General features: G+C 59.5%; 52 protein-coding genes and 1 tRNA gene. 28 read left to right on the top strand and 25 right to left on the bottom strand.

All coding sequences use genetic code 11. The features are described from left to right. Positions 1-35 precede the first annotated feature (35 nt). From ACJ8PL_RS10095 to ACJ8PL_RS10085, 3 genes are read right to left on the bottom strand one after another with little or no spacing between them, the layout of a single operon-like run. On the bottom strand, positions 36-1,112 hold the full coding sequence (locus ACJ8PL_RS10095; protein WP_233504950.1) for an ABC transporter substrate-binding protein: 1,077 nt from the start codon (positions 1,110-1,112) through the stop codon (positions 36-38). Positions 1,113-1,158: 46 nt separating this feature from the next. Beyond that, entirely contained in the window at positions 1,159-1,521 is a 363-nt protein-coding gene (locus ACJ8PL_RS10090) for a hypothetical protein (protein WP_016927066.1), read from the bottom strand. A 52-nt stretch (positions 1,522-1,573) separates the two neighbouring features. Beyond that, positions 1,574-2,944, bottom strand: coding sequence for an MFS transporter (locus ACJ8PL_RS10085; protein ID WP_079449929.1), 1,371 nt, complete (start codon positions 2,942-2,944; stop codon positions 1,574-1,576). Positions 2,945-3,278: 334 nt separating this feature from the next. On the opposite strand from ACJ8PL_RS10085, the gene amiA reads away from it, so the two are divergent. Together amiA and ACJ8PL_RS10075 are read left to right on the top strand one after the other, a co-directional pair. Continuing rightward, positions 3,279-4,121, top strand: coding sequence for an N-acetylmuramoyl-L-alanine amidase AmiA (gene amiA / locus ACJ8PL_RS10080; protein ID WP_025303471.1), 843 nt, complete (start codon positions 3,279-3,281; stop codon positions 4,119-4,121). A gap of 54 nt (positions 4,122-4,175) precedes the next feature. After that, a complete protein-coding gene (locus ACJ8PL_RS10075) occupies positions 4,176-5,228 on the top strand; it encodes a porin (RefSeq protein WP_016927063.1) in 1,053 nt (350 codons plus the stop codon). Positions 5,229-5,369: 141 nt separating this feature from the next. Here ACJ8PL_RS10075 and ACJ8PL_RS10070 read toward each other — a convergent pair whose 3' ends face one another. Further along, positions 5,370-6,314 (bottom strand): NAD-dependent epimerase/dehydratase family protein, encoded by a 945-nt coding sequence (locus ACJ8PL_RS10070; protein ID WP_097101701.1) that lies wholly within the window; start codon positions 6,312-6,314, stop codon positions 5,370-5,372. Between the two features lie 67 nt (positions 6,315-6,381). Continuing rightward, on the bottom strand, positions 6,382-7,212 hold the full coding sequence (locus ACJ8PL_RS10065) for an alpha/beta fold hydrolase (protein ID WP_025303474.1): 831 nt from the start codon (positions 7,210-7,212) through the stop codon (positions 6,382-6,384). A 220-nt stretch (positions 7,213-7,432) separates the two neighbouring features. On the opposite strand from ACJ8PL_RS10065, the gene ACJ8PL_RS10060 reads away from it, so the two are divergent. From ACJ8PL_RS10060 to ACJ8PL_RS10025, 8 genes are all read left to right on the top strand, one after another. Beyond that, on the top strand, positions 7,433-8,836 hold the full coding sequence (locus ACJ8PL_RS10060; RefSeq protein WP_442531147.1) for a coniferyl aldehyde dehydrogenase: 1,404 nt from the start codon (positions 7,433-7,435) through the stop codon (positions 8,834-8,836). Positions 8,837-9,095: 259 nt separating this feature from the next. Next, complete coding sequence (gene katG, locus ACJ8PL_RS10055; RefSeq protein WP_016927059.1) at positions 9,096-11,291, top strand: catalase/peroxidase HPI; 2,196 nt, start codon at positions 9,096-9,098, stop codon at positions 11,289-11,291. Between the two features lie 406 nt (positions 11,292-11,697). Continuing rightward, entirely contained in the window at positions 11,698-12,084 is a 387-nt protein-coding gene (locus tag ACJ8PL_RS10050) for a cytoplasmic protein (protein ID WP_442531145.1), read from the top strand. Beyond that, complete coding sequence (locus tag ACJ8PL_RS10045; RefSeq protein WP_079452238.1) at positions 12,059-12,508, top strand: hypothetical protein; 450 nt, start codon at positions 12,059-12,061, stop codon at positions 12,506-12,508. Before ACJ8PL_RS10050 ends, ACJ8PL_RS10045 begins: the two co-directional genes overlap by 26 nt. Beyond that, on the top strand, positions 12,501-12,860 hold the full coding sequence (locus ACJ8PL_RS10040) for a DUF805 domain-containing protein (protein WP_071525925.1): 360 nt from the start codon (positions 12,501-12,503) through the stop codon (positions 12,858-12,860). The genes ACJ8PL_RS10045 and ACJ8PL_RS10040 overlap by 8 nt, the downstream gene beginning before the upstream one ends. A 584-nt stretch (positions 12,861-13,444) precedes the next feature. Then, positions 13,445-14,242: a VOC family protein gene (locus tag ACJ8PL_RS10035; protein ID WP_079452237.1), complete on the top strand. Its 798-nt coding sequence runs from the start codon at positions 13,445-13,447 to the stop codon at positions 14,240-14,242. 40 nt (positions 14,243-14,282) lie between these two features. Beyond that, complete coding sequence (locus ACJ8PL_RS10030) at positions 14,283-15,572, top strand: alginate export family protein (protein WP_033639884.1); 1,290 nt, start codon at positions 14,283-14,285, stop codon at positions 15,570-15,572. Positions 15,573-16,074: 502 nt separating this feature from the next. Next, positions 16,075-17,457, top strand: a complete 1,383-nt coding sequence (locus ACJ8PL_RS10025) for a serralysin family metalloprotease (protein ID WP_442531143.1) — start codon at positions 16,075-16,077, stop codon at positions 17,455-17,457. 107 nt (positions 17,458-17,564) lie between these two features. On the opposite strand, the gene ACJ8PL_RS10020 is transcribed toward ACJ8PL_RS10025, so the two are convergent. From ACJ8PL_RS10020 to ACJ8PL_RS09995, 6 genes are all read right to left on the bottom strand, one after another. Beyond that, positions 17,565-18,617, bottom strand: coding sequence for an NAD(P)H-dependent flavin oxidoreductase (locus ACJ8PL_RS10020; protein ID WP_049299779.1), 1,053 nt, complete (start codon positions 18,615-18,617; stop codon positions 17,565-17,567). Positions 18,618-18,713: 96 nt separating this feature from the next. Further along, positions 18,714-20,324 carry an MFS transporter gene (locus tag ACJ8PL_RS10015; RefSeq protein ID WP_016927051.1) on the bottom strand — a complete coding sequence of 537 codons (1,611 nt, stop codon included), beginning with the start codon at positions 20,322-20,324 and terminating at the stop codon, positions 18,714-18,716. Beyond that, positions 20,317-20,742, bottom strand: a complete 426-nt coding sequence (locus ACJ8PL_RS10010; RefSeq protein ID WP_016927050.1) for a DoxX family protein — start codon at positions 20,740-20,742, stop codon at positions 20,317-20,319. Before ACJ8PL_RS10010 ends, ACJ8PL_RS10015 begins: the two co-directional genes overlap by 8 nt. Positions 20,743-20,751: 9 nt before the next feature. Beyond that, on the bottom strand, positions 20,752-21,582 hold the full coding sequence (locus ACJ8PL_RS10005; RefSeq protein WP_110147170.1) for an alpha/beta fold hydrolase: 831 nt from the start codon (positions 21,580-21,582) through the stop codon (positions 20,752-20,754). A 142-nt stretch (positions 21,583-21,724) separates the two neighbouring features. Further along, positions 21,725-23,119 (bottom strand): MFS transporter, encoded by a 1,395-nt coding sequence (locus tag ACJ8PL_RS10000; RefSeq protein ID WP_028128351.1) that lies wholly within the window; start codon positions 23,117-23,119, stop codon positions 21,725-21,727. Positions 23,120-23,293: 174 nt separating this feature from the next. Further along, positions 23,294-24,484 (bottom strand): sugar transporter, encoded by a 1,191-nt coding sequence (locus tag ACJ8PL_RS09995; protein ID WP_028128352.1) that lies wholly within the window; start codon positions 24,482-24,484, stop codon positions 23,294-23,296. A gap of 260 nt (positions 24,485-24,744) precedes the next feature. Between ACJ8PL_RS09995 and ACJ8PL_RS09990 the strand changes: the two genes are divergently transcribed. Further along, positions 24,745-25,431, top strand: coding sequence for an aspartyl/asparaginyl beta-hydroxylase domain-containing protein (locus tag ACJ8PL_RS09990; RefSeq protein WP_028127723.1), 687 nt, complete (start codon positions 24,745-24,747; stop codon positions 25,429-25,431). Between the two features lie 17 nt (positions 25,432-25,448). Here ACJ8PL_RS09990 and ACJ8PL_RS09985 read toward each other — a convergent pair whose 3' ends face one another. After that, a complete protein-coding gene (locus ACJ8PL_RS09985; RefSeq protein ID WP_016927045.1) occupies positions 25,449-26,396 on the bottom strand; it encodes an aromatic alcohol reductase in 948 nt (315 codons plus the stop codon). Positions 26,397-26,482: 86 nt separating this feature from the next. On the opposite strand from ACJ8PL_RS09985, the gene ACJ8PL_RS09980 reads away from it, so the two are divergent. After that, complete coding sequence (locus ACJ8PL_RS09980; RefSeq protein ID WP_016927044.1) at positions 26,483-26,905, top strand: winged helix-turn-helix transcriptional regulator; 423 nt, start codon at positions 26,483-26,485, stop codon at positions 26,903-26,905. Between the two features lie 30 nt (positions 26,906-26,935). On the opposite strand, the gene ACJ8PL_RS09975 is transcribed toward ACJ8PL_RS09980, so the two are convergent. The 5 genes from ACJ8PL_RS09975 to ACJ8PL_RS09955 form a co-directional block, all read right to left on the bottom strand. Then, positions 26,936-27,652, bottom strand: coding sequence for an ABC transporter ATP-binding protein (locus tag ACJ8PL_RS09975; protein ID WP_004928599.1), 717 nt, complete (start codon positions 27,650-27,652; stop codon positions 26,936-26,938). Then, positions 27,649-28,524 (bottom strand): ABC transporter ATP-binding protein, encoded by an 876-nt coding sequence (locus tag ACJ8PL_RS09970; protein WP_016927043.1) that lies wholly within the window; start codon positions 28,522-28,524, stop codon positions 27,649-27,651. Before ACJ8PL_RS09970 ends, ACJ8PL_RS09975 begins: the two co-directional genes overlap by 4 nt. Further along, positions 28,521-29,807, bottom strand: coding sequence for a high-affinity branched-chain amino acid ABC transporter permease LivM (gene livM / locus ACJ8PL_RS09965; protein ID WP_442531141.1), 1,287 nt, complete (start codon positions 29,805-29,807; stop codon positions 28,521-28,523). The genes ACJ8PL_RS09970 and livM overlap by 4 nt, the downstream gene beginning before the upstream one ends. A 10-nt stretch (positions 29,808-29,817) precedes the next feature. Continuing rightward, positions 29,818-30,732, bottom strand: a complete 915-nt coding sequence (locus tag ACJ8PL_RS09960; RefSeq protein ID WP_016927041.1) for an ABC transporter permease subunit — start codon at positions 30,730-30,732, stop codon at positions 29,818-29,820. A 123-nt stretch (positions 30,733-30,855) separates the two neighbouring features. Then, positions 30,856-31,974, bottom strand: a complete 1,119-nt coding sequence (locus ACJ8PL_RS09955; protein ID WP_116403503.1) for a branched-chain amino acid ABC transporter substrate-binding protein — start codon at positions 31,972-31,974, stop codon at positions 30,856-30,858. Between the two features lie 455 nt (positions 31,975-32,429). Between ACJ8PL_RS09955 and ACJ8PL_RS09950 the strand changes: the two genes are divergently transcribed. Beyond that, a tRNA-Asn gene (locus ACJ8PL_RS09950) sits at positions 32,430-32,505 on the top strand. A gap of 73 nt (positions 32,506-32,578) precedes the next feature. Here ACJ8PL_RS09950 and ACJ8PL_RS09945 read toward each other — a convergent pair. The 3 genes from ACJ8PL_RS09945 to ACJ8PL_RS09935 all read right to left on the bottom strand — a co-directional run bounded on the left by ACJ8PL_RS09945 (position 32,579) and on the right by ACJ8PL_RS09935 (position 34,862). Continuing rightward, the gene (locus tag ACJ8PL_RS09945; protein ID WP_079449935.1) at positions 32,579-33,787 is read right to left on the bottom strand and encodes an aldose 1-epimerase family protein; all 1,209 of its coding nucleotides are present in this window, start codon (positions 33,785-33,787) and stop codon (positions 32,579-32,581) included. A 414-nt stretch (positions 33,788-34,201) separates the two neighbouring features. Beyond that, positions 34,202-34,504 (bottom strand): XRE family transcriptional regulator, encoded by a 303-nt coding sequence (locus tag ACJ8PL_RS09940; protein ID WP_016927038.1) that lies wholly within the window; start codon positions 34,502-34,504, stop codon positions 34,202-34,204. Positions 34,505-34,508: 4 nt separating this feature from the next. Next, the gene (locus ACJ8PL_RS09935) at positions 34,509-34,862 is read right to left on the bottom strand and encodes a type II toxin-antitoxin system RelE/ParE family toxin (RefSeq protein ID WP_016927037.1); all 354 of its coding nucleotides are present in this window, start codon (positions 34,860-34,862) and stop codon (positions 34,509-34,511) included. Between the two features lie 438 nt (positions 34,863-35,300). Between ACJ8PL_RS09935 and ACJ8PL_RS09930 the strand changes: the two genes are divergently transcribed. Next, a complete protein-coding gene (locus ACJ8PL_RS09930; RefSeq protein ID WP_028127724.1) occupies positions 35,301-36,596 on the top strand; it encodes an MFS transporter in 1,296 nt (431 codons plus the stop codon). Positions 36,597-36,623: 27 nt separating this feature from the next. Further along, on the top strand, positions 36,624-37,430 hold the full coding sequence (locus ACJ8PL_RS09925) for a substrate-binding domain-containing protein (RefSeq protein ID WP_048796852.1): 807 nt from the start codon (positions 36,624-36,626) through the stop codon (positions 37,428-37,430). Here the strand turns inward: ACJ8PL_RS09925 and ACJ8PL_RS09920 are convergent. From ACJ8PL_RS09920 to ACJ8PL_RS09910, 3 genes are all read right to left on the bottom strand, one after another. Then, positions 37,405-38,304 (bottom strand): LysR family transcriptional regulator, encoded by a 900-nt coding sequence (locus tag ACJ8PL_RS09920; RefSeq protein WP_016927033.1) that lies wholly within the window; start codon positions 38,302-38,304, stop codon positions 37,405-37,407. The two genes, ACJ8PL_RS09925 and ACJ8PL_RS09920, sit on opposite strands and share 26 nt — an antisense overlap. A 103-nt stretch (positions 38,305-38,407) precedes the next feature. Beyond that, positions 38,408-38,773 carry a diacylglycerol kinase gene (locus ACJ8PL_RS09915; protein ID WP_004935528.1) on the bottom strand — a complete coding sequence of 122 codons (366 nt, stop codon included), beginning with the start codon at positions 38,771-38,773 and terminating at the stop codon, positions 38,408-38,410. Positions 38,774-38,992: 219 nt separating this feature from the next. After that, entirely contained in the window at positions 38,993-40,117 is a 1,125-nt protein-coding gene (locus ACJ8PL_RS09910; protein WP_016927031.1) for a hypothetical protein, read from the bottom strand. A gap of 736 nt (positions 40,118-40,853) precedes the next feature. Between ACJ8PL_RS09910 and ACJ8PL_RS09905 the strand changes: the two genes are divergently transcribed. From ACJ8PL_RS09905 to spt, 4 genes are read left to right on the top strand one after another with little or no spacing between them, the layout of a single operon-like run. Next, on the top strand, positions 40,854-42,593 hold the full coding sequence (locus ACJ8PL_RS09905; RefSeq protein ID WP_239442222.1) for a fatty acyl-AMP ligase: 1,740 nt from the start codon (positions 40,854-40,856) through the stop codon (positions 42,591-42,593). After that, a complete protein-coding gene (locus ACJ8PL_RS09900; RefSeq protein WP_016927029.1) occupies positions 42,590-43,504 on the top strand; it encodes an NAD-dependent epimerase/dehydratase family protein in 915 nt (304 codons plus the stop codon). Before ACJ8PL_RS09905 ends, ACJ8PL_RS09900 begins: the two co-directional genes overlap by 4 nt. Positions 43,505-43,535: 31 nt before the next feature. Next, positions 43,536-43,796, top strand: coding sequence for an acyl carrier protein (locus ACJ8PL_RS09895; RefSeq protein WP_016927028.1), 261 nt, complete (start codon positions 43,536-43,538; stop codon positions 43,794-43,796). After that, positions 43,783-44,955 (top strand): serine palmitoyltransferase, encoded by a 1,173-nt coding sequence (spt, locus tag ACJ8PL_RS09890; RefSeq protein ID WP_442531137.1) that lies wholly within the window; start codon positions 43,783-43,785, stop codon positions 44,953-44,955. Before ACJ8PL_RS09895 ends, spt begins: the two co-directional genes overlap by 14 nt. A gap of 70 nt (positions 44,956-45,025) precedes the next feature. Here the strand turns inward: spt and ACJ8PL_RS09885 are convergent, their stop codons facing one another. After that, complete coding sequence (locus tag ACJ8PL_RS09885) at positions 45,026-45,757, bottom strand: ATP-binding protein (protein WP_015378484.1); 732 nt, start codon at positions 45,755-45,757, stop codon at positions 45,026-45,028. A 372-nt stretch (positions 45,758-46,129) separates the two neighbouring features. Between ACJ8PL_RS09885 and ACJ8PL_RS09880 the strand changes: the two genes are divergently transcribed. The 8 genes from ACJ8PL_RS09880 to ACJ8PL_RS09845 all read left to right on the top strand — a co-directional run bounded on the left by ACJ8PL_RS09880 (position 46,130) and on the right by ACJ8PL_RS09845 (position 53,571). Continuing rightward, positions 46,130-46,855: a lipoprotein gene (locus ACJ8PL_RS09880; protein ID WP_033632594.1), complete on the top strand. Its 726-nt coding sequence runs from the start codon at positions 46,130-46,132 to the stop codon at positions 46,853-46,855. Between the two features lie 30 nt (positions 46,856-46,885). Continuing rightward, a complete protein-coding gene (locus ACJ8PL_RS09875) occupies positions 46,886-47,680 on the top strand; it encodes a hypothetical protein (protein ID WP_049298861.1) in 795 nt (264 codons plus the stop codon). A 72-nt stretch (positions 47,681-47,752) separates the two neighbouring features. Next, on the top strand, positions 47,753-49,090 hold the full coding sequence (locus ACJ8PL_RS09870) for a lipopolysaccharide biosynthesis protein (protein ID WP_176062914.1): 1,338 nt from the start codon (positions 47,753-47,755) through the stop codon (positions 49,088-49,090). After that, a complete protein-coding gene (locus ACJ8PL_RS09865) occupies positions 49,087-49,956 on the top strand; it encodes a hypothetical protein (RefSeq protein ID WP_016927024.1) in 870 nt (289 codons plus the stop codon). The genes ACJ8PL_RS09870 and ACJ8PL_RS09865 overlap by 4 nt, the downstream gene beginning before the upstream one ends. A gap of 20 nt (positions 49,957-49,976) precedes the next feature. Then, the gene (locus ACJ8PL_RS09860; RefSeq protein ID WP_028127727.1) at positions 49,977-50,543 is read left to right on the top strand and encodes a YtfJ family protein; all 567 of its coding nucleotides are present in this window, start codon (positions 49,977-49,979) and stop codon (positions 50,541-50,543) included. Between the two features lie 28 nt (positions 50,544-50,571). Continuing rightward, on the top strand, positions 50,572-51,642 hold the full coding sequence (gene lptF / locus ACJ8PL_RS09855; RefSeq protein ID WP_116403500.1) for an LPS export ABC transporter permease LptF: 1,071 nt from the start codon (positions 50,572-50,574) through the stop codon (positions 51,640-51,642). Next, the gene (gene lptG / locus ACJ8PL_RS09850) at positions 51,639-52,718 is read left to right on the top strand and encodes an LPS export ABC transporter permease LptG (protein ID WP_079449942.1); all 1,080 of its coding nucleotides are present in this window, start codon (positions 51,639-51,641) and stop codon (positions 52,716-52,718) included. The genes lptF and lptG overlap by 4 nt, the downstream gene beginning before the upstream one ends. 103 nt (positions 52,719-52,821) lie before the next feature. Next, positions 52,822-53,571, top strand: a complete 750-nt coding sequence (locus ACJ8PL_RS09845) for a glycosyltransferase family 2 protein (protein WP_116403498.1) — start codon at positions 52,822-52,824, stop codon at positions 53,569-53,571. A gap of 66 nt (positions 53,572-53,637) precedes the next feature. Here ACJ8PL_RS09845 and ACJ8PL_RS09840 read toward each other — a convergent pair whose 3' ends face one another. Further along, positions 53,638-54,945, bottom strand: coding sequence for a serine hydrolase domain-containing protein (locus ACJ8PL_RS09840; protein WP_305178027.1), 1,308 nt, complete (start codon positions 54,943-54,945; stop codon positions 53,638-53,640). A 107-nt stretch (positions 54,946-55,052) separates the two neighbouring features. On the opposite strand from ACJ8PL_RS09840, the gene ACJ8PL_RS09835 reads away from it, so the two are divergent. Then, positions 55,053-55,946 (top strand): LysR family transcriptional regulator, encoded by an 894-nt coding sequence (locus tag ACJ8PL_RS09835; protein WP_442531133.1) that lies wholly within the window; start codon positions 55,053-55,055, stop codon positions 55,944-55,946. Positions 55,947-56,375: the final 429 nt, after the last annotated feature.

The following is a 56,375-nucleotide window of genomic DNA, read 5'->3' as shown; positions in this document are numbered from 1 at the left end:
CTCCTCCAACGAACTCACGCTATTCAACCGTGGCACTAGCGCTGTGCCAGCACCTCATCCAGCAACCGGTCCGGGATCGCATAAGAGAACATCGTCTGATAATAGCGGCGCGTCTCCTGCCGCAGCGTTTTGTCGCTAATGTCTTCAGGGGCATACCGGTTGATCATAAACAGCGGCAGCAGTGACGTTTCCGCCGACAGGCCCCCCCAGTTGTGAATGCCCACCGGCGTCGAGAAAACCTTGCCGTTTTTCACCGCCCTGAGCGTCTCCCACGCCTGGCCGGGGATCCCCCCGTGCAGCAGCGCTTTGGCGCTGCCGAACACCACGAAAATCACATCAGGATCCCAGGCCATGATTTGCTCCATCGAAACGTTGATGTACCTGCCGGCATCCCCTTTCACCGGCAAATCCCCGGCGACGTTGTCCATGCCGGCCATTTTCAGATAGGTGTCGCCGTAGGTGTGCGGGCCGCTCACCTTCAGCTGCCTGCCGTCGCTTTCTTCCAGATATAACGCCCTGACGTGCTGCGCGCGGATGGCGGCGGCATAGGGGCGGATCTGCTTCAGGGTCTTTTCCCAGGCGTCTTTGAATTTATGCGTACGCGGCAGGCCGAGGGTGTCGGCGAAGGTATTTTCCCAATACACCTGGGTGACCATCGGCTGGTATTTGGTCTTCCCGCCGGCGTCCAGATCGACCGTCATCACGCCCGCCCTTTCCAGCCGATCGTCCTGGCTTTTGCCGTAGTAATAAATGATGTCGGGCCGCAGATTCATTAACGACTCCATGTTGACCCGATAGTCTTTATTGATGAAATCGGACGTGATCCTGCCGATATCCGGCTTCATGTCCTTCAACACATGCCTATCGGCATGCATGAACGCCCAGGGCCCCACGCCGACGACGTGCCGATAGGCCGCCTCGTTCGCCAGGATCACGCCGAAGGGGCAGTTGCCGGTGATGACGATCCGCGGGTAGCTGCCGGGCAGCGTTTGCGTCGCCGCGCTTTGCAACGGCTCGGCCGCCGCCGGCAGACTGGCGCCGGCGCAAGGCACCGTCGGCAAGGCAAATAGGGCCAGCAGCGCGGTGGCGATAAATTTCACTGTTACGCACATGGTGCCTCCTGCGCGCACGCTCGGCGGCGCGCGTCGATGGGCTGTATTAGGCCGACGCGGCGATGCCTGCTGCCATAATGGTTATCCCGGCCACAAAGACGATTGCCGTGGTGGCTACCGCGCCGCCGCCAACCAACGCGGCGGTTTTTCCCGTGGAAAGGTCTTTTCGTTGCAGGAAAGAAAGCTCTGCCAGGGGAATGATTTTTCCGCTGTCGGCGACGATGTCTTTAGGTTCCACCTTCGCCACCTTCAGCTCGCCGCCGCTGCCGTCCTTCAGGCCATATTTCAACTGGTCGCCGACATAGACCGGCGGCTGCAGCAGGTAATACGGGCTATTGAGCCCCGCCTCTTTTTGTTGCAACGCCACGTCGTGGTAGGTCGTGCAACCGGCAAGGGAAAACGCCGCCATCCCGATAACCAACGGCACTAATGGGATAAATCGCATGGGAAACCTCGTGCTTCTATTTGCTGGTTTTTAACGTAACGGCGGACTTGAAGCGCATATAGCTCACGACCAGAGAAAGGAACGAGAATGCCGCCCCCGCCATTAAACTGATATTCGTCGCTTGCGCGCCGCGCATATTGCAGAAAATCGCCACTAACGCCGAACCGACGATTTGCCCGATCAACCGGGAGCTGCCCAACAGGCCGCTGGCGATGCTGCTGTTTTCGTGCGAGACCGAGGTCATGATCAGCAGGTTGTTCGGTGATTGAAACAGGCCGAAACCGATGCCGCACAGCGCCACGCGCCATACGATCGCCCCATTCGACGGATCGCTCGGCAAATTGGCCATCAGCAGCATGCCGGCCAACAAGCAGGCGAGGCCTGACAGGGCGACGAGATTGGGATCGTATTTCTTGGCCAAATCGCCGGAAATTAGCGAAGACGCCATGGTGGCCAGCGGCCAGGCGGTCAGCAGCAGACCGATGTCCACCACGTTTCTTTGCAGGACATTGTGGAAATAGAAAGGCAGCGATACAAAAGCCAAAAGCTGGGTGCTGTAAGACAGCATCGACATCAGCAAAGACAATGACAGCGTCGGGTTATGCAGCATCGCGATCGGGATCAGCGCGGCGTTGGCCTTTCTTTTCTGATTGATGTACAGCCACCCGGCCAGCCCGGCGAATACCGCAAAGCTGAGCGCCGCCGCCGGCAGATGGTGGGTGGTCATGCTCATCGTGCTGAGCGAGAAAGCGATAAACAGCACAAACACCAACAGAGCCCCCCCGCTGTCGAATCCAACGCTGCGCCGCTCGCGGGGGGCCAGGAAGATCAGGCTCAGCAGCAGCGACAGGCAGGCGATGGGAACATTGATGGTAAACAGCCAGTTCCAGCTCGTCTGAGAAAGTATCGCCGAGGCGATGGACGGCCCGGCGGCGGCGGAAACCGACACCACCATCACATTGATCCCCAGGCCGCGCCCCAGCAGCCTTTCCGGGTATATCTCCTTGATCAGCGCCGCATTGACGCTGAGCACCGCCGCCGCACCGAAGCCCTGTATCACCCTGAATGCCGTCAGCATCGACAGCGTCGTGGACAGCGCGCAGCCCAAGGATGAAAAAGCGAACAGCACCACCCCGGCTATAAAGATCTTTTTATTGCCCACCGCGCGGCCCAGCGCCGCGAAGGGCATCAAAGAGGCGACAACAGCAAACTGGTAGGCATTAATAATCATGATGGAGGCCGATTCGGAAACGCCGAAATCTTTGGCGATCACCGGCAATGCCACGTTGGCGATGGTACTGTCGAGCATGGCGATGACCGTGCTTAACGAGACCGCGAGAACGGCGAATATATTTAGTGTCTCTTTTTCCTGGTGTTTAAAAGTCATGTTAACGCTCCAAAAACGTGAGTAGCTTCATGCCGGCGGCAAAGACCCCGCTTTTTATCCGTTTTAATGTTTACGTTATAACATATCAATTAAAGAGGAGAATAAATCTCATTTGAAATATTAGATTAAATAGTGTGTCAAAATAAGAATTAACAAATGCAAAACAAATTTATATCAATATAAACACTCAATAAACAAAATAAATGCAGTATAAAAAACCAGTTAATTTAAGGAATGACATTAAAAGTAACAGCCGCTAACAGACAACCCCGCCGGCGCGTGAAATTGTTATGTTATAACAAAAACACCCTTTCCTTTTATGCTGGTTAACCTTATGGCTAAGACGGACCTTTTGAACACCCGGTTATCTCGCCGCAGAATGATGTTGGCAGGGTTGGCGGCCCTGGCGCTGAACGGCGCCGTTTCCCCGCTGGCTCACGCCCACGGCCTGCCACGTCCCAAAAAGCAGAACGGCCCTCAGGGGGCGCGAAAAAGATTCCTGGTCATGTTGGATCCCGGTCATGGCGGCATCGACTCCGGCGCCATTGGCCACACCGGTTCGCTGGAAAAACATGTCGTTCTGGAGATCGCCAGAAATGTGCGTGCACAGCTTGATCGACACGGCATCGATGCCCGCCTGACGCGCGACAGCGACGTTTTTATTCCGCTGTACGATCGGGTGGAGATCGCGCACCGGCATGGCGCCGATCTTTTCATGTCCATCCACGCCGACGGCTTTACCTGCCCCAGTGCCTGCGGCGCGTCGGTTTTTGCGCTTTCCAATAAAGGCGCCAGCAGCGCGATGGCGAAATACTTATCGAACAGTGAAAACGCGGCGGACGATCTCGCCGGCCCCAACGTCATCAAGAAAGATCGCTATTTGCAGAAGATACTGTTTGATTTGGAGCAGACGGAAACAATCAAAGAGAGCCTGGCGCTGGGCTCGCACCTGATTCAGCATATTGCGCCCATCCATCATTTGCATGCCAAAAATACCGAACAGGCGGCCTTCGTGGTCTTAAAGTCCCCGTATATTCCTTCCGTCTTGGTGGAAACCTCTTTCATCACCAACCCTGAGGAAGAAAGGCTGCTCGGCACCCCCGCCTTCCGAAATAAAATTGCCACGGCGATCGCTCAGGGGATCGTCAGTTACTTTAAACGCGAAACGCACGCTTAAGCTTCGCCGGGGCGGCAAGCACACGGGTTTGCCGCGCACAGGGACGGTGCCATCATGATAAAACGCAATCCTCGTTATTTTTCGGCGGGCATGCTGTTCCCCCTGCTGGCCCTGTTGCCGCGCGGCGCCTTCGCCGTGTCGTTGATGGGATCGCAGCAAAACAGCCTGAATTTCTACGGCACGATTATCGCCAGACGCTACAGCGGCCAAAACGAACGCGACGACGGCGACCGCAGCTACCTCTATTTCGGCCTGATAGGCAAAAAAAAGATCGCGCCGCGCTGGCAGGCTTACGCCCACTGGGAATATACCGTCAGCTTCGCCGACGCGAGCCGAAACAGCACCCGGCTCGCCTATATCGGCGTGCAAAACGCCACCCTGGGCAGCCTCGATATCGGCCGCAACTGGGGCGTGCTTTATGATGTGACCGCCCTGACCGATCGCTCCCCGCTGTTTAGGGAAATAGCGTACAACTACATCGATAACTTTATGCGCGGCCGGGCGCATAACCTGCTCACTTACCGCCAAACTTTCAGCCTGTTTCAGCGGCGCGCCGCCCTCGCGTTGCAATATCAATTCAAAGACGGCGACGATCGGCAAGCGACGGGCAAACAAAACGGCAACGGTTTCGGCGCCTCCTTTCGTTATGCGTTGACGCCGACGCTCAGCCTCATCGCCGCCGCCTCGGCGTCTCAAACCACGCAGCGGCAGCAACACGCCGCCGGCTATCGCCGACGCATCGATACGCTGGCCGAAGGGGTTCTCTATGCGTCGAAAAAAATCTATCTTGCGGCCGTGTTCACCCAAAGCGACAACGCCATCAGCCCACAACAAACCGCTAACCGCGGCTCGGCGTCAAGTTATGAAGCACTCGTCAAATACCGGCTGACGGACCATATTCAGCCCAACATCGGCTATACCCGTTTAATACAGGCCCGGGCAGGCCGCAACACCGACTTATTGAACTACGAGGAGCTGGGGGTGACCTGGTTGCTCAACAGCAACATGCAGGTGTTTATTAACTATGAATTCAATAACCTTTCGCAGCACGCGGCCGGCGTCGATGCGTCGGACAAGCTCGATATGGGCATCAGCTATCACTGGTGATCCGCTTTCGCGCAGCCAATAAAAAGCCCCGCCCGGTGAAGGGCGAGGCTCGCTCGCGCCGATCGAGACGGTGCGAGAGGATCATGAGGGCAGAGTGATGACAAAGTGCCGAATGCGCCTGCTCATGGCGTGACGGACGCCTCAGCGCGGCGCTTGCGCGTTTTTCCACTCCCGCCAAATCGTTTCCAGCCCGGCGCGATACGTCGTGACGGCGAAGTCGGGAAAACGCTGTTTGAACTTGGTCGAGTCGAACAGGTTATCGTGCTCGTAGCGCGGCAGCAGCTCGCGCATCTCTCGCGCCCCGGATGAAAACAGCCCTGCGGCGATCAACGCCCATTTGCCGATAACGGAATATGAAATGTCCTTCCCAAACACCTCACAGGCCAACGCGGCGAACTGCGCATAGGTGAGCCGCTCGTCGCAGCACGGGAGATGCCACGTCTGGCCGAACGCGTCGGGCGTATTGCCGAGCCGGGCTAACCCGCGGCTGGCGTCGGGCGTCCAAATCAGCGTGCGCAGCCTGTCATCGCGAACCGGCACGCGCGGTTTTTCCCCCGCTTTCAACCTGTCGACGATCAACGCATTGGTGAAGCTCTGCGTTTTCCCCGGCCCATAAAACTCGGGCGCACGGCCGATCAGCACGGGGATCTGCTTGCGCTTCATCTCGTCGAGCACCTTCTCGGTCATCAGAGCGCGCACCCGTCCCTTGCGCCCCCGAGGCGCGAACGACGTCGATTCCGTCTGCGGCTCGCCGTTCTGCGGATACATATAGGTATTGTCGAAATAGACAAAGGGCACGCCCGCGGTACGGCTGGCGTCCAGCGCATTCTGCAGCATGGTCGGAAATTGTCGCTCCCACAGCGCCGAATCCGGCGGCAAGCCGGCGGCGAAATACACCACCTCGCTGCCCTTCACCGCCGCCAGGGTCTGCTGCGCGTCGAGCAGGTCGGCCGCAACCAGCGTATCGCTGTCGTTGATCTTCTTCGGGTGGCGGCTGACCAATCTTAAATCATCGGTGTGCGCGCGCTTCAGTTCACGCGCCAGCTCTTGGGCGATCTGGCCACTGGCGCCCAGGATCGTTTGCATTGACGTTCCTCATCGCAATGAAAAAAGCTCCACCCACTCAGGGCGGAGCAAAGGTGCTTTTTCGCGCTTAGCTGTTCACGAACGCCAGCAAATCGGCGTTGACCTGATCGGCATGGGTGGTCGGGATGCCGTGCGGCGCGCCCTTATAGGTATGGAGCGTGCCGTTTTGCACCAGCTTGGCCGAGAGCACACCGGAATCCTGATAAGGCACCACCTGATCGTCGTCGCCGTGGATCACCAGCACCGGAATGGCGATCTTCTTGAGATCTTCGGTGAAATCGGTCTGCGAGAAGGCGACGATGCCGTCATAGTGCGCCTTGGCGCCGCCCATCATGCCCTGGCGCCACCAGTTCCAGATAATCGCCTCCGACGGCTTGGCGCCCGGGCGGTTATAGCCGTAGAACGGGCCGGCCGGCACGTCGTAATAGAACTGCGCCCGGTTGGCGGCCAGCTGCGCCTGGAAATCATCGAATACCGATTTTGGGGTGCCCTGCGGATTGGCGTCGGTTTTTACCATCAGCGGCGGCACCGCGCTGATCAACACCGCTTTGGACACCTTGTCCTCGCCGTGGCGCACGATATAGCGCACCACCTCGCCGCCGCCGGTCGAGTGGCCCACGTGCATGGCGCCCTGTACGCCGAGGTGTTTTACCACCGCGGCGACGTCATCGGCATAGTGATCCATGTCGTGCCCTTCCCATACCTGGCTGGAGCGGCCGTGGCCGCGGCGATCGTGCGCAACCACGCGGAATCCTTTGTTCACGAAGAACAGCATCTGGGCATCCCAGTCATCGCTCGACAGCGGCCAGCCGTGGTGGAAATAGATAACCTTGCCGTTTTTGGGGCCCCAATCCTTGTAGAAAATCTCGACGCCATCGCTGGTCGTTACATAACCCATGTCGTTTCTCCCATTTACACTATGGTTAAAAAAGAAGGTTTATACTGCGCACGGCGCCGGGATCTCTGGCTCCCTCATCCCGGTTGGCCGACGATCTTGCGTTGATCGTTTAACGAGTATAGGTTTAAAGTTCACTTTAAGGTCAAACACAATTCGGCAAACCGCATTCCCGCTTTCACTCGGCATCAGGAGAATTCAAGTGCAGGGAGATGACATCCTCATGACGATGGAGCCGCGGCTTGCCGCCCAGCGCCACGCCTTCCTGCGCGACGGCGCGCCGACGATGCAACAGCGCAAGGCCGCCCTGCGCCGCTTGCGGAGCGCCATTCTGGCCCAGCGCGTCGCGCTGGCGGCGGCCGTCAGCGCGGACTTCGGCCACCGTTCGCCTTACGAAACCGACATTCTGGAGATTCTGGTCACCGTTCAAGCGATCGATTACCTGCTGCGCAACCTGAAACGCTTCATGCAGCCGGAGCGCCGCCACGTCGCCCTGCCGTATCAGGCCGCACGCGCCTATGTGCAATATCAGCCCAAGGGCGTGATTGGCATCATGGCGCCGTGGAACTATCCCTTCTCGTTGACCTTCATCCCGCTGGCCACCGCCCTGGCCGCCGGCAACCGCGTGATGCTGAAACCTTCGGAGCTCACGCCGCATACCAGCCGCCTCATCGAAACGATGCTGGCGGCGCTGTTTCCCGCCGATGAGGTCGCCGTCGTGACCGGCGGGCCGGACGTCGGGGCCAGATTCAGCGAGCTGGCGTTCGACCATCTGGTGTTCACCGGCAGCACGGCGATCGGCCGTCAGGTCATGCAGGCGGCCGGCAAACATCTGGTGCCGTTAACGCTCGAACTGGGCGGTAAAAGCCCTGCCGTCATGGCGCGCGGCGCGGTTAACGCCAGAAACGTCAAGAGCGTGGCGTTCGGCAAGCTGTCGAACGCGGGCCAAACCTGTATCGCGCCCGATTACCTGCTGATCCATCAGGACGATCTGGCAAGCTTCATGGCGCTCTACGACGCGGCGGTCAAAACCTTTTATCCCGACGGGCCAACCGGCGACGACTACGGCGCCATCATCAACGACAGGCACTACCACCGCTTGCACGATCTGCTCGCCGATGCCCAGGCGCGCGGCGCGCAAATCATTCCGGTCGGCCATCGCCCGGACTCGGCGTCTGAACGGCCGAAAACCCTGGCCCCCACGCTGGTCGTCGGCGCCCCCGACGACAGCCGGATCATGCAAGAAGAGATCTTCGGGCCGCTGCTGCCGGTGCGCACCTACGCCGGCTTTGATGAAACGATCGACATTATCAACGCCGGGCCGCGCCCGCTGGCGCTGTACTACTTTGGCCCGGCAGACGCGCAGCAGGATCGGCTGCTGGCGCGCACCGCCTCCGGCAACGTCAGCATCAACGCCACCCTGCTGCACTTCGCTCAGGACGACCTGCCGTTCGGCGGCATCGGCCCCAGCGGCATGGGAGCCTGTCACGGCATCGAGGGATTTCGGGCGCTGAGCCACGCCAAGGGCGTTTTCATCCAGAGCCGCTGGCGCTTTACCGACCTGCTGCGCGCGCCGTTCGGCAAGCTGGCGGACGCAGTGCTCGCGTTCATGTTGCGGCGCCGATAACGCGGCGTGTTGACTATCAATAGCACACCCATAAATCGCCGCAAGCTATCACAATATTCACTCATTCCTATTTTATCTCTCCGCCGCCGCTGACTAAGCTTAGCCATGAGTCACCCTTTGCCCGTTGGCGGCGAGGATGACGTAAATCGATTGAGTTCAGTTATTTAGCGCAATACCCGACGCAAGCCTTACCCGCATGCCTTGTTAACCGCTCCACGCCCGGCGGCTGGAGCATCTTTACGGAAGCAGAGAGCGCATTATGACAACTGAAAGCAAATGCCCGTTTTCGGGCGGCAAGCAGCCCGCACCGCAGAACGGCCCCACCAATCAGGATTGGTGGCCTAATCAGCTCAGCCTGAAACCGCTGCATCAGCATTCCCCCCTGTCCGATCCGATGGATAAAGACTTCAACTACGCCGATGCCTTCAACAGCCTCGATCTGGCGGCGGTCAAACAGGATCTGCACGCCCTGATGACCGACTCGCAGGAATGGTGGCCGGCGGACTTCGGCCACTACGGCGGCCTGTTCATCCGCATGGCCTGGCACAGCGCCGGCACCTACCGCATCGGCGACGGCCGCGGCGGCGCGGGCGAAGGCCAGCAGCGCTTCGCCCCGCTCAACAGCTGGCCGGACAACGTCAGCCTCGACAAGGCGCGCCGCCTGCTGTGGCCAATCAAGCAGAAATACGGCCGCAACATCTCCTGGGCCGATCTGCTGATCCTGACCGGCAACGTGGCGCTGGAATCGATGGGCTTCAAAACCTTCGGCTACGCCGGCGGCCGCGCCGACACCTGGGAGCCGGACGACGTCTACTGGGGTTCTGAGAAGATCTGGCTGGAACTGAGCGGCGGGCCGAACAGCCGCTACTCGGGCGACCGCGATCTGGAAAACCCGCTGGCGGCGGTGCAGATGGGCCTGATCTATGTTAACCCGGAAGGCCCGGACGGCAATCCCGATCCGGTAGCCGCCGCGCGCGACATCCGTGAAACTTTCGCCCGCATGGCGATGAACGACGAAGAAACCGTGGCGCTGATCGCCGGCGGCCACACCTTCGGCAAGACCCACGGCGCCGGCCCGGCGTCTCACGTCGGCGCCGATCCGGAAGCGGCCGGGCTGGAAGCGCAGGGCCTCGGCTGGCACAGCACCTTCGGCACCGGCGTCGGCAAAGACGCCATCACCAGCGGCCTGGAGGTCACCTGGACCACCACCCCGACCCAGTGGAACCACGACTTCTTCCGCCACCTGTTCGAATACGAATGGGAGCTGAGCCAAAGCCCGGCCGGCGCGCACCAGTGGGTGGCGAAAGACATCGGTGAAACCATTCCCGACGCCTTCGATCCGAACAAGAAGCGCCGCCCGACCATGCTGACCACCGATCTGTCGCTGCGTTTCGATCCGGCCTACGAGAAGATTTCGCGCCGCTTCTATGAACACCCGGAGGAACTGGCCGACGCCTTCGCCCGCGCCTGGTTCAAGCTGACCCACCGCGACATGGGGCCGCGCGCGCGCTACCTTGGCCCGGAAGTGCCGCAGGAAGAGCTGATTTGGCAGGATCCGATCCCGGCCGTCGATCATCCGCTGATCGACGAGCAGGACATCGCCGCGCTGAAAAACGCCGTGCTGGCTTCCGGCCTGTCGGTGTCCGCGCTGGTCTCCACCGCCTGGGCTTCGGCTTCCAGCTTCCGCGGTTCAGACAAACGCGGCGGCGCCAACGGCGCGCGCATTCGCCTGGCGCCGCAAAAGGACTGGGCGGTCAACCAACCTGCGCAGCTCGCCGCGACGCTGGCCAAGCTGGAGAGCATTCAACGCGCCTTCAACGACGCGCAGACCGGCGGCAAGCGCATCTCGCTGGCGGATCTGATCGTGCTGGCCGGCGCGGCGGGTGTGGAACAGGCGGCGAAGAACGCCGGTTTCGCCCTGACGGTGCCGTTCGCGCCGGGCCGCATGGACGCTTCGCAGGAACAGACCGACGTGGACTCCTTCGAGGCGATGGAGCCGCTCGCCGACGGTTTCCGCAACTTCCTGAAGGGCAAATACCGCGTGCCGGCCGAAACGCTGCTGGTCGACAAGGCGCAGCTGTTGACCCTGACCGCGCCGGAAATGACGGTGCTGGTCGGCGGGCTGCGCGTGCTCGGCGCCAACGTCGGCGGCACGCAGCACGGCGTGTTCACCCAGCGGCCGCAGGCGCTGACCAACGACTTCTTCGTCAACCTGCTCGACATGGGCACCACCTGGCACCCGGTCGGTGAAGACGGCCTGTTCGAAGGCCGCGATCGCCGCAGCGGCGCGGTCAAGTGGACCGGCACCCGCGTCGATCTGGTGTTCGGTTCGCACGCGCAGCTGCGCGCGTTGGCCGAGGTCTACGGCAGCGCCGACGCGCAGGAGAAGTTCGCCCACGACTTCGTCGCCGCCTGGAACAAAGTGATGAACCTCGATCGCTTCGATCTGGCGTAACTTAGCGACAGCACAAAGCCCGCCACGGTAAGTCGGCGGGCTTTTTTATTTGAGGGTAAAAAAACCGACGACACAACACATAAAAATGACTAACTGATTGATAAAATTTATAACCCCATGATAGTTTAGGCGATTAAATGCATACAAAGACAATTTAAAAATATTAAAAATCAATTAAATAGGAGTAATCATGGACGATATTAATGTTTACGGAGAAACAGGAATATTTATCATTAAAGAATAAATTTTCAGCAAAAATGGACTCCCGTCCATAGGACACTTCTCTCCTTCTGCTGTACAAATCCAGCGCTACGTCTACCAATTGCATAAGGAACAAGAGGTTTTTTGGGAGGGGCGAAAGATCGACTATACACAGCTCGGCATCTGGGAAAAATTTAAGATACTGATGGGCAACGACTTGGTCAGTAGAGACAAACAAGGGGGCAGCACGCTCTATTCACTGGAGTTCGCCGGATTTGAAACAAGAGTAACGCCTCTGGATGGAGCAAAAGCACCCCTTCCCGACTTTTTAGGGAAATCCTATAAGATTAACGTACCCACACCTTACATTTATGGCCAAGATCCTATCCCAGAGATGAAGCTCTATGGCAGGAAAGACGTCTCATTCATTATGAGCAACGGTGGACAATCAGCCCCTACTGCAATGGCAAAATACAACAAGACGACCAAGAATCTGATAATGATTCGTACTGAACTAGAAATGAAAAATTTGATGTTATCCTTGAGCAGCGCCAAGGAGCTAAAAAATGAAGAAAACGATGCTGTTCATTAGTCTGATAGTCATTTATGGTTTTATTGGTTGTTTTCTGTACCTCCCAATGGCAAAGCTCTACTTTGCCGGGAAAGCATTGTTTGTTTCTGACGTTGCAGCAACGGTCGTTACCCAGTTCAAGACTGCCGGGATTTTCATTTTGTGCGGTGTCATCATCCTGACGCAGATCGTACTGACAAAAAAATCAAAATCCCTTGGACGATATGCCGTTATCTATAGCACTTGGGTGGGTATCCACTTCGTCTACCTTCTCTTCATCTTGATACTTAAGAGCAATTTCCTGGAACCTCTCAACAAAATCCCGATGGATGCAATTGCTCTTGAACAGTTTAACCTTGCTGGCCCAGCGCTTATTTCTCTGGTTTTAACCTGTTCGTCGCTATGGCTCGTCAACAAGTCAGGACAATCAGAACGCAATGTCTAAACAACCGAGAATCCTGAATAGTCTACTCAACTGTTACAAAAAGACCTTCACCTACTCAGGCCGCGAAAGCCGTGGGCCTTATTCAATGCTGCTTTTGTGCCAGCACGTTTGGTTTCTGCTTTATCTCGCCGTTATCGCCAGCAAGATGAATGAGATTTCCATTTTCGCGCTTGCGGCGTTTTTGCTGCCTTTGCTAGCGGCCAATGTGCGCCGTTTGCATGATGCGGGTTACTCCGGTGGTTGGTGCCTGACCTGGTTCTGCTTCACACCCTATGTAATGCTGATCTTCGCGCTGTTCCTTCCTGCTAAGAACATCAATAACCCTTACGACGATCGCCCAAACCTGGCGTAAGCCTCCTCAACGGCCTGCTTCGGCGAGCCATGGCTGGCGCTGCGATATTCTCTTTTCCCGCTTATTCGCATTTACTCAACAAGTCATATAAAAATTTGATGGGCGGCAATTCTTTTAATGCTGTATTTATATTTAGAGGGCAATGAAGAACGTAACTTCAGCGCGCTAATACGATATATCCCATCAAGGAGAACACCGTTATGGATTATCCTCGACTCACCTCAACACGCGGCGAGGCTGGCCTAATGACCATCGCCATTCCTTAGCGGCAGCGGGTTTGGCCGGCAAAGGCGCCCTATCGTTTTACGCCATAAAAATAGATGATCTGCACCTGCGCGATATTCGTTCAGGCGTCTGACGTTCGCCCTTCGTTAATGTTTCACGGCGCACGTTGCGTTTTTAGCTTTTATTTTTCAGCCGACGGGAAAGCTCATGGAAAATTACGCTTCACTCAGGAAAATAACCGCTACCTGGAGGTCAACATGCAACATATTATCGGCATTTCTTCTCGTCGGCTGAGGATATCGGCCCTTGCGCTGCTGCTCCCTGCCGTATCATGGGCGGCCGATACGGCGTCTCTTGCCATGGGGCCGCAATATGACACCACCCATGTCTACGTCGAACGCGGCAAGATGGACGCCTTTGTCGACAGCATCCTGAAAACCTTCGGCGGCACCAGTACCGAACGCGTGCTGGTCAACGTCACGCCCACCCCCAGCGAAACTTACTCCCAGCTGATACTGACGCCGGCCGGCAGCTTCTCGGTGTTCGATTTCAAAACGCCGATCCCGTACCCGTTCGGCGCCGAGCGCAACGGTTTTCTGGTCAGGGATATGGACGCCGCCATCCGGCAGGCCAGGGCCGCCGGCGCCGATGTGCTGGTCGAACCCTTCGACGATCCAATTGGGCGCGACGCAGTGATCCAGTGGCCCGGCGGCGTCAACATGCAGCTCTATTGGCACACCAAAGCGCCCAACTACAAACCGCTGCTGAGCCTGCCGGAAAACCGCCTGTACCTCTCCGCTTACCGCATCGATGACTTCCTGAAAAGCTATCAGACGTTCTCGCACGGCAACGTGGTGAGCGACGAACAGGTCAGCGATGCGGCGATCGGCCGCAACGATAACGGCAAAATCCGCCAGATCGAACTGGACTCGCGCTTTGGCAAAACGCGCATTTTCGTCACCGATGGGCATCTGCCTTATCCGTTCGGCCATGAGCGCACCGGCTATGGCGTCGAGGATCTGCAGGCCACGCTGGCCAAAGCGACGGCCAGCGGCGCGCAGGTGCTGTGGCGTTCGACGGCGGCGGAACGCCGCGCCTCGGCGCTGGTGCGTTTCCCCGGCGGCTACATCGCCGAAATTCACCAGACGGCTAAATAAACCCAAGGCGCGCTGCGGCGCGCTTTTTCTTCGGATATTCATGATGAAACGCACGCTACCCGCACTGTTGCTGTTTTCCACGCTCCCCGCGCTGGCGGCGGAGCCCGCCGCTTCCCCCTGGAAAAACATCCCGTTGGGCGATGCGGCCACCTTATCTTTCGACGGTTCACTGCGCGAGCGCTATGAATGGACGGATCAACGGGATCTGAATGGCGGACGCGACGACACTTTCATGCAGCGCTTGCTGGTTGGCGCGCGCCTCGACTACGGCGACTATTTCGGCGCCTATGTGCAAGTGGGATCGTCGCTGGCCACGCCGCGCGATCGCGGGCGCAAGCCGACCGACGAAGATCATGCCTACCTCGGCCAGGGCTATGTGGATATGAAACTGCCCACTGCCTACGGCCTCGGCACCCTGCGGGTCGGCCGCCAGGAGATTGCGCTGGGCTCGCTGCACCTGCTGGGCACCCGCGACGGCCCCAACGTGCGCCGTTCCTTCGATGCTATCCGCGCCAGCTGGGTCAAGGATAAAAACCGCCTCGACGCCTTTATCGGCCATCCTGTCACCCTTAAAACCGGCAGTTTCGACGACGATACCGACAACAGCCAAAAGGTGTGGGGGCTGTACGGCACCACGCCGCTGACGCCGCTGGCGTCCTCGCTCGATCTCTACACCTTTGGCTTTGAGGATAACGATGCCCACTACGCGCAGCTCAGCGGGCAAGAGCGGCGCTATACCGTCGGCGCGCGCATTTTCGGCGCGGCGCAGGGGTTCGACTGGGATAATGAAGCCGCCTGGCAGTTCGGCAGCGCAGAACAGCGTGATATCCGCGCCTGGTCGGCGTCGGCGCACGCCGGCTATACGGTGAGCGACTGGCGCTGGCAGCCGCGCTTTGGCGGCAAGATTGGCATCGCCAGCGGCGATAAAAACGGTCACGATGGGCAGCTTAACACCTTTAACGCCATGTACCCCAAGCTGCCCTACCTGACCGAGAACGGGCTGGTGGCGCCGGCTAACCTGATCGCCATCCATCCTTCGGTCACGATTACGCCGTGGCAAACCCTGGCCATCGACTTCAGCTGGGACGCCTTATGGCGGCAACGCCGCGAGGACGCCTTCTACCTCGGGCCAATGCGCCCGGTGAAAGGCAGCGAACAGGGCTCGCGCTTTATCGGCAACCAGTACCAGGTCGAAACCACCTGGACGCCGAGAAGCGATCTCCAGTTCAAGGTGGCCTACGTCTACTTCGACGTCAGCAACAGCCTGCAGCAACATGCCGGGCTGAAAAACATGAACTTCGTGCTGGCGCAGGGCACCTACAGTTTTTAAGTATCAGGTAAGTTAATTGGTGTACGCGGGCGCCCTTAATAATCCCGTACTCAATTAATGACGATCGCCGGCGAGTAGCCGCCCATATGCATTGCGGCAATGGCGGCTACTCGCCGCCATTCACAGACAAAAGCCAAATAAAAGCAAAAAGATAAATCAATCACGTAAACTCCGCGAGCCAATTACAGTGTAATATTAAATAAATATTTAATTCCACCTGGTTATTTAAGCACGCCTTTTACGCATATCTTATGTAAAAGATTCATATAAGAATAACTCATTAATAAAATAATTGTGTTTATACTGCTTTAACGCAATCACAGTGCACAATTAATTCCTCACCGTGATTAATGATAAGGATATATTCTGCTTGAACGCAATATTCAAGCCGGACCAAGGAGGCAAGCCAATGATATCACATTAATTACCCCTGATTTTCAAACCTGTGTACGAGCATATAGAGCGTTAGGTGCAATATTGTCAACGTCCAAAGGAGTTTGATATGTCATTAGCGACCGATAAGATTTCCGGTTATTTAACCAGTTATGAAAGAGGCGATCACGCGGGGAGCAGTAAACCGTCATATACCACGCAAGAAGTTTCAGATCTGCTGCTGAGGAGCCATTATTCCGCCAATGGCAAAGGCGTGACCGACCATGCGGCTACCTTGACCTACTCTTTCCCCGTCTATACCGGCAGCGACAAGACGGGCGCCGCGCAGCTTACCGCCGCCCAGCAAGCCCAAACCAAGCTTTCATTGCAATCCTGGTCGGATGTGGCCAACATCACGTTCACCGAGGTTAAAGGCAACGACGCGAAAAATGCAGATATAAAGTTTGGTTTTTATAAGGCGGCCAGCGGGGGCAATTACACCTCGTATGAAAGTACGCAGAGCAATCTCAAAAGCACCATTTGGATCAGCGGCAATAACGGCTACGACGCCTCCAATCCGCAAACCAATAACTACGCCAGGGATACGCTGACTCATGAAATAGGGCATGCGTTAGGGCTTTCTCATCCCGGCAATTATGATGCGTCAAATGCCACCTACCCCACCTACGCCAACTCGGCGAAGTATTATGAAGACGACCATCAATATTCTTTGATGAGCTATTTTAACGAACAATACACCAGCGCTGACTATAAAGGCGTTTGGCCATCAGGGCCGCAACTGGATGATATTACCGCCATACAGAAGCTTTACGGCGCGAATACCACCACGCGCACCGGTGATACCACCTATGGTTTCAACTCGAATACGGACAGAGACTTTCTGAGCGTTAAGGCGTCCACGGACAAAATCGTGGCGGCTATCTGGGATGCCGGCGGCAATGACACGCTGTATTTTTCAGGCTACAGCCAGGATCAGCGCATCAACATTAACGAAGGCGCATTCTCTGATGTGGGCGGCTTGAAGGCGAATATCGCCATCGCCTACGGCGCGCAGATTGAAAATATCATCGGCGGCAGCGGCGCAGACATTTTAGTGGGCAACGCGCTGAACAATACGCTAAAAGGCGGTGCAGGCAACGACATCATTTACGGTGCCGGCGGCGCCGATCAGCTCTGGGGCAATGCAGGCGCGGACACCTTCGTCTTCCGCGAAGCCGGCGACAGCCAAGCCGCCGCACCGGATTGGATCCGCGATTTCCAGACGGCGGTGGATAAAATCGATCTGTCGTGGCTCAACCAGACGGCTAAGGCCGACGGGAGCGAGCTGCACTTCGTGGATAGTTTAAGCGGCTCGTTGTATGAAGCGGCGCTGAATTATGACGCGCAGCAGAATGTCACCGATCTGGCCATCAATCTCTCCGGCAATCAATTACCTGATTTCCTTGTCAAAATCGTTGGGCATGTCGACGCTTCCGCCGATATTCTCGTCTAGCAGGGGTAAACCCGCAGTCCGGCGTGAACGCCGGGCTGTTCATCTTTTCTCAGGCCTCACCCCGGCGTCTTTTTACATTGCCACAGCAATAAATCGCGCAGACGAGCTCACACCGCTTCCAGCTCCGCCGCCAGGGTGGCGACCAGCTCCGCCGCCGGCATCGGCCGCGCCAGGCCCACGCCCTGCCCGGCCCACAGCGACATAAACTCCCCGCGCCCGGCCTTGGCCGCCGCCTGGCGGATATCGCCGGTGAGCGCGTTCTGCACCGGATAAGGCAGGATCTGCGCCTCTTCCGCGCGCATCTGCCGCATGAAATCATTGACGATGCCGCGCGCCGGGCGGCCGCTGAAGGCGCGCGTCAGGCGCGTGCTGTCATCGCCGGCGTTGCGCAGCGCCGCCCGCCAGGCTTCGGCGATGCCCGACTCCGGGCTGCACAGAAACGCGGTGCCCAGCTGCGCCGCCTGCGCGCCCAGCAATTGCGCCGCCGCAATGCCGCGCCCGTTCATGATGCCGCCCGCGGCGATCGCCGGGATCTTCACCGCCGCCGCCACCTGCGGCAGCAAAGCCATCAGCCCGACGCAGGATTGCTCGATGTCGCCGAGGAAGGTCGGGCGGTGGCCGCCCGCCTCCGCGCCCGAGACGCAAACGAAGTCGGCGCCCGCTTCTTCCCAGGCGCGGGCTTCCGCCACCGTGGTGGCGGTGCCGATCACCCGCGAGCCGGCCTTCTTGAACTGCGTGACCGTGGCGCGCGGCAGCACACCGAAGGTAAAGCTGACCACCGGCGGCGCAGCCTCCAGCAGGGCCGCGATCTGGTCGCGGTTGTTTTCGGCAAATTGGGTGGGGATCGGCGGCTCGCTCAGCCCCAGCGCTTCGCGGAACGGCCGCAGCAGGTGCTGGGCGCGCTTAAGCTCGGCGAGATCCGGGTGCTGCTCATCGAGCAGAAACAGGTTGATGTTGAACGGCGCGGCGGTCTGCGCGCGGATCTGCTGCACCCGTTCGAGGATCACCGCCGGTGAAAACAGCGCCGCCGCGCACGATCCCAGCGCCCCGGCGTTGCTCACCGCCACCGCCAATGCCGGCGGCGACGCGCCGTTCATCGGCCCCTGAACGATCGGATAGCGCAGCCCAAGCTCGCGGGCAAAAGCAGAAGGTGCCGTCATCAATGTGTCTCCCTGTGCTGACTACATTCGTCTTACGGCGGCCGCGCCGCCGAACCGACCAAAAGCATAGCACCTTCTCACCGCCCGGCCGTGCAGTTAATGCTTCACCTGCCGCCTGTCCAGCGACAGGAAGTGATGCACCACCGGTTTCTCCGGGCCGATATGGAAGCGCAGCGCCTCCTGCTGCAGGTCGGCGTCGGCGTGCGACACCCGCTGGTGCTGCCGCAGGTGCTCCGCCCAGGACTCCACCAGGAACCACTCCATGATGCATTCCGGATCGCCGGTATGCTCGGTGATGCCCCAGGCGTAAGCGCCATCGCGGCGGCGCGCCCGCTCCAGCATCAGCAGCGTGCGCAAGAACTGCGGCCGATCCTGTTCGCGGATGCGGTACTCCACCTGAATCATCACCGGGCCGCGATCGTTTTCAACCGGCGTGTTGACCAACGGCTCCGGCCAATGGTTCGACGGCTGCAGATCGGCCTCGCCGGTCGGCAAGCGCAGGCGATGGAACAGCAGCCCCGCCGCCAACAGGCCGACGCCGCCGACCAGCAGCGTGGCGGCCACGCCCAGCTCCTGCGCCACCAGCCCCCACAGCAGGCTGCCCGCCGCCATCGCGCCATTGAACACCATCAGGTAAATGGCCAGTCCGCGGCCGCGCACCCAGTTGGGCAGCACGCCCTGCGCCGCGCCGTTGAGCGTGGTCAGCGCGATAATCCAGCCGGCGCCCAGCACCAACAGCAGCACCACCGCCAGCCACTGCGGCGGCGCCAGCGACAGGGCGGCCATCACCACGGCGGTGAGCACCGCCGCCAACAGCACCAGCCCATCGGCATTCAGCCGCTGGCGCAGGCGCGGCAGCACAATCGCCCCGAGGATCGCCCCGGCGCCTACCGCTCCCAGCAGAACGCCGTAGAAACCGGCGCTGCCGCCCAGCATGCGGCGCGCCACCAGCGGCAGCAGCGCCCAGACCGAGCTGGAGAAGGCGAAGAACACCGCCGCCCGCAGCAGCACCACGTGCAGCTCGCGGCTGGAACGGGCATAGCGCAGGCCGGCGCGGAAGGCGCCGAAAAAGTGCTCCGACAGGCCGCTGTCCTCGGCCTTCGGCCGCTTCCACCACAGCAGCGCCGCGATCACCAGCACATAGCTCATCACGTCCGCGCCGTAGGCCGCGCCGGCGCCGAAACTGGCCAGCAGCAGACCGCCGGCCGCCGGGCCGATGGAACGGGCGATGTTGATGCCCAGCGAGTTCAGCGCCACGGCGTTTTTCAGCTCGGCGCGCGGCACCAGCTCCGGCACGATCGCCTGCCAGGTCGGCCCCATCAGCGCCGCGCCGATGCCGCCGACGAACGTCAGCGCCAGCAAATATTCCACCGTCAGCGAACCGGTCTGCGACAGCACCAGCAGGCTGCCGCTCACGCAGGCCAGCAGAATTTGCACGAAGATCAGAAAGCGCCGCCGATCGAGAATGTCCGACAGCACCCCGGCCGGGATCGCCAGCAGGAACACCGGCAGCGTAGCGGCGGTTTGCATCAGCGCCACCGCCGAAGGGTTGCTCGACAGGTCAGTGATCAGCCACGAGCTGGCGACGTCGCGCATAAAGCTGCCGACGTTGCCGAGCACCGTGGCGCCCCACAGCACCGCAAATAATGGGATTTTCAGCGGCGCGAAGCCGCCCGCCGCCGCCTTGTTTTCCGTCTGTTCAGCCATCCGTTCGCTCCTTCAAATCGTTAAATGCCACCAGCAACAGCGCGCCGGCCAGCCCGAGGTGTTCAAAAAATCCGTTCATCATCTGGCCGCGCTCCGCCCCGTCGAACTGCCAGAACGGATTGGCCATCAGCGTCGCCATCAGGGTAAAACCGGCCAGCGCCAACGCGCCGAGCCAGCGATAAAAGCCGCTCAGGATCAGCGCCGACGCCGCCAGTTCGAGCAGCGTCACCAGCACGGCGAACAGCGCCGACGGCTGCAGGCCGAAGTGGCTCATCTCGGCGATCGCGCCTTCGACGTTCAGCGCTTTGACCAACCCGCCCTGAATATAGGCGGCGCAAATGGCGAGCAGCAGCAGCCAGCGTACCGCGGGCGCATGCAGCCGCTGTGCGCAGCGGGCGGCGATAGCAGTCAGGTTCATCGCGCCCCCTTAAAACGGCGAATTTTGGATGAAGGCCAGCAGATCGGCGTTGAAGCGATCGGGATCGACCTGCGCCAAACCGTGAGAACCGCCGGCGTAAACATTCAGCTCCGCCTGTTGCATAAGCTTAGCGGCTTTCAGCGCCGAGGCGCCGATCGGCACGATCTGATCGGCGTCGCCGTGCACCAGCAGCGTCGGCTTGTCGATCGCCAGCAGGTCGGCGGTGTAATCCACTTCGGAGAACGCGCGCACACACTCGTACTGCCCTTTCACGCCGCCCTGCATGCCCATCAGCCAGAAGTGGTCGATCAGCCCCGCATTGCTCTCCACCTCGTCGCAGTGGAGGCCATAGAACGGCACCGCCAAATCTTTGAAGAACTGCGAGCGGTTGCCCGCCACGCCGCTGCGAATGCCGTCGAAGGCCGCCATCGGCGTACCCTCTGGGTTGATCGGCGTTTGCAGCATCAGCGGCGGTACGGCGCCGACCAGCACCACCTTCGCCACCCGATCGCTGCCGTGACGGCCGATGTAGCGCGCCACTTCGCCGCCGCCGGTGGAATGGCCGACCAGGATCAGATCGCGCAGATCCAGCGTTTCGATCAGCAGGGCCAGATCGTCAGCGTATTGATTGATGTCGTTGCCGTGCCAGGTTTGATCGGAACGGCCGTGGCCGCGGCGATCGTGGGCGATCACGCGGAATCCGCTCTGGCCGAAAAACAGCAGCTGGTTGTCCCAGGCGTCGGCGGACAGCGGCCAACCGTGGGAGAACAGGATCGGCTGGCCGCGGCCCCAATCCTTATAGAAAATGCGTGCGCCATCGGGCGCGGTAAGGGTGCTCATGACGTGTTCCCCGCTCGGTATCGAATTGGATTTTGTACGGGTTAACAGTACGGCAGGCGTAAAGGCAGTGATAACGGAATAATTTTCGCATGATCGCGAGTTTTTTTGCTGAAGAAGCCGGCGTCGCCGCCGGCGCAAAACGTCAGATGTTTTCCAGATCGATACCGCGCGTTTTTGGGCCGAACAGCCCGATCACCAGCATCACGATCAGCATGCTGGCGACGATAAACGCGATCACCCCCAGCGAACCGCCGTACTGCAAGATAATGCCGATGATGATGCTGCTGAATACCGTCGACAGGCGGCTGAAGGAGTAGCAGAAACCGACGGCGCGGGCGCGGATATGGGTCGGGAAGATCTCGGATTGATACGAGTGGTAGCTGTAGGTCAGCCAGGCGTTGGACCAGGTGATGAAGAAACCGCACAGGATCAGCCACAGTGGGTTGTTCTGCAGTGCGAACAGCGAGCCGAAGATCACCGTCACCAGGCAGGACAACACGATCTGCCACTTGTTCTCCATCTTGTCGGCGTAGAAGCTGCACAGCAGCGAGCCAAGCGGGTAGGCCAGCGTGATGAAGAAAGCGTACAGCAGGCTGTGGGTGACCGAAGCGCCCTTGCCCGACAGCAGCGCCGGCAACCAGTTGCCGAAGCCGAAAAAGCCGATGGCCTGAAAGAAATTCATCACTACCAGCATCAGCGTGCGATCGCGATATTGCGGCGCCCAGATGTCGCGAAAGCGGCCGCGCAGCGGCGCCCCCTCGGCATCGTCAACCGGGCGCGACGGGAAGTCCGCGGCCGCCACGCCGCAGCGCCGTTCCATGTCCCGCATCACCTGCCGGGCCTGCGCATAGCGCCGCTGTTGCACCAGCCAGCGCGGCGACTCCGGCAGCCCCTTGCGCACCAGCCAGATCACCAGCGAAGCCAGCGCGCCGGCGATCACCACATAGCGCCAGCCGCTCAGGCCCCAAATCGTCTGCGGCACCAGCCACCAGGACATCAGCGCCACCGCCGGCACCGACAGAAACTGCACGAAGAACGCGAAGGCGAAAGCCCGGGTACGCAGATGCGCGGGCACCCACTCCGTCAGGTAGGTATCGATGGTCACCAACTCGATGCCGAGCCCGACGCCCACCAGAAAACGCAGAAAGATCACCCATTCCGCCTGCTGTTGAAACGCCAACAGCAGCGAGAAGGCGCCATACCAGATCAGGGCGAACATAAAGGTGGCGCGCCGGCCGAAGCGATCGGCGTACGGGCTCAGCAGGCTGGCGCCGACGAACAGGCCGAGAAAGGTGGCGGAGGCGAAGGCCGCCTGATCCGACACGCCGAAGACGCCCTGCGCGCCGGTGTGGAAAATGCCGTCGGCGATAAGGCCGGTGCTGATATAGCCGGTCTGGAACAGATCGTAGAGTTCGAAAAAGCCGCCCAGCGACAGCAGAATGATAAAGCGCCACAGGCCGGCCGACGCGGGCAAGGCGTCGATTCTGGCCGCCAAATCCCGCGCATGGATCGGCGACGCCGCTACAGAGTCACTCACCGTTAACCTCGCATTAACATTTTTAATGACTTTCTATGCTAGCGAAGCGGCGTCGGAGTTAAATTTTTAATTAGCAGACTATGAAAAAAAGTTAAGCATAAAACGCTGCAGCAGCCTGTTTTATAGCAGGAAAATGCAGCGCGGGATGCCGCAGCGGCATCCCGAATCCGCAGGTTAACGGCTGTGGTGCTGCTGCAGCCGTTCGCTGCGGTAGACGCTCAACAGGCACCAGCCGAGGGCGATCAGCGCCAGCGGCGCGGCGACGAAGCCGATGTTGCCCATGCCCAGATGCAGACTCACCTGGTTGCCCAGCAGCGCGCCGCTGCCGATGCCGAAGTTGTACAGGCCGGAGAAAATCGCCATCGCCACGTCGGTAGCGTCCGGCGCCAGGCTCAGCACTTTGGCCTGCATCGACAGGCCGATCGCCATGATCGCCATCCCCCAGAAGATGCACAGCACCGTCAGGTGGCTTTCGCTGCCGGCCGCCGGCAACAGCAGCAGCAGGCTCAAGGCCAGCAGCGTGATGGCGCCGATGAAGAAGCTGGAAGGAAACCGCTCGCTGTAGCGGCTGAACAGCAGGCTGCCGACGATGCCGGCGGCGCCGAACAGCAGCAGCATCAGCGTGGTGAAGTTCTCCGACAGCCCGGCCACGGTCTGGATAAACGGCTCGATGTAGCTGTAGGCGGTGAAGTGCGCCGTCACCACAATGATGGTCAGCATGTACAGCGCCACCAGCGCCGGGCGTTTGAACAGCAGCGGCACGCTGGCCAGCGAACCGGAGTGCTCGCTTTTCAGCACCGGCAGCAGGCGCCACAGCAGCACCAGCGCCAGCGTGGCGCACACCGCGATGCCGATAAAGGTCATGCGCCAGCCGAGCAGTTGCCCGACCACCCGCCCGAGCGGCAACCCGAGCACCATCGCCAGCGCGGTGCCGCCCGCCAGCAGGCTCAGCGCCTGGGCTTTCTTGCCCGGCGGCGCCACGCGGATCGCCAGCGAGGCGGTGATCGACCAGAACACCGAGTGCGCCAGCGCCACGCCGGCGCGCGAGATAACCAGCGTGGTGAAGTTCCAGGCCACGGCGGTCAGCACGTGGCTGGCGATAAACAGCATGAACACGCCGATCAACAGTTTGCGGCGCTCAATTTTGCTGGTCAGCAGCATGCACGCCAGCGAGGCGGCGGCGACGATCCAGGCGTAAATGGTGATGATCAGGCCGACCTGTTCGGTTTGCATCGAGAAGCTGGCGGCGATATCGCTCAGCAGACCGACCGGAATAAACTCGGTGGTGTTGAAAATAAAGGCCGAGACGGCGAGGATGACCACGCGCAACCAGGCGGTTGAGCGCGAAACGGGAGCGTGTTCCATGGTAAAAGAAATCCGGACAGGTGCGGGCAAGTCGCGATATTTTAACCAACCGGCCCGCTAAATGCGATACGCGTCACACTTTAATTGTGTGGTTTTTTTCGCCGCATTTCGACACATTCGCAGACACACGGTTGCACAAATGCTGTGCTAATCTATTGAAGCGTACCAATTTTTCCTGCCGTTTCTCCCCGGCCGTCCACGCGCCGCGCCGAAGAAGCGCGCAGTGTCCCTTTGGCGTTTCCTGAGGCGAGGTCATTATGATGTCCGCGATTTATGATTGGTCCGTACTTGCCCTGCGCAATGTTTACGATCGCCGCATCCAGGGCCAGCCGGTGCTCGACAGCGCGGCCCTCTTCCCCGACGCCGAACGCTTCACCGCCCAATGGCGGCAGATCCGCGAAGAGGCGCTGACGGTCGCCCACGATCTGCACAATATCCCGCGCTTTCACGAGATCATGAGCCAGCAGGCGTCCATCTCCGCCAACGACGCGCGCGACTGGCGCATGTTCATCATGAAGGCCTATGGCCAGCCCATCCCCCGCAACCTGGCGCGCTGTCCGACGCTGGCGGCGCTGATCGCCTCCTCGCCGGACGTGCTGTCCGCGTCGCTCTCCTTCCTGGCGCCCGGCAAACAGGTGCCGCCCCATCGCGGTCCGTTCCGCGGCATTCTGCGCGGCTATCTGGTGCTGGACATGCCCAAACGCGCCGACGGCGCGCCGGCGGCGGTGCTGAAGGTGGACGGCCGCGAATACCGGCTGCACGAGGGGGAGTTCATGCTCTGGGACGATACCTTCGAGCACGAGGTATGGAACGACAGCCCGCAGGTGCGCACCGTGCTGCTGCTGGACATTCGCCGCCGCGACATGCCCGGCGGGCTGCGGCTGCTCTCCAGCGCCATCATCGCGCTGGTGCGGCTGAACGTGCGCTGGATGCAGCGCCAGTTCTGATTGCGGCGCTCAGGCGATTAACCGTCCTGAGGGATCGGCCATTGCTGCGCCAGCCACTGTTCGGCGGTGGTGGTGGCTATGCCCTGGCGCGCATTGAAGGTTTTCGCCTTATCCCACGCCACGCCGTCGGGCCGGGCGAAAGCCAACCGGTATTTGGCGCCGACGTCACGCGGATGGTTCCGCACATCTTCCCGCAGCCGCTCTTTGTCCAACAGGATCCTGTTGACCTCCACGCCCCAGCGCGCCTGCATGACATCGGCAAGCTCGCGGTAGGTCAGCGTGTCGCCGGCGATATAGACCACCTGGTTGCGAAACGCGGGCCGATGGAAAAAAATCGCGGCCGTCAGCCGGCCAATGTCCTCGGGGGTGGTCAGCGTCACCGCGTAGCGCCAGTCGCCCAGCGCGCGCACCGTTTTGGTTGCCGCGTCCACCACGCCAAAGCCGGGGTCAAACAGGTAGCTGGTGAAAATGCCCGTGGAAACAATCACCCACTCCGTCGCACGCTGCGCACGCAGCAGGTGACGCACCTCGAGCTGTTCATCCCACACCTGTTGCCCGCTGCCTTTGCCGACAACATCGTAGTCCACGCCGAACTGCCACGGGAAGTAGCGCGCCACGCCCGCTTGCAAGACGGCCTGGGTGATCTTTATCTGCGTGCCCGCCCCGCCGACAAAGCCGCTGCAGTTGATCACCGCGTCGAAGGAACGGAATAGCGCACTCAGCGCCTCCACGCCGTTTTGCTGCAGATCGCCTTCCACCACGGCGATGCCGAGCCGCGCCAGCGCATCCCGCCGCGCCCGGAGCGGGCCGTTGACGGCGCGGGCGGCCTCCGGCCGGAGCAGCACGCTGATTTTTAAAGATGGATATAGCCGAGCCTGCCGGCTCATCGCACGCAATACCGGCAGCCCCAGTTCACCGGCGCCGAGTATGAGCACGGTATTGATGGATGGATTTGTGGATTTCATGCTTGCCTCCTGTCTTGACACTGCGTCATCCTGACAGCTGACAAAAACGGGTTCAATTAGGTACACGCGTGATACCGGAGAGGAATATGACGAGCGATCGGGAAGCGCTGCTGCAATTTTCGCAGGCGTTCTGTGAAGCATTGAGCAACGACGATGAAGGGCTGAAGCGCGAGATCCTCGCACATGCGGGCAACCGTTGGTCGCTGGGGGTATTGCATATCCTGGGCACCCACGGGCCGCTGCGCCACGGCGAAATAAGCCGCCAATTAGCGGGCGTGACGCAGAGAATGCTGACGCGGACACTGCGCCATCTCGAGCGGGATGGGTTGATATCGCGCTGCGATTATCAGGAAAAACTGCCCCGCGTGGTTTACACCATCACCGACGCGGGGGAAGAGATGCTGCTCAACATGCTGCCGCTCTGGTCGTGGATTATCGCCTCCGCCGATGCCTTCAGAGCGGCCCGCTCGCACTACGATGATCAAGAGCGAAACGCCATCGAGGGATGAACGCGGGCATCCCTGCCCGTGAGGCGGCGTTCAGCCGCCGCCCAGATAGGCCTTTCTCACCTCCGGATCGTTCAACAGCTCCTGGCCGCTGCCGGTGAGGCGGATCTGGCCGTTGACCATCACATAGCCGCGATCGGACAGTTTCAACGCGTGGTTGGCGTTCTGCTCCACCAGAAACAGCGTCATGCCGCTGCGGGTCAGCTCGCGCAGCACCCCGAAGATCTGCCGCACCACGATCGGCGCCAGCCCCAGGCTCGGCTCGTCCAACAGCAGCAGCTTCGGCCGGCTCATCAGCGCGCGGGCGATCGCCAGCATCTGCTGCTCGCCGCCGGACATGGTCATCGCCCGCTGGTTGCGCCGCTCCTTGAGGCGCGGAAACAGCTCGAACATGCGCGGCAAATCCTCCTCCAGGTAGCGATTGCCGACGGTGATGGTGCCCATCAACAGGTTCTCCTCCACGCTCATGTCCGGAAAGATGCGCCGCCCCTCCGGCGCCTGCGCGATGCCGCTGCTGGCAACAAAGTGCGTGGAGCGGCGGCTGATGTCCTCGCCGCCAAACAGGATCTGCCCGCCGGCGATGCGCGGCTGGCCGAAGATCGACATCAACAGCGTGGACTTGCCCGCGCCGTTGGCGCCGATCAGCGCCACCGTCTCCCCGGCGTTCACCTGCAGCGACACCTGGCGCAGCGCCTGGATCGGCCCGTAAAACACGTCCACTTCGCGAAATTCCAACATCGCTTCGCTCATCCCGCCAGCTCCTCTTCGTCCGCGCCCAGGTAGGCGGCGATCACCGCCTCGTTGTGCTGGATCTCTTGCGGCGTGCCGCGGGCGATCACATCGCCGTGATCGAGCACGATCACCCGATCGGAGATCTCCATTACCATGCCCATGTCATGCTCGATCAGCAGCACCGTGATGCCGTGATGCTGGCGCAGGAAGCGGATGATGCGGCTCAGCGCGGCCGTCTCCACCGGGTTCAGCCCGGCGGCCGGTTCGTCGAGGCAGATCATCTCCGGCGCGGTGCACATGGCGCGCGCGATCTCCAGCCGCCGCTGCTGGCCGTAGGACATCTCCCCCGCCAGCCGGTTGGCGCAGTCCGCCAGATCCACCACCTCCAACCAATAGAAGGCGTGATCGAGCGCGGCGCTTTCCGCCCGGCGGTAGCCCGGCGTATTCAGCACCCCGGCGATCAGGTTGCGGTTGCTCTGCATGTGCTGCGCCACCAGCAGGTTCTCCACCACCGACATTTCGCGGAACAGGCGGATATTCTGGAAGGTGCGCGCCAGCCCGGCGCGGTTGACCAGGTGGGTGCCGCCGAACATCTTGTAATAGAGGCGCGAACCGAGCCGCTTCGGGCGTATCCAGTCGCCGGCGCGGAACTTCTGCCCCAGCACCTGGATCACGTCGGTCGGCCGCTTGTGGGTATTGAGCAGGATCGCACCGCCGCTGGCGCGGTAAAAGCCGGTCAGGCAATTGAACACCGTGGTCTTGCCGGCGCCGTTGGGGCCGATCAGGGCGGTGATGGAACCGCGCTCCACCTCCAGATTGACGTCGTTCAGCGCCTTGATGCCGCCAAAGCGCATCATCAGGTGTTCCACCCGCAAAATGGCGTCGCTCATGGCGCTACCCCCTTGCGTTCGGCGAAGCTGGATCGGCTGATGCGCACCAGCCCGCGCGGCCGCCAGATCATCATCGCCACCATCAGCACGCCAAACAGCAGCACCCGGTATTCGGCGAAGCTGCGCAGCAGCTCCGGCGCCACCGTCAGCACGAAGGCCGCCAGCACCACGCCGAGGGTGGAGCCCATGCCGCCCAGCACCACGATCGCCAGGATCAGGGCCGACTCGAAGAAGGTGAACGACGTCGGGTTGACGAACCCCTGGTAAGTGGCGAAAAACACCCCCGCCAGCCCGGCGGTGGAGGCGCCGAGCATAAACGCCGACAGCTTCACCAGCACGTGATTCAGCCCCAAAGAACGGCAGGCGATCTCGTCCTCGCGCAGCGCCTCCCAGGCGCGGCCGATCGGCATGCGCGTCAGCCGGTGCTTGATGTACAGCACCAGCAGCACCACCAAAAACAGCATCGCGTAGATGAAGATGAACTTGAGGTTGGGATTGTAATCAATGCCGAGAAACTCGTGGATCGGCACCCCGCCGTCCTTGGCGCGCCGGCCGAACTCCAGACCGAACACCGTCGGCGCCGGCACCGAAATGCCGTTCGGCCCGCCGGTGAGCGACATCCAGTTGTTCAGCACCAGCCGGATGATCTCGCCGAACCCGAGCGTGACGATGGCGAGATAGTCGCCGTGCATACGCAGCACCGGAAAGCCCAGCAGCGCGCCGGCCAGCGCCGCCATCAGCGCCCCGAGCGGCAGCATCGCCCAAAAACCGAGCCCGAGATACTGGTAGCCCAATGCCAGCCCGTAGGCGCCGATGGCGTAAAACGCCACGTACCCCAGATCCAGCAGCCCCGCCAACCCGACCACGATATTCAGCCCCAGCCCGAGCAGCACATAGATCAGGCCGAGGATCGCCACCGTCAGCAGGTACTTGGTGGCGACGAACGGGAACAACAGCGCGCTCGCCGCCATCAGCGGCAGGAACCAGCGCAGATTGGATTTATAGCCCAGCGGGCGCACGTAAACGCCGTCGTTGCCGCCGTCGAAGCGCGCCAGCACCTTGCGGCCCGGTGCAGTTTGCAGGAACAGGCTCAGCAACAGCCGCCCGGCCATCACCGCAACGATGATCCACACCAGCCGGCGCGGCTCGACGTTGAAGCTGTAGCCGTTCAGCACGATGCCGACGATCGGCCCGAACACGATCAGGGCGATCAGCCCGGCCAAAACGGCATCCAGCAGGCTGCGTTTAACGTCCAGCCCGCCGTTGATTACGGATTGCGACATGGCGTTCTCCTTAAACCTTGGCGACCAGCGGCCGGCCGAGCAGGCCCTGCGGGCGGAAGATCAGGATCGCCACCAGCAACCCGAAGGAGAACACGTCCTTGTAATCCGAATTCACCATGCCGGCGAACTGCGCCTCCGCGACCCCGAGCAGCAGCCCGCCGAGCATCGCGCCCGGCAGCGAACCGATGCCGCCCAGCACCGCGGCGGTGAAGGCCTTGATGCCGATGATAAAGCCGACGTAAAAATCGAAGGTGCCGTAGTTCATGGTGATCAGCACCCCGGCCAGCCCGGCCATGGCGGCGCCGATCACGAACACCAGCGAGATCACCCGATCGGTATTGATGCCGAGAATCGAGGCCATTTTGCGATCCTGCTGGGTGGCGCGGCAGATGCGCCCCAGCCGGGTGCGCTGAATGATGTAGGTGAGGATCGCCATGCCGAGCAGCGACGCCACCAAAATGAACACCTTGGTGTAGGTGATTTGCACCACGCCGCCGTCGAACTCCAGGCGGAACACGCCGCTCAGCAGCGTCGGGATGCCCTGCTGGCGCGGCCCCTGGCTGATCTGCGCATAGTTTTGCAGGATTAACGACATGCCGATGGCGGAGATCAGCGGCGCCAGGCGGGTGGAGTTGCGCAGCGGCCTGTAGGCGATGCGCTCGATCACCCAGCCGTACACCCCGGTGATGACGATGGTGAATACCAGCGTGCCGAGGATCAGCAGCGGGAACGAGTGCAGCCCGAAGAACGACAGCAGCGCCAGACCGATGGCGCACAGGTAGGCGGAGATCATGTACACCTCGCCGTGGGCGAAGTTGATCATGCCGATGATGCCGTAAACCATGGTGTAGCCGATGGCGATCAGGCCATACACCGCGCCGAGGGTCAGGCCGTTGATCAGCTGTTGCAGAAAGAATACATCCATAATGAGCAGTCTCGCCTGGTAAGGCCGCCAACGCAGTCCGACGCGGCCAAAGGTAGTCGCGGAACGGGCGCGCCAGGGCGGCGGCCCGTCGGTCATAGGGTCATAACTTCACGGTTCGGCCGTTTACAGCTGGTGATATTTGCCCTTGTCATCCCATTGATAGACCACGTAGTCCGAGACCTTCAGATCGCCCTTCTGATCCCAGGCTTTTTTGCCCATCACGGTGTCCACGTCGTGCGACTTCAGCCATTCGGCGGCCTTGGCGCTGTCTTTGCCGCCGGTGGCGTTGAAGGCGGCGGCGATCGCCTGGATCGAAGCGTAGGAGTAAAGGGTGTAGCCTTCCGGCTCAAAGCCGCTGGCGCGGAACTTGGCGATCACCGCCTTGCCTTCCGCGATCTGGCGCGGATCGTTGCCGAAGGTCATCAGCACGCCGTTGGTGTACTGCGGCCCGCCGGCGGCGGTCACCAGCTCTTCGGTCACCACGCAGTCGCCGGAGAAGAACTTGGAGGTCACGCCCTGCTCGCGCATCTGGCGCACCAGCGGCCCGGCTTCCGGATGGCAGCCGCCGAAGTAAACCACGTCAGGTTTGACCGAGGCGATCTTGGTCACCAGCGCGTTGAAGTCTTTCTCGCCGCGCGACAGCCCCTCATACAGCACCTCTTTAACCCCGCGCTTGTTCATCGCCGCCTTGGCGGCGTCCGCCAGCCCCTGGCCGTAGGTGTCTTTATCGTGGATCACCGCGATGCGTTTGGCCTTCAGGGTATCCAGCATGTAGTTGGTGGCGATGACGCCCTGCTGATCGTCGCGCCCGCACATGCGGAACATGGTCTTCATGCCGCGCTCGGTGATCTGCGGGTTGGTGGAGCCGGGGGTAATGGCGATGATGCCGGCCTCGTCATACACCTCGGAGGCGGGCATGGTGGATGAGGAACAGAAGTGGCCGACCACCGCCGAGACCTTGTCCTGATCCACCAGCCGGTTGGCGACCGCGACCGCCTGTTTCGGTTCGCAGGCGTCATCCCCCTGCACCAGTTTGATTTTTTCCCCTTTGATGCCGCCGGCGGCGTTGATGTCCGCCGCCGCCTGCGAAGCCCCGCGCCAATACTGATCGCCGTAAGTGGCGTTCGGCCCGGAGAACGGCCCGGCGACGCCGATGACGATATCGGCCTGCGCGGAAAACGCCGTACCTAAACAACCGATGAGCAAAGCAGCGAGCGGACTTTTTATCAATTTCGATGACATTGTTATCTTCCTCAGCACTGTTGTAGCGAAACGCCCTGGGGCGCGGATCAGTCACTTTATGTGTAGACGGGGAAAATAATTTTCTTGAGAGCGCAGTCGCATTCCCCAAAAATGGGTAAGCAAAAATCCAGCCATTGTGACGACGAATACATATTGTTTGCTTATTCATCCTACATATCAGTTGCGGCGCGGCGTGTGGCGGGGATAACAGGGGCTGAGCCGTACGGCCAAGATGGGAAGGTGCAGGATAGCGAGAGTGACCCTGCACCATCGCCGTGCAAAGGCGTGTGCAAGCGGCGTCAAAACGATTTGGGATGCAAAAATCAACGCATCGCGATGGAAAATGCCGAAAAACAGCGCAAGGTGCTCATTCCCTCAGCAAACGCGCTTTTTTTGCAGTTTAGCGCTTTGACAAACCCCAGGCGCCCCGCTATTATTCGCCCCGTTCACACGATTCCTCTGTAGTTCAGTCGGTAGAACGGCGGACTGTTAATCCGTATGTCACTGGTTCGAGTCCAGTCAGAGGAGCCATATTTAGAGAAGCCCGCTTAAGGAAACTTAAGCGGGCTTTTTGCTTTAACGCTAAATGCATCGACAGGCAGCGTTACTCTGTGGCTATCGGCGCGTCATTCTCATCAATTTTTACCTTGCCCTGAATATCCGCAATCTTCTGCGCCAGACCCGCTACCTGCGCTTTGCTGTGCAGCAAGGTATAGGTCAGATCAAACTGCGCACTGGCGCCAGGCTGCAACTGCTTAACGCGTTTTTGTTCGCGCTCGACAGTGACCGGGTAGGCATAGCTGGTGCCCGGCTCAATCCCCGTTACATACCCCTGTTTTAACGTATCGGTATTCTTCCACAGCGTCAGGACGGGCAACTGGCGGGTATCGAACTGAATCGCCACCCCTTTGTCGCCCGCGTTATTGACCAGCGCCGCCAGTGTCTGATGATTCGGATCCGATAATGGCTTAATGTTAAAGACCATTTCATCGAACCCTTTGGTTGGACCGGCATAGGTTCCCCAGGTCTTCAGCCCGGCTTTGGCATAGTCGTTAAACGGACTAATGCTGGCCATCGGCGCCAGGAAGCGGGCGCCATTTTCCAGAATCGGCGCGCCGAAATTGCTGTGATAAATAATCTGGTAGTCATGGGGATAATCCGCCCGGTTGGTTAACACATCATGCAGGCGGAAACTGTTGCTGCCGGGCACATAGCGCAATTCGGTCAGGGTTTGCAGATCGGCTTTTTTGAATGTGCTCTCTTTGATCAGGCCGCGAACACGAATTTCATACGGCGCCGTATCCGCGACCTCAACCTCAACCCGCGAGGCCGGCGTATTGCCCGCTTTGCCGTGCAACGTGTAAATTTGCCCTCCTTCGGTCACTGGATGACCGGTCCACTCATAGCCACAACGCACCATCATCTCATTGAAACCTTCCAGCCAGCCGAGCCCATTGCGGCTTTCCAGGTTGATAAAGGCGGGGTTGACCACCTCTTTGACCGGGGAATCCCATCCCATTTTCGCGCCAAATCCTTCTGCCCGCAGGAGGTTCATGCCGCGGGTGGGACTCAGCGTGATGGTCAGGCCATCCTCGCTGCGGATAATCACGACTTTGCTGCCTTCTTGCTTACCGCCGTGCAATACCTTCTGCTCAATGCTGAACGTTTTATCCTTAATCTTCAGCGCCTCGCTCGAAATCTTCCAGTTTCCTTTCTCCACGCCATCTTCAGCGCTGGTCAGCACCCAACTCTGCGCCGCCGCCTGCCCTGAAATCAGGGCCGAAAACACCGCCATCACCCATGTCTTTTTCATTTCCCTTCCCCTTTAGCTGAATCGATTTTTTATAAACAAGGGAAAATCTACTGTTAAGCAGGTTAAAGAAATGTGATGAGCTTCACCGGGTGAGTATTTGAAGAAATAGTGCGATAGAAATACGAATTTCATCCCAGTTTTAATGAAATATATTGAGTTCTTGCATGAGAAATGAGCTATTTATCAACATAATTTGTATCGTTTCAGCTAAAAGGCAAGGAGACGGCTCCGGGCAAGCAAGACATCGCGAAGGGAGTGCGGGTGGCTTGTTTAACGCTATCCGGCCCAAACGAAAGCGCTCAGACAGCCTGCCCGTCTTGAGCCTCGTTGCTTTCACGGCCGCCTGCTTGTGTCAAAGCACAAAGCCCGCACCGGGGAATCTGAGCGTGCTTTGTGCCTTTCTGCCGTTAGCGCTTACAGCACAAACTCGTAGTGAGAGCCGTCCGGCAGTTCAATGTCCAGGCGCAGTTTGCCGCCGGCCGCCTCAACATAGCGTTTAAGCGAAGACAGTTTCAGATCGCGGCCAGGTTTTTCCATCACGGCAACGGTCGGCTGCCTGATCCCCAGCGCCTGCGCCATTTCAACCTGCGTTTTCTGTACTTTTTCACGCAGCTCGGCAAGGTGAATGTTCAGCATGATGTCCGCCGCCAGCGCCTGCGCTTTGGCCACGACCTCGGGCTTTTCATCCGCAATAAGCTGTTCCAACGTTCTGCCCATCGCGTCACTCCTTCTCGTTTAATGTGTTCAGCCAGTTCGTGAATTCCCGATCGGCAACCTGGATCATCCCATCGTAAAAACGCTTTTCATTACCGGCTTTATTGCCCGCGCAAAGCACAATGCCAATACGGTACGGATCGAAAGCGAAGAATGCCCGCAACGGTTCGCCTCGGCACTGAATGCGCAACTCTTTCATATTGCTGTAACGTGAGCCTTTAACCGTATCGGCATAGGGTCTGGGCAGCCCCGGCCCCTTTTCCCGCAGGACCATCAATGCGGCAAGTACGCCGGCCCGATCGGCATCGCTGAGTGATCTGAACCAATGATCAAATGCATCCGTTGTTTTAATTTCCCACACGGGACCTCCCTAAAATATAGATCAGTAACTATATAGATGTAAAGCTATAGCAGAGAGGCGCTGGGATAGCATGCAAAGGCATGCGTGGATACTGCAAGGCTGAACGTACATCCACGCATTTTGCAAACGCAGTGCGAGGCATTCAGCTTTTTACGCGCGGTATCGAACAATCGTTCAGAGGCACGGAACGTTTCCCCGCCGCCCCTTTATGAACCCTGTCACAAAAAGCGCATAACGTTTTCGACGTTCTACGCAGCGGGCGATGAGCGGCAAACTTGTTAACGCCACGTTACATCGGGTTAGGCAACATTGTTAACGCCGATTGATGCGCCAAACGCATCGCGCCATGCGTTTATTGCGCTTATTTACTTTATTTTCCTGAGCGAGTCTTCAGCAACAGGCGCGGCGTCAGGCGCCAATAACAAACTGGAGATAAAGATGCATTCCTCTACCTCACCCATGACTCCCCGGGCCAGAGCCGGCGCGATATTGCGCGTCACCTCCGGCAACTTTTTAGAGCAGTTCGATTTTTTCCTGTTCGGCTTTTACGCCACCTACATCGCACACACCTTTTTTCCGGCCAGCAGCGAGTTCGCCTCACTGATGATGACCTTTGCGGTGTTCGGCGCGGGCTTTTTGATGCGCCCGATCGGCGCCATCGTGCTGGGCGCTTACATCGATAAAGTCGGCCGCCGCAAAGGGCTGATCGTGACCCTGTCGATCATGGCCGCGGGCACCTTCCTGATTGTGCTGATCCCCTCTTACCACAGCATCGGGCTTTGGGCGCCGCTGCTGGTGCTGTGCGGGCGCCTGTTGCAAGGCTTCTCGGCGGGTGCGGAGCTGGGCGGCGTGTCCGTCTATCTGGCCGAAATCGCCACGCCGGGCCGTAAAGGCTTCTACACCAGTTGGCAGTCCGGCAGCCAGCAGGTGGCGATTATGGTGGCGGCGGCCATGGGCTTCGCGCTCAATGCGGCGCTGGAAGAAAGCGCCATTCGCGAATGGGGTTGGCGCATTCCTTTCCTGTTCGGCTGCCTGATCGTTCCCTTCATCTTCCTCCTGCGCCGCAAGCTGGAAGAAACGCAGGAGTTTACCGCCCGCCGTCACCACCTGGCGATGCGCGACGTGTTTAAAACCCTGCTGAAAAATTGGCCGGTGGTGATCGCCGGCATGCTGATGGTCGCCATGACCACCACCGCGTTTTATCTGATCACCGTCTATGCGCCGACCTTCGGCAAAAAGGTGCTGCTGCTCAGCGCTTCCGACAGCTTGCTGGTCACCCTGCTGGTGGCGATCTCCAACTTCATCTGGCTGCCCATCGGCGGCGCGCTGTCGGACCGCTTCGGCCGCAAACCGGTGCTGGTCGCCATGACGCTGCTGACGCTGGCCACCGCCTACCCGGCGCTGAGCCTGCTCGCCGCCGCCCCCAGCTTCGGCATGATGCTGGCCGTGCTGCTGTGGCTGTCCTTCATTTACGGCCTCTATAACGGCGCCATGATCCCGGCCCTGACGGAGATCATGCCAACGGAAGTGCGGGTGGCCGGGTTCTCGCTGGCCTACAGCCTGGCGACGGCGGTGTTCGGCGGCTTTACGCCGGTGATCTCCACCGCCCTGATCGAATACACCGGCGATAAGGCTTCACCGGGCTATTGGATGAGCTTCGCCGCGCTGTGCGCCTTGCTGGCGACGCTGTATCTGTATCGCCGTATCGCCATGCCGCTGCAAACCGCACGCTAACCCGCAATCGCAACAGGGAATCATGTCATGCAGAAACTCACTCGTTCGATCCTCGCCGCGCTGGTGTGCGCCTCCTGCAGTACGGCGGCGCTGGCCAAAGACGTGACCGTGATGATCTCCGGCGGCTTCAAAGCCGCGCTGGAAAAACTGGCTCCGGAATATGAAGCCCAAAGCGGCGACAAAATCATTCTGGTGTCCGGCCCCTCGATGGGTAAAACGCCGCAGGCGATCCCCGCGCGGCTGGCGCGTGGAGAGCAAGCCGATGTGGTAATCATGGTGGGCGACGCGCTGGCCCAACTGGACAAAGGCGGCTGGATCCAGCCGGGTTCGCGCGTGGAGCTGGCCGACTCGCCGATCGGCATGGTGGTGAAACAGGGCGCGCCCAAACCGGCGATAAAAACGGATGCCGAGCTGCGCAATGTCTTGCTGCAAGCTGACTCTTTCGCCTATTCCGACAGCGCCAGCGGCCGCTACGTCAGCGGCCAACTGTTCAAAAAGCTCGGCATCGAGGAACAGGTGAAAGGAAAGGCGCATAAGGTTGAGCGCATCCCGGTGGCCTCTGAAGTGGCGCAAGGGAAATACGCGCTGGGCTTCCAGCAGGTCAGCGAATTGCTGCCCGTGGCGGGCGTCACCTTTATCGGCGAGCTGCCGGAAAACGTGCAGTACATCACCCGCTTCGCCGGCGCGGTGACCGCTAAGGCGGAGCACCGCCGCGAAGGCAAAGCGCTGCTGAACTTCCTCGCCTCCTCTCAGGCGCAGCCGACCATTCGCGCGACCGGCATGCGAACCGTGCCGGCGCAGCAGCCAGTCAGGCAGAGTGATACTGTTCAGTAATCAGCTTTTCCAGCTCGGCGGCGACAAAAGACTGCATGCGGCCGCGGCGCCGGATCAGACCGACGGTGCGTTTCACCACCGGATCAACCAGCGACACCGACGTCAACACCGAATGTTCTGAAGCGGGCATCGACATGGCGGGCACGGCGGCAATGCCGATGCCCGCCTCAACCATGCCCAGCATGGTTGTCACATGGCGAGTTTCACACACGCTGGAGCGTTCCGGCACGAGGTGTTCCAGGCGCTGATCGAGCAGATTGCGATTGCCGGAGGTTTTATCCAGCGAGACGTAATCCTGCTGATAAAATTCCCGCCAGGTGAGGCTCTTTTTACCGGCGAGCGGATGGTCACGTCGGCAGGCGGCCACGTAGACGTCCCCCACCAGCGGCACAAATTCAAGATTAGGCTGCAACCGCCCGGCAAAGCAGATGCCGAAATCGGCCTGGCCGCCGGTGACCGCCTCAATCACATTGCCTGCGCTGCCGTCGATCAGCTTGACGCGCACGCGCGGATAGCGCAGCCGGAAACGGCGTATCACGTCGGGCATGAAATAGTAGGCCGCCGAGGGCACCGTGGCGACGGTAACCAGCCCCACCCGTTCTTGGCTGACCTTATCGATATCGGCCATCACCGCTTCGACGTTCATCAGCAACTGCTCCGAACGTTCGGCAAAGGCCTGCCCGTACAGCGTCAAGGTCACGCGCCGGGTGGTGCGATCGAACAGTTTGATGCCCAGCGCGTTTTCCAGTTTCTCAATCCTGCGGCTCAATGCCGACTGCGACAGGCAGATAGACTCTGCGGCCAGCCGAAAATTGCCGTACTCCACCAGCGCGCGAAACGCATAGAGATCGTTGAGATCAAAATTTACGGGCATAACGGCCAACTCTCCTTGCTGAAATGGCATAAAACGCAAACCAACGATGATAACCGCTTATATCGCCACGCTCACCGGCTTGCTGGTTGAGCCACCAAAGCCCCTATCGCCCCAGCAGCACCATTCCCCAAATAATGATAGTCATCACCACGGCAACCAGCTGCGCTGCGCCACCCAAATCTTTGGCGCGTTTGGATAACGGATGTAATTCCAGCGAAATGCGATCGACCACGGTTTCAATCGCCGTATTAAGCAGCTCAACCACCAATAGCAGAAAACTGCAGGTGATTAATAACAGCCTTTCTATATTTGTAATATCTAAACCAAATGTAACAACCAGTAAGATAGCATTAATAACCAATAATTGGCGGAACGCATCTTCGGTAAGCACGGCATCAATAAACCCGGCCCAGGAATTCCTAATGCTGTAGGTTAATCGGCTTATTCCTTTTTTCTTTTCCACAGGCATACAATCAGCTCTCGTCAAAACTGCGACAGTCACTCACAAATAAATCACGCAGCGTGAATTTATCTTGAGTTTATTAATTAAAAACCTTAACCGTTCTCTTTCCGGAGACGATGCATTCGCTCACTCGCCGTCACCCTGCTCCTGAAACGGCACCGCCCGAAAATGCCCTGGCGCGGTTATTATTCTGGGAGCGTAAAAAGAGGACGCGATATCAGCCGCTTAAAGCGTTTTCTCGTACAAGCGGTAACGCTTGTACGGCACCGCGCCGATGCGTTCTAAAATCGTCCGCATGCCGGTATTGGTTTCCAGGATCCACGACATTTCCAGCGCGTCGATATTGCGCTTCGCGAAAGGCTCGCGCAGCGCCTCAATCAGCAGCAGCGCAATAATGGGCCCGATGCGGCTGAATTGATATTCCTGGCGTACGCCCATCAACGGCACGCGCGCGGTGCGCACGCCGCTGACTTTCAGGCGCCACAATAGCTTCGCCCAGCCGAACGGCAATAAACGCCCCTGCAGATCGGCAATCGCTTCGTTAATGTTCGGCAGACCGACGATAAAGGCGCAGGGGGCGCCATCCACCTCGGCGATATGGATCATATCGTCGGGCACCAGGAACTTCAGCTGATCCCCCATGGTGGCGAACTCGTGCTCGGTGAACGGGACAAACCCCCAGTTATGTTGCCACCCGGAGTTGAACACCTCGCGCAGCACCTGCATCTCCTCGCGAAAGCGCTTGCGATTGAGACGGCGGACGGTCACCTTTTTACGCACCTGATCCATCATCCGGGTTAACGACGGCGAAAAATGCAGGTCGGTTCTTTTCATCCAATAGGCCAGCAAATCAATCCCTTCACTGTAGCCCTGCTGCGCTATCTGGGCCGCGTAGTAAGGTTTCGCGTGCGTCATCAGGGCGGAAGGCGGGGTATCGAACCCTTCGACCAACAGGCCGCTTTCCTGATTGATATTGAGGCTGAATGGCCCGGTGATTTTACGCGCGCCTTTCGACCTCAGCCACTCCTCCGCTACCGTGAATAAGGTGCTGAACACGGCGGGATCGTCAACGGCGTCAATCATGCCGAAATGGCCGGTATCCTCACCATGCAGCTCCCGGTGCAGAGAATCGATTTGCGCAGTGATGCGTCCAACCACTTTGCCCTGTTTTTTGGCCACCCATGCCTGCCATTCAATATGGTCGGTCCCGGGATTCTTCTTTGACAGGTGCTCTTCGCGCTCGACATGCAGCGGCTCAATCCAGTTCGGATCATCGCGAAACAGTTGCGAGGGGAAAGCAATAAATTCTTTAAGTTCGCGTTTATCCAGAACTTTCTCAATACGGATCATAAATAGCCTTACGTTTTAATAAAATAATTAAATAAGCACGCGACAACGCCTTTAGCATTTTTTATGCTGTTCCCTTTTATTGAATTGTGTATTGCCTCCGGCTCACTGATAAGAAAAACCGAATATTCCCCCTCGGCGAATCAGCAACGTGTTGCCTGACATTCACCCTGTGATGTCCATAATTGATAAAAAAAGGAAACAGAAAGCGGCGCAGCCAGGCTACGCTAATAGTGCTCTTTTATTATTTCGTGCTGTTATGGTAAAAGAAACTCGCCGCTTTTAGTGTACCGACTTTAATCAGGAGGTGCGCCGCCATTTTTACCACTTAATGCTATTTTTAAGATTAGCCTTAAATGAATCGTTCACTTTTGAATTTCTTGCGGCATACTGTTTAGGAAGTGTTTAAGTTCCAAGATAGCCATGCATGAGGTCATAACCTATGAGCCGACAGTTATTTCCTGCCCGACAGATGCAGACTAAAGAACGGCGAAGTCCGGATATTACAATAGTCTCTCATATCTCGCCAGGGTGCCGCTCAAGGCTGATGACTCGGGCTACTTACGCTCTGCCCGGTTAATAACCGGCATGCCGCTCGAGCACGGCAATATACGCTGTTCGCGGAATGAAGATGGTTGAATAACAAACTTATTCAAAACCTATTCATAGTAAAATATCAATTACCTCGCCAAGAGTGCTCTCTCTTTTGGTGATTTTTAATCTATGGCTAAGTTTGTCTATGTCTGAAACAAGTTCCGTTCATTCTCTTCCCATGCGCTATGCGGACTTCCCCACGTTAGTGGACGCGTTGGATTACGCGGCGCTCGGTAATACGGGAATGAATTTTTACGACCGTCGCAATCAACTCGTGACCGTTCTCGACTATCGCACGCTGCAGCAAAAAGCGATCGCGGGCGCGCGGCGTTTATTGTCCCTGAAGCTCAAGAAAGGCGATCGCGTGGCGCTTATCGCCGAAACCAGCCCGGGCTTCGTCGAAGCCTTTTTCGCTTGCCAATATGCCGGCCTGGTAGCGGTGCCGTTGGCGATCCCGATGGGCGTTGGTCAGCGCGACTCCTACACCGCCAAACTGAAAGGGCTGATCGCCAGCTGCAACCCCGCGGCGATCGTCAGCAGCGAAGAGTGGACGCCGCTCATCGCGTCGGCCACGGAAAACACGTCGGCGATGCACATCCTCAGCGACGCGGACTTTAACGCCTTGCCAGAGCCGGAGATCGCGTTGCCGGCGCCTTCGCCCGACGATATCGCCTATCTCCAATACACCTCGGGCAGCACCCGCTTTCCGCGCGGCGTGATCATTACCCAGCGGGCGGCCATGGCGAACCTGAACGCGATCAGTCGCGACGGGATCAAGTTGCGCGCCGGCGACCGCTGCGTTTCGTGGCTGCCCTTCTATCACGATATGGGCCTGGTCGGTTTCCTGCTTACGCCGGTGGCGACCCAGCTGTCCGTCGACTACCTGCGCACGCAAGATTTCGCCATGCGCCCGATGCAGTGGCTGAAACTGATCGCCAAGAATCGCGGCACGGTGTCCGTCGCCCCGCCGTTCGGCTACGATCTGTGTCTGCGCCGCAGCAACGCCAAAGAGCTGGCCGATCTGGATCTTTCCAGCTGGCGGGTTGCGGGCGTGGGCGCCGAGCCGATCCCGGCCGAGCTGCTCGCCCAGTTTGGCGAACACTTCAGCAGCATCAACTTCGACAGCAAAGCCTTCATGCCGTGCTACGGCCTGGCCGAGAACACCCTGGCGGTGAGTTTTTCCGACCCCTGCTCCGGCCCGCAAACCAACGCGGTCGACCGCGATATTTTGGAGTACGAGGGTAAAGCGGTCGCGCCGAGCAAGAAGACCCGCGCCGTCTCGACCTTCGTCAACTGCGGCCGTGCGCTGCCCGGCCATCGCATCGAGATCCGCAGCGAAACCGGGCAACCGCTGCCGGAGCGCCAGGTCGGCCATATCACGATATCCGGCCCCAGCCTGATGAACGGCTATTTCTGCGACGATGAATCCCAGCAGCAGATCCAGGTGACCGGCTGGATGGACACCGGCGATCTCGGCTATCTGCTGGACGGCTATCTGTACGTCACCGGCCGCAAGAAGGATTTGATCATCATTCGCGGCCGTAATATCTGGCCGCAGGATATTGAGTACGTCGCGGAATCCGAACCGGAAATCCGTTCCGGCGATGCGATTGCCTTCGTGACCGAAGAACACGACGAAGCGGCCAGGATCATTTTGCAGATCCAGTGCCGAGTCAGTTCGGAAGAGCGCCGTGAACAAATCGTGCATTCGCTGAGCGCGCGCATTCAAAGCGAGTTCGGCATCGCGGTGGACATCGAGCTGCTGCCGCCGCACAGCATTCCCCGCACGTCGTCGGGCAAACCCGCGCGCGCGGAGGCCAAGAAACGCTGGCTGAGCGCTTCGCTCTACCCGCAAATGCCGCAGTTGGCCGGTTTCGCGCAATGAGCGGCACCGTGGCAGTGACGGGCGCGACCGGCTTTATCGGCCGGCATATCGTCCAGGAACTGCTGGCGCAAGGGTTTAGCGTGCGCGCCCTGACGCGGCAAGCCGGAAAAGCCGCCGTAGACAACCTGCAGTGGATCCCCGGCGCGCTGGAAGATCGGCCCTCGCTCACCGAACTGGTGCGCGGCGCGGAGTGCGTCGTGCACTGTGCGGGCCAGGTGCGCGGGCATGCGGAAGCGGTGTTCACCCGCTGCAACGTCACCGGCAGCCTGAATTTGATGCAGGCGGCCAAACAGAACGGCCGCTGCAATCGCTTCTTGTTCATGTCGTCGCTGGCGGCCCGCCATCCGGCACTGTCCTGGTACGCCCATTCAAAACAGGCCGCCGAGCAGCAACTCATCGCCGCCACGGGCGATATCGCGCTGGGGATTTTCCGCCCGACGGCGGTTTACGGGCCCGGCGATAAAGAGCTGAAACCGCTGTTCAACGGCCTGCTGCGCGGCGTGCTGCCCCGGCTGGGCGCGCCTGACGCCAGGCTCTCTTTTCTGCACGTGAGCGATTTGGCAAAGGCGGTCAGCCAATGGGTGCAGACCGAACCCGCGCAGCCGAATATTTACGAACTGTGCGACGGCGTGGCCGAAGGCTATAACTGGCTGCGCCTGCGGGACATCGGCGCCGCCGTGCGTCACGGGCCGGTGCGCCTGGTGGGCATTCCGCTGCCGCTGCTGAAAGCCCTGGCGGATATCAGCGTGTTGTGGAACCGCCTGGTAAAACAAGAGCCGATGCTGACGCGCAGCAAAATACGCGAATTAACGCATCGCGACTGGTCCGCCAATAATCAGGCGCTGTCGCAACAGATTAATTGGTTTCCACAGGTGAGTTTGGAACGCGCGCTGCGTGAAGGGCTGTTTTAATTATTCCAAGTAGAGGTGTGTCAACGTTCTTATGCTAAATCGCGATGCTGTAATGGATTATATCCTGACGTGTTTGCAAGGTATCGTCGAAGGCGGAGTGGAAATAAAACCTGATAGCGATCTCGTCAATGATCTTGGCCTGGAATCCATCAGAGTCTTGGATCTGCTGATGATGCTGGAAGATGAATTAGATATCTCCATTCCTATCAATATATTGCTTGATGTCAGAACGCCTGAGCAACTGCTTGACGCGCTGCGCCCTTATCTGGAGAAAAACCATGGGTCTGTATGATAAGTTTGCGCGGCTCGCCAATGACCGTGAACAATTTCAAACGTCCGGTCTGAATCCGTTCGGCACCTGTATCGACGAAGTGTATTCCGCCACCCAGGGGCGCATCGGCGCTCAAAAGATTGTCCTCGCCGGCACCAATAATTACCTTGGCCTGACGTTCGATGCGCAGGCGATCGCCGCCGGCCAGGCGGCTCTGGCCGCGCTCGGCACCGGCACCACCGGCTCGCGCATGGCGAACGGCAGTTACGGATCGCACCTGACGCTGGAACGGGAGCTGGCGGAATTCTTCGATCGCCCAAACGCCATCGTGTTCTCCACCGGCTATACCGCCAACCTGGGCGTTATCAGCACGCTGGCGGGACCGGGCGCCGTGGTGCTGATCGACGCGGACAGCCACGCGAGCATTTACGACGCCTGCGCCCTCGGCGGCGCGGAAATTATTCGCTTCCGCCACAATGACGCCGCCGATCTGGAGCGCCGCATGGTGCGCCTGGGCGAACGCGCCCGCGAGGCGATCATTATCGTGGAAGGCATCTACAGCATGCTGGGCGACGTCGCCCCGCTGGTGGAAATCGTCGACATCAAACGGCGATTGGGCGGGTATCTGCTGGTGGACGAAGCGCACTCCTTCGGCGTAATGGGCGAGCGCGGCCGCGGCCTGGCCGAAGCGCTGGGCGTCGAGCAAGATGTGGATATCATCCTGGGCACCTTCAGCAAAAGCCTGGCTTCGATCGGCGGTTTCGCCGTCGGCGGCAAGGGGATGGACGTGCTGCGCTACAGCAGCCGGCCGTATATTTTTACCGCTTCGCCGTCGCCGTCCAGCATCGCTTCGGTGCGCACGGCGCTGCAAAAAATCGCCCGCCATCCCGAGCTGCGGGAAAAACTGTGGAGCAATGCGCACCGTCTGTACCACGGCCTCGCCGAGCTGGGCTATACCCTGGGGCCGCGCATCAGCCCGGTGGTACCGGTCATGATCGGTTCAAAGGAAGAAGGGTTGCGTTTCTGGCGCGAGCTGATCGCCCACGGCGTCTATGTGAACCTGGTGCTGCCACCGGCCGCGCCGGCGGGCGTGACCCTGCTGCGCTGCAGCGTCAATGCCGCGCACAGTGATGAAGAAATCGACGCCATCGTGCGCGCCTTTGCGGCGCTGAAAAAATAAAGCCTTTCCCTCTCGGCCGCGGCGGCGGTGCCGAAAATGGCCTCGCCGCCCTGCCGAACCGATGCGCGCCTCAGTGCGCAGCCGTTGATACCCCATCAGCCGAATAGCGATACCCCTGCGCCGCCATAAATTCCGCGATGGCTTTTTCCGCCGCCGAAAGCACCTCCTCGATCGGCCGATCGGCATCGAGATCCACGATGTCGGCGCCTTCGAACGTCAATAAAGGCGTGACGGCGATCTTCTTCTCCAGCGCCGCTTTGCGGTGATCGGGTTTGCGCGCACAGGCCACGTCCAGACTGACATTCAGCTTGAGCACCAGATCCGGTTTTTGCCCCGCCATCCATTGAAACGCCGCCCGCTCACGCGCCGCCAGCCAACGGACGAAACGGCTGCCTTCAACGTCGACGGGAAAAACCGTGCCATCGTAAGCGCCAGGGATCTGCGCCTGCGGAAAACGGTCGGTCAACACGATGAACCCTTGCCGGCGATACGCCAGCATGCGGCGAAAACGCAGCAGCCGCCGCCCCACGAAAGCGATGATCACCGCCGACGGCAACAGGCCAATCCGGGATTTTTTCGTTTTGACTTTTTTGGTATTGCTCTCGATAGCCTTGCCCACCGAGCGCCCGAGCAGCGGCAATTTCGCCGCCGCGCGCCCGACGTTGCCTGCCTGTTTGCCCAGATGCACCTGCACCGCCGGGCCATAATGTTTCACATACTCGATCAGATGTTCACAAACGGTGGACTTACCCGATCCGTCGCTGCCGATAACCGCAATCAGCGGCGGAAATTTTGCACTCATAATAAGACTCTCTTTCAATACACCAGAAACGGCGTGCCATATTTGAAGCGAACGTTCGCTTATCATTGCCGCGGCGGCTGCGTGAAAAAAAATTTGCCATACGCAGCGCCAAAAAGCACAAAATATTAAGCGGAAATTGAAAACCTCTGCTCTTTTTTCGCCGTGAGCCATGCCGAAAATTAACATAAAAAGCGAAACCGGCCCACGCACGAACAATTAGCACAAAATAACAAGAACAAACGCCATGAATATCAATTCAAATAACGAAGAAGAATGCCGATCTCATTATTTTATCGCAGCAAAGCACAATAAATATCTTGAACCCAAGGCGTATTGGAATACAATAGTTTTTTTCGCATTGGATCAATTATTGTGAGTCAGCAGATAAGACCTTCATCTGATCGCTCGCCCGTGCGCGTAATAGCGATAACCGGCTGTGACGGCTCGGGAAAATCCACATTAGCCGCCAGCCTGGTCAACGCGTTATCGGCACAAGAACCTGCCGAACTGCTGTATCTCGGCCAGTCTTCCGGGCGCATCGGCGAATGGATCAGTTCGCTGCCCATTATTGGCGCGCCCTTCGGGCGTTATTTGCTGAAGAAATCGGAACGCGTGCATGAGCGCCCTTCCACACCGCCGGATAATGCCACGGCGCTGGTGATATTTTTACTCTCCTATTGGCGCGTTTATAAATTCCGTCGCATGCTGAAGAAAAGCCGCAGCGGCGCATTACTGATCACCGATCGTTATCCGCAGGCCGAAGTGGCGGGGTTTCGTTTCGATGGCCCGCAGTTGGCGAAAACCGCCGGCGGCAATCGCTGGATCCGCTGGTTGAGAAAGCGCGAACAAAACCTGTACCAATGGATGGCGTCTTATCAGCCCTTATTATTAATTCGGCTGGATATTGACGAACAAACGGCCTATTCACGCAAACCCGATCACTCGCTGGCGGCGTTGCGTGAAAAGATCGCCGTCATCCCGCACCTGACGTTTAACGGCGCTAACATATTGGATTTAGACGGCCGCGAACCCGCCGACCGTATTTTCGACGCATCGCTGCGCGCCGTTAAAATATCGCTGAGGGCCGCCAATGCCTAGCCGACAAATAACCTTTTCGTACCGAAACAGATGAAAAAAAATAAACTCACCGCCGAACAGGATACCTCTCCCGCCTGCATCACCGGGCTGATTGCCGTGGTGGGCAGCGACGGCACGGGCAAGTCCACGCTGACCGCCGACCTGGTGAAAAACCTGCAGCAACATCGCCCCACGGAGCGGCGCTATTTGGGGCTGATCTCCGGCGAAGACGGCGACAAAATCAAAAAGTTGCCGTTCATCGGCGTGTGGCTGGAACGGCGCCTGGCGGCGAAATCCGACAAAACCCAGCGCATGAGCAACAGGCCGCCGGCGCTGTGGGCGGCGCTGATCATGTACGGTTTTTCGCTGTGGCGCGCATCCAACCTGCGCAAGGTGCGGCGGCTGGCGCAGAGCGGCGTTCTGGTGATAAGCGATCGCTACCCGCAGGCGGAAATCTCAGGTTTTTACTACGATGGGCCCGGCATCGGCGTGGAACGCGCAAAAGGGTGGCTATTGAGCCGCCTGGCGGCGCGCGAACGCCGTTTATATCAACGCATGGCCGTCTATCGGCCGGCGCTGATCATTCGCCTTGATATCGACGTCGATACGGCCTTTTCCCGCAAGCCCGATCACAGTTACGAAGAGCTGAAAGACAAGATCGCCGCCATGGTGCGCCTGCAATACAACGGCTCGCGCATCATCGAGCTGGACGCCAGAGCCCCTTACGACGAGGTGCTGAGCAATGCGCTCAACGCCATTTCCGCCGTGGTGAACCCCGCGAAGCGCCCGCAGAGCGATCTCGGGCAACCCGGCGAGAACGCCGGTAAAGAAACTCAGGTTTATTAAACGAATACAGGGCAAGCGCATGACTGCGGAACACAAAATGCAGCAAAACAACGATAACGGCTGGTTTGGGCTATGAAACGGTGGTTTTCCGACGGCGCGTTTCGTTCCATTTTACGTAATGCCGCCTACCTGGGCTCCGGCAGCGTCGCCAGCGCGCTGCTCGGCCTGCTGGCGCTCTCCTGCGCCGGTAAAGGCATGTCGCCTGAAATGTTCGGCGTGCTGGTGGTGATCCAGGCCTATACCAAAGCGGTCAGCGATTTCATCAAATTCCAGACCTGGCAGTTTGTGGTGCAATTCGGCACTCCGGCGCTGGAGCATCAAAATACCGGGCGCTTCCGCGACGTCGTCGCCTTCTCCTTCGGCCTGGATATCACCAGCGGCGTCATCGCCGTGCTGGGCGGCATGATCATGCTGCCGTTCTTGTCTCACGCCCTGGGGCTGGACAGCGAAAGCTTCTGGCTCGCCATGCTGTACTGCACCCTGATCCCATCGATGACCTCGTCCACGCCGACCGGCGTGCTGCGCGCCTTCAACCGCTTCGATCTCATCGCCATCCAGCAGGCGATCAAGCCGTTCCTGCAGGCGGTGGGCAGCGTCATCTCCTATTATTTTGATCTGGGGTTCCCCGGCTTTATCGTCACCTGGTACGCCTCGAACCTGATCGGCGGCACGCTGTTTTGGTGGTTCACTGCGCGCGAACTGCGCCGCCGCGATATCCACGGCGCGCTGAGGCCGCGCCTGTTCAACGTCGCGCGCCGCATCGAGGGCGCCTGGAACTTCGTCTGGACCACCAACATCGCCCATACCATCTGGGCCGCTCGCAACTCCTGCACCACCGTGCTGGTGGGCGTGGTGCTCGGGCCGGCCGCCGCCGGGCTGTTCAAGATCGCCATGACCTTCTTCGATGCGACGGGCACCCCGGCCAAGCTGCTGGAGAAAAGCTTCTATCCCGAGATCATGCGCCTGGATCCGCGCACCAAGACCCCGTGGCTGCTCGGCCTGCGCTCCTCGCTGCTGGCCGGCGGCATCGGCCTGGCCGTCGCGGTGTTGATGTTGCTGGTGGGCAAGCCGCTTATTTCCGCGGTCTTCGGGCAGCAATACCTGGAAGCCTATGACCTGATTCAAATCATGCTGGGCGCGATCATCGTCTCCATGATGGGCTTCCCGCAGGAATCCTTACTGTTTATGGCGGGCAAGCAGCGCGCTTTCCTGATCGCGCAGGCGACGGCCTCGGCGGCCTACATTGCGCTGCTGGTGTCGATGGCGTACGCCTTCGGCGTGCAGGGCGCCGCCTTCGCTTATTTACTTGGGCAATGTTTAGACGTTCTGTTATCCCTGATACCGACGATCGGCGCCTACCGCAATCGCTTTATGTTGGGGCTGAATGTGCCCAAAGAGAGTAATCAATGACCGCTAGCAATAATTGGAAAAAGTTCTCCGCCGAAACCACCCAGGCGCTGTTTGTCGCGGTGGAAGAGGACGACCTGGTTGAGGCGAATATCAGCCTGCCGCAGCAGATCGATCTGGAATGCTCCCCCGAAAGCATTCGGGACAACTACGCGCTGTGCCTGCAGTTTTGGGAAGACGGCTTTTCCCGCCGCGAGCTGCTGCAATTGGTGAACGGTTTCCTGCAAGACCCGCAGTTGGCGGCGGCGACCCGCATGCGCTACAAATATATCCGCGCCCGCTATAAGCACCTGCGCTTCGCCCAGCAGCTGTACGGCGCCCCCCACCGCGCCAACCGCCTGTTCCACACCACCACCGTGGTGCTCGGCCATTTTCAGGACGCGTTTCGCAACGGCAACCAGAAGAACCTGACGCTGTACGGCAACCTGCTGCGGCTGCTGCTCAGCAAGCCGGTGTGGTCTTACGTGCGCTATGCGCTGCGCCACACCCGGCTGGAAAGCGCACAGGGCTTTATCACCTACCGTCAGGAGCAAATGCGCCAGCTGCAAACGCTGATCGCCGGCCCGGCGCTGACCGGGCATCAGTTCCATGACGTGCGCAAAATCGTCAGCCGCCAGGTCTCATTCTACGACACGCTGAGATCGATCGATCCCGACAACCGCGAGGCCCGGCAGATCTCGCGCTTCCTGGCGGCGATTAACGGCCTGATGGGTGACCGGCATGACGTGATGGTGGCGGACAAGCTGGCCGGCGGCGATATCTATGATCGGCCGGCGATCCTGGATATCGACATCCGCCAGCGCCTGGAGCTGCTGCTGGCGCGCTTTCCCCTGTCGTTTTCCCAGCCGGCCATCGCGGCGGGCAGATAAGCGCATTGCCCGTAGCCATGATGACGTTACCTCGCTTGCTGGCCCTCGCCCTGCTGCTGACGCCGCTGGCGGCATCCGCGCATAACTTCGTGCATGGCCGGCCGGTGGCGCCGATCGCCATCGCTGATCGCGGCGAGCTGCTGCTGCGCAACGGCGATTTCAGCTACCGGCCGTGGAACAGCGCAAAACTGGCGGGCAAGGTGCGGGTGATCCAGTACATCGCCGGGCGCACCTCCGCCAAAAAGAAGAACTCGTTGCTGATCAACGCCGTTAAGGACGCGAACCTGCCGGGCGATCGCTTCCAGCCGACCACCATCGTCAACACCGACGATGCGATACCGGGCTCCGGCTTCTTCGTGCGCGGCAAGATCGAGAAAAACAAGCGGCATTATCCCTGGGCGCAATTCATCGTCGACAGCGACGGGCTGGGGCGCATGGCCTGGCGGCTGCCGGAGGAAAGCTCCACCATCGTAGTGCTGGACAAGGCCGGGCGCGTGCAGTGGGCGAAGGACGGCGCACTCACCCCGCAGGAAGTTGACCAGGTGATCGCCCTGCTGCGCGCGCTGATCGCGCAGGAGACGCCATGAAGCGCACGCTGCCGGGAACCGATAACGCATGTCTTTGATTGAACGCTATATCACGGTTGAGATCCGCCGCCTGGTGATGATGATCGCCGGGTTTCTGATCTTTATGTTCGCCAGCTACTCCGCCCAGCGCTACCTGACCGACGCCGCCAACGGCACGCTGGCGCTGCGGGTGGTGGCCGACGTGGTTTTCTATAAATCGCTGATCGCGCTGGAGATGATATTGCCCGTCGCGCTGTATGTCTCGGTGGCGGTCGCGCTGAGCCAGATGTACAGCGATGCGGAGATCACCGCCATGCTGGCCGCCGGCGCCAGCCCGCTGCGGCTGTACAAGGCGGTGCTGCTGCTCGCCGTGCCGCTGGCGATCGCGGTCACGCTGCTGTCGCTGTATGGCAGGCCCTGGGCGTACGCCAATATTTATCAGCTGCAGCAACAGTCGCAATCGGTGCTGGACGTGAGCCACCTGCAGGCCGACAAATTCAACGTCAGCGGCAACGGCCGCATGATCCTCGCCAATCACGTCGACAAAACGGCCAACCACCTGACGGACGCCCTGATTTATGTGCGCGGCGGCCATCACACCAACCTGTACCGCGCGCAGTCGGTGGAAGTGCTCGACGCCTCTCCCGCCAGCCCCGCCGTGCGGCTGAAAACCGGCACCGCCTATGTGCTGGATCGTGAGGGCGCCGACGACAACGGCCAGAATTACGACAACTTTGACATCGCGCTCAAACCGTTCGTGCCCAGCGCCGAGAGCCGGCACAAGTCGGCCTCGCCGGCGGAACTGGCGCGCTCCGCCGATCCGGGCGACGCCGCCGAACTGCAATGGCGCGAGAGCCGTGGGCTGACCACCGTGCTGATGGTGCTGCTGGCGATCCCCTTTAGCCGCATCAAGCCGCGGCAGGGGCGCTACGCCGCGCTGCTGCCCCTGACGGTGCTGTTTACCGTGATTTTCTATGGCGGCAACATTTGCCGCACGCTGGTGGCCAACGGCTCTCTGCCGACGATCCCCGGCGTTTGGCTGGTGCCGCTGGCGATGGCTGTCGGCATCGCCCTGCTGCTGGCGCGCGACTTATCCCTGCTGCGGAAACCCTCCCGATGACTATTTTTAGCCGTTACCTGATCCGCAACGTGTTCATCGGCTTCGCCGCCGCGGCCGGGCTGCTCATCCCGCTGTTCACCACCTTTACGCTGATCAACGAGCTGGAGGACGTCACTCCGGGCGGCTACCGCTGGCAGCAGGCGCTGCTGGTGACCGTGATGACGCTGCCGCGCAGCCTGGTCGATCTGGGGCCGTTTATTGCGCTGCTCGGCGGCATCGTCGGGCTGGGGCAGCTGTCTAAAAGCCTGGAGCTGACGGCGATCCGTTCCGCCGGGATGTCGATATTCCGCATCGCGCTGGTGATGCTCGCCGCCGGGCTGCTGATGAACCTCTCGCTCGGCGCCCTCGATGAATGGGCCGCCTCGCCGCTGCAACAACGCGCGCTGCAGATGAAAAACAACGCGCTGGCGCAGTCGAACAGTAACGACGTCACCGTGAACCCGCTGTGGGCGCGGCGCGGCAACGAGTTTGTGACGGTCAAAACCGTCGATGAGAACGACCAGCCCCACGGCATAGAGATCTTCCGTTATCAGGCCAACCGCGCGCTGGAATCTTACATTTACGCCGACAGCGCCAGCACCGCCGCCGACGGCAACTGGCTGCTGCACAACGTGATGCAGAAAAGCTGGCAAGGCAGAAAGGAGACGATTGCGCGGCAAGACAGCCTGCTCTGGCGCTCGCTGTTCGCGGTGCCGAGCCTGAAAGAGCTGACCCTGCCGGCGGGCAGTTTCTCGCTCCAACAGTTGGATCGCTATATCGATTATCTGCAGGGCTCTGGGCAACCCAGCACCGAATACCGCCTGGCGCTGTGGAAAAAACTCGGCCAGCCTCTGCTGGTGCTGGCGATGATTTTGCTGGCCATCCCGTTTACCTTCACCGCCCCACGTGCGCCCGGCATGGGCAGCCGATTAGCGCTCGGCGTCATCATTGGGCTGCTGACCTACATCGCTTACCAGATCGTCCTCAATCTGGGGTTGCTGTTCGCCCTCAACGCGCCCTTCACCGCCCTCGCTCCGCCGCTGTTGCTCCTGGCGTTGGCGCTGGCGCTGGTTTATCGGTTTGATCGGCGGGGTTAGGCATTTTCCGAGGTTGATAAGGGATAAGAAGAGAATCGCAATCTCCATTCCAGAGAAAACATCACGCGCTCACCTGATCAGCGATTTTTAAGGATGTTAGTTAATGGCAAAGATAGCTGTTTGTATACTGACCTTTAACTCCTCTCGTTTATTGCACGAGGTGCTTTCTCCACTCATGGGCATTGCGGACGAGTGGATTGTGGTGGACTCCGGCAGTACGGATAAAACGCTGTCTATTTGCCAAAGCTTTGGAATAAACCCTATTTACCATCGTTTCGAAACGCATGGACGGCAAATGAACTTTGCGATTTCTCAATCTCACCATGATTGGGTACTGTGCCTGGACAGCGACGAAATCCTTGATGCGGAAACCATAGCGTCCATTTTAACATTCAAATCGCAGGCAAACCCGCCACCACAGCAAGCCTATAGAATAAAAAGGAATTGGTTTGTACTCGGACAGCCAGTCAGAACGATTTATCCCATCTCCTCACCGGACTACCCCGTTCGACTGTTCAATAGAACACAGGTCAGGTTCAATGATGCTCCGGTAGATGATGCCGCTGAAGGCTATATTCAGACGTCGGTCATTCCCGGCAATGTTAAGCACGATACTTTTTATTCTCTCCATGAAATACTCAATAAGCTCAATAGCTATACGACAAGGGTAGTAAAATACAGAGACATTAGGCCCTCAATATTTCGTGGCGTCGTTAGCGCGATCGGCGCATTTTTTAAATGGTACGTACTGAGCGGCGCATGGAAAGAAGGCAAAGTCGGCGCCGTCACTGGCTTCTATGCCATCGCCTACAGTTTCCTGAAGTATTTTAAATCCTGGTATGGCAAAGATTGATAGCGTTAAGGACAGAAACAGGGGTTGAATGGCAACCGCCATCCCCCCCTGCTTGCCCAGCCGACGTTAACGCAACTCCTTCGCTATCGCGCTAAACATCAGCGATGCTTCCAGCGGTTGCGCGCTGAAAGAAGGCTCCGCCTGCGGCCAGGTAGACCACTGGACGATCACCAGATTCTCCGCCTGATTGACCATGATCATCTGGCCGAAGATCCCCAGCGCCCACAGGGAATGCTTGAGGGACGCCTGCGGAGCGGGTTCTACGTTAGTCGCATTCATTGGCACTTCGTTGTTCCACCACTGGTAGCCGTAAATGCCGTTGGGATGCGCCGCCGACACCGAGCCCGCCGCCCGCGTCCAGTTGGCCGACTGGGCTACCCAATCAGCCGGCAAGATCTGTTTGCCGTTCGGCAGCGTCCCGTTATGCAGAATGAACTCACCGAAACGCCCCCAGTCTTCCAGCGTGGCGTTAAAGCCGTGCGCACCCACGTCGTGCTGGCCTTTGGCGTAGGCATGCCACACGCCGTCGCTCGCCATGCCGTAGGGCTGCCAGATGCTTTTTTCCAGATAAACCGCCAGCGGCATGCCGGTGGCGCGTTCCAGCACGTCGCCCAGCAGCCACGCGCCGCCGGAGGAGTAAGACCAGTTCTGCCCGGCCGGGTGCGCACGCTGCAAACCGGCCACCAGCTTGCGCACGCAGGCATAGGCACCGGGCCTGGCTTCACACTCGGTCAGCTGCGCGAAGTCCGATTTCGGGTTGGTGTAATCCTCATTCCACGCCACGCCGGAGGTGTGGGTGATCAGCTGCCTGAGGGTCACGCCGTCCCACGCGGTGCCTTTCAAATCGGGTTCGTATTGCGTGATGAGATCGTCGAGCGAGCGGATCTTGCCCTGTTTAATCGCCACGCCCACCAGCGTGGCGACCACCGATTTGCCCACCGAGCGTGACGTCCACAGGGTGGCGTCGGTATTGCCCTGCCCCAGATATTTCCAGGCGATTTTGCCGTCTTTCAATACCAGCATGCCGCTGACGTTCTGGCGCTGCAGGTAATCCTGCAGGTGGTAGGTTTTGCCATTCACCCGATAACTGGCGTCCGTTAGCTGTTTAGCGGCAGCCACCAGCGGTATGGCATTGCCGTGGTGAAACACATCCCCGGCATAGTTGCGGTAGTCGTTACGAAAACCGATCACCCGGTCGCTCTGGCTCCAGGTGAGCATCTTGTGCGTGTCCGGCAATTGCGCATCGAAAGGCGCCGGACAGGCGCTGAGTTCGGTGCCCGCACAGGCGGCCAGCGCAGCGGGCGCCAACAGACTGCTGCAGAGACTGATGACAACGCCCTCCAGCAGGCTGCGGTTAAACACTTTGCTTTTCATATTTTTTCTCGCTTAGCTCAGGAAGGCGTTCAGCTTAAAAAAACGCGGCCTATAATAAAAAACGCCTAATGGGGGAAAATCCCCCGCAAAATCGACGGGAGAACCGCGTGCCGAGCCTGATTTATTCCTTTGCCCAACTGGAAGCCTTCACCGCCGTGGCCGAGCACGGCAGCCTGGCGAAAGCCGCGCTCAAGCTGGGCAAAGACCGCACGACGCTGCGCGATTTGATTGATTTTCTCGAGGATGGCTTGGGCTATGCGCTGTTCCTGCGCGAGGGGCGCAGCCTGCACCTGACGCCGGAAGGCGAACAGCTGCAGCGCCAGGCGCACCTGCTGATGCGCCAGGTGAAAGCGTTTGAGGCATTTGCTAAAGACGTGCCCAAGAGCGCGGCGCAGGAAATCTCGCTGGTCTACGATCCCTTTACGCCCCGCGCATTGCTGCAGGCACTGATTGCCGCTATGGCCCAACGCAACACGCGCCTGAGCCTGATTAACGCCTCGCGCGACGAAGCGGAAAGGTTGCTGGCAAACGGCCAGGCCGATTTGGGCATCTGCCAGGCGCGCAACCGCAGCGTGGGCGACGCCATGGAGTGGCGCGCCTTAGGAGCGATAGAGATGGATTTTTACGCCGCCATAACGCTTTTCCCCGGCGCGGAACAGCCGCTCTCGCTGCTGGAGCTCTCGCTCGCGCCGCAGGTGATCATGCACCCGGATTCTGACGAACCGGTGGCGCGCCGCCTGCAAATTTCAGGGCATACCATATTTACCAATGAGCTGGAAATGCTGCGCGCCCTGCTCGAACAAGGCTGCGGCTGGGGATTCTTGCCGACGCACATGCATGCCGAACGGTGGAAAAACGTCAACACGCTGCGCACCGAAGTGGGCAGCCAGGGGATCAGCCAAACCATGGTGACCATCTGGAAGCCGGGCAATGATCGACGGGCGCTGATTGATGAGACGTTGGCACTGTTGCCGGGGTTGTGGCGGGGGGTTGGGGGGTGAAAAGTCGCTGCTAGATTAGCGGTGTTGCTACCGGTAGTCGAGCGTAGGGTTCATCATCTGCGTTGTTTAACAGAACGTTCTTAAGCGGGGCTCGCTGTTTTCATCTAATGAGAACCCCTCATCACCATCACGCCAGCGCTGCTGGCGCTGGTTTGTTGCTTTGATCGGCGGTATTGGAGGGGCAGCTTTGAGCGAAAAGCGGACGTCAATTCGATGTCAGAAATGATATTTTGTAGTTGAACTATAGGGCAGGGTCATTCCAAGTTATAGTCTGTCCGTATAAGACAAGCTATGTTTCGAAGCTGGTTGAACGACTAGTTCTGATCAATTGATGTCAGCTAGCTGCAGTCGGTATGCCGGAAGATCTCTAAAGTAAATGGTGCTGTTAAGCGGGAGACTTACACCTGTACGGCTGCGTTATCATTACTA

It is taken from the genome of Serratia sp. CY83965, assembly GCF_052166375.1.
Taxonomy (GTDB): Bacteria; Pseudomonadota; Gammaproteobacteria; order Enterobacterales; family Enterobacteriaceae; genus Serratia; species Serratia marcescens.
The sequence above is the reverse complement of the archived record's forward strand: the minus strand, read 5'-3'. Positions and strand labels throughout refer to the sequence as shown.

Excerpts from the sequence above, each read along its gene's own strand:
- ACJ8PL_RS10095 (WP_233504950.1), bottom strand. The coding sequence starts at position 1,112 with ATGTGCGTAACAGTGAAATTTATCGCCACCGCGCTGCTGGCCCTATTT.
- ACJ8PL_RS10090 (WP_016927066.1), bottom strand. The coding sequence starts at position 1,521 with ATGGCGGCGTTTTCCCTTGCCGGTTGCACGACCTACCACGACGTGGCG.
- ACJ8PL_RS10085 (WP_079449929.1), bottom strand. The coding sequence starts at position 2,944 with ATGACTTTTAAACACCAGGAAAAAGAGACACTAAATATATTCGCCGTT.
- amiA (WP_025303471.1), top strand. The coding sequence starts at position 3,279 with ATGGCTAAGACGGACCTTTTGAACACCCGGTTATCTCGCCGCAGAATG.
- ACJ8PL_RS10075 (WP_016927063.1), top strand. The coding sequence starts at position 4,176 with ATGATAAAACGCAATCCTCGTTATTTTTCGGCGGGCATGCTGTTCCCC.
- ACJ8PL_RS10070 (WP_097101701.1), bottom strand. The coding sequence starts at position 6,314 with ATGCAAACGATCCTGGGCGCCAGTGGCCAGATCGCCCAAGAGCTGGCG.
- ACJ8PL_RS10065 (WP_025303474.1), bottom strand. The coding sequence starts at position 7,212 with ATGGGTTATGTAACGACCAGCGATGGCGTCGAGATTTTCTACAAGGAT.
- ACJ8PL_RS10060 (WP_442531147.1), top strand. The coding sequence starts at position 7,433 with ATGACGATGGAGCCGCGGCTTGCCGCCCAGCGCCACGCCTTCCTGCGC.
- katG (WP_016927059.1), top strand. The coding sequence starts at position 9,096 with ATGACAACTGAAAGCAAATGCCCGTTTTCGGGCGGCAAGCAGCCCGCA.
- ACJ8PL_RS10050 (WP_442531145.1), top strand. The coding sequence starts at position 11,698 with ATGGGCAACGACTTGGTCAGTAGAGACAAACAAGGGGGCAGCACGCTC.
- ACJ8PL_RS10045 (WP_079452238.1), top strand. The coding sequence starts at position 12,059 with ATGAAGAAAACGATGCTGTTCATTAGTCTGATAGTCATTTATGGTTTT.
- ACJ8PL_RS10040 (WP_071525925.1), top strand. The coding sequence starts at position 12,501 with ATGTCTAAACAACCGAGAATCCTGAATAGTCTACTCAACTGTTACAAA.
- ACJ8PL_RS10035 (WP_079452237.1), top strand. The coding sequence starts at position 13,445 with ATGGGGCCGCAATATGACACCACCCATGTCTACGTCGAACGCGGCAAG.
- ACJ8PL_RS10030 (WP_033639884.1), top strand. The coding sequence starts at position 14,283 with ATGATGAAACGCACGCTACCCGCACTGTTGCTGTTTTCCACGCTCCCC.
- ACJ8PL_RS10025 (WP_442531143.1), top strand. The coding sequence starts at position 16,075 with ATGTCATTAGCGACCGATAAGATTTCCGGTTATTTAACCAGTTATGAA.
- ACJ8PL_RS10020 (WP_049299779.1), bottom strand. The coding sequence starts at position 18,617 with ATGACGGCACCTTCTGCTTTTGCCCGCGAGCTTGGGCTGCGCTATCCG.
- ACJ8PL_RS10015 (WP_016927051.1), bottom strand. The coding sequence starts at position 20,324 with ATGGCTGAACAGACGGAAAACAAGGCGGCGGCGGGCGGCTTCGCGCCG.
- ACJ8PL_RS10010 (WP_016927050.1), bottom strand. The coding sequence starts at position 20,742 with ATGAACCTGACTGCTATCGCCGCCCGCTGCGCACAGCGGCTGCATGCG.
- ACJ8PL_RS10005 (WP_110147170.1), bottom strand. The coding sequence starts at position 21,582 with ATGAGCACCCTTACCGCGCCCGATGGCGCACGCATTTTCTATAAGGAT.
- ACJ8PL_RS09995 (WP_028128352.1), bottom strand. The coding sequence starts at position 24,484 with ATGGAACACGCTCCCGTTTCGCGCTCAACCGCCTGGTTGCGCGTGGTC.
- ACJ8PL_RS09990 (WP_028127723.1), top strand. The coding sequence starts at position 24,745 with ATGTCCGCGATTTATGATTGGTCCGTACTTGCCCTGCGCAATGTTTAC.
- ACJ8PL_RS09985 (WP_016927045.1), bottom strand. The coding sequence starts at position 26,396 with ATGAAATCCACAAATCCATCCATCAATACCGTGCTCATACTCGGCGCC.
- ACJ8PL_RS09980 (WP_016927044.1), top strand. The coding sequence starts at position 26,483 with ATGACGAGCGATCGGGAAGCGCTGCTGCAATTTTCGCAGGCGTTCTGT.
- ACJ8PL_RS09975 (WP_004928599.1), bottom strand. The coding sequence starts at position 27,652 with ATGAGCGAAGCGATGTTGGAATTTCGCGAAGTGGACGTGTTTTACGGG.
- ACJ8PL_RS09970 (WP_016927043.1), bottom strand. The coding sequence starts at position 28,524 with ATGAGCGACGCCATTTTGCGGGTGGAACACCTGATGATGCGCTTTGGC.
- livM (WP_442531141.1), bottom strand. The coding sequence starts at position 29,807 with ATGTCGCAATCCGTAATCAACGGCGGGCTGGACGTTAAACGCAGCCTG.
- ACJ8PL_RS09960 (WP_016927041.1), bottom strand. The coding sequence starts at position 30,732 with ATGGATGTATTCTTTCTGCAACAGCTGATCAACGGCCTGACCCTCGGC.
- ACJ8PL_RS09955 (WP_116403503.1), bottom strand. The coding sequence starts at position 31,974 with ATGTCATCGAAATTGATAAAAAGTCCGCTCGCTGCTTTGCTCATCGGT.
- ACJ8PL_RS09945 (WP_079449935.1), bottom strand. The coding sequence starts at position 33,787 with ATGAAAAAGACATGGGTGATGGCGGTGTTTTCGGCCCTGATTTCAGGG.
- ACJ8PL_RS09940 (WP_016927038.1), bottom strand. The coding sequence starts at position 34,504 with ATGGGCAGAACGTTGGAACAGCTTATTGCGGATGAAAAGCCCGAGGTC.
- ACJ8PL_RS09930 (WP_028127724.1), top strand. The coding sequence starts at position 35,301 with ATGCATTCCTCTACCTCACCCATGACTCCCCGGGCCAGAGCCGGCGCG.
- ACJ8PL_RS09925 (WP_048796852.1), top strand. The coding sequence starts at position 36,624 with ATGCAGAAACTCACTCGTTCGATCCTCGCCGCGCTGGTGTGCGCCTCC.
- ACJ8PL_RS09920 (WP_016927033.1), bottom strand. The coding sequence starts at position 38,304 with ATGCCCGTAAATTTTGATCTCAACGATCTCTATGCGTTTCGCGCGCTG.
- ACJ8PL_RS09915 (WP_004935528.1), bottom strand. The coding sequence starts at position 38,773 with ATGCCTGTGGAAAAGAAAAAAGGAATAAGCCGATTAACCTACAGCATT.
- ACJ8PL_RS09910 (WP_016927031.1), bottom strand. The coding sequence starts at position 40,117 with ATGATCCGTATTGAGAAAGTTCTGGATAAACGCGAACTTAAAGAATTT.
- ACJ8PL_RS09905 (WP_239442222.1), top strand. The coding sequence starts at position 40,854 with ATGTCTGAAACAAGTTCCGTTCATTCTCTTCCCATGCGCTATGCGGAC.
- ACJ8PL_RS09900 (WP_016927029.1), top strand. The coding sequence starts at position 42,590 with ATGAGCGGCACCGTGGCAGTGACGGGCGCGACCGGCTTTATCGGCCGG.
- ACJ8PL_RS09895 (WP_016927028.1), top strand. The coding sequence starts at position 43,536 with ATGCTAAATCGCGATGCTGTAATGGATTATATCCTGACGTGTTTGCAA.
- spt (WP_442531137.1), top strand. The coding sequence starts at position 43,783 with ATGGGTCTGTATGATAAGTTTGCGCGGCTCGCCAATGACCGTGAACAA.
- ACJ8PL_RS09885 (WP_015378484.1), bottom strand. The coding sequence starts at position 45,757 with ATGAGTGCAAAATTTCCGCCGCTGATTGCGGTTATCGGCAGCGACGGA.
- ACJ8PL_RS09875 (WP_049298861.1), top strand. The coding sequence starts at position 46,886 with ATGAAAAAAAATAAACTCACCGCCGAACAGGATACCTCTCCCGCCTGC.
- ACJ8PL_RS09870 (WP_176062914.1), top strand. The coding sequence starts at position 47,753 with ATGAAACGGTGGTTTTCCGACGGCGCGTTTCGTTCCATTTTACGTAAT.
- ACJ8PL_RS09865 (WP_016927024.1), top strand. The coding sequence starts at position 49,087 with ATGACCGCTAGCAATAATTGGAAAAAGTTCTCCGCCGAAACCACCCAG.
- ACJ8PL_RS09860 (WP_028127727.1), top strand. The coding sequence starts at position 49,977 with ATGACGTTACCTCGCTTGCTGGCCCTCGCCCTGCTGCTGACGCCGCTG.
- lptF (WP_116403500.1), top strand. The coding sequence starts at position 50,572 with ATGTCTTTGATTGAACGCTATATCACGGTTGAGATCCGCCGCCTGGTG.
- lptG (WP_079449942.1), top strand. The coding sequence starts at position 51,639 with ATGACTATTTTTAGCCGTTACCTGATCCGCAACGTGTTCATCGGCTTC.
- ACJ8PL_RS09845 (WP_116403498.1), top strand. The coding sequence starts at position 52,822 with ATGGCAAAGATAGCTGTTTGTATACTGACCTTTAACTCCTCTCGTTTA.
- ACJ8PL_RS09840 (WP_305178027.1), bottom strand. The coding sequence starts at position 54,945 with ATGAAAAGCAAAGTGTTTAACCGCAGCCTGCTGGAGGGCGTTGTCATC.